Source organism: Paenibacillus puldeungensis (assembly GCF_042678945.1).
GTDB lineage: Bacteria > Bacillota > Bacilli > Paenibacillales > Paenibacillaceae > Fontibacillus > Fontibacillus puldeungensis.
This window is the reverse complement of record NZ_JBHTLM010000009.1, coordinates 1-57,671: the sequence shown is the minus strand read 5'-3', so window position 1 is coordinate 57,671 and position 57,671 is coordinate 1. Positions and strand designations below refer to the sequence as shown.

The window sequence follows — 57,671 nt, the reverse complement described above, 5'->3', positions numbered from 1 at the left end:
GTAGAACAGAAGCGGCCAGCGATCTTTCGCACCAACGGCAATCGGCGTCACCTTAGCGGCCTTAAGCTTTTCAACGGCGGCCATCAGCTCGCTCCATGTTGTTGGAACGGCAATGCCATTTTCTTCGAAAATTTTCTTGTTGTAATAGAACACTACGTTAGACGAGCCGGAAGCAATGCTGTATAGTTTTCCATCAATCTTGCCGGCATCGATGGCTCCTGCTGCAAAATTGGAGACAAAGGCTTGATCGTTCAAGATTTGATCCGAAATGTCGGCGATGACCCCGGCTTTCACCATGCTGTTGAATTGCTCGCCAGACCAGTAGTTAAAGATATCTGGCATTTCACCACCAGCCCCGGCGACCTTGATTTTAGTCTTAAGTGATTCGTCGTCCATGTATTCGACTTTGACCTTGATTTCACTTTGACTCTTGTGGAAAGCATCGACACTCGACTGCATCGCTTCCTTCAGCTTCGTTTCTGAGTCAGACAGCCATACTGTCACTTCCTTCGTTTTGGCGGCAGCTTCTCCGCCAGACGACTTGTCTGCTTCCTTCTGGCCTCCGCCTCCACAAGCGGATAGCACCAGTCCCAAGGACAACAGTAACGCTAACACTTTCTTCATCTCTATTTCCCCCTCAAAATGTTATCGCTTTCATGTCTTAATTATAGGTGCCTTCAAAAATCGCTGTAAGGCGCATCGATCAGGAAAAATACCAAAATGCTCACTTTCGATAGGACCAGAGCATAGTTTTCCACAATAGCATTAAAAAAACCGCCATCACTGGCGGTCATCCCGAAGGCTGCAACGGTACTCCTTCGGAGTAATACCTTCTAAATCATGAAACACCTTCGTAAAATACTTTGCTGTTTGGTATCCGACTTTCTCAGCAATTGCGTAAATTTTAAGATCCGTTTGTGCGAGCAGCCTCTTACCCTCAAGTATTCGGCGCTTGGCCAGAAAATCACTAAAGGTGAGCCCTGTCTCCTCCTTGAACAAGGAGCTGAAATAATTCGGGTTCAGGTGAACCGCCGAGGCAACGTCTTGTATTCCGATCGACTCCCCCAGATGCTTCTCAATGAACTCAATCGCATTTAAAATTGAAGCGTTACCTGTTCCACGATCCCATTTTTCCAGCCATTCTCCTTCGTTCTGTACAATCTTTCGGCCCAGCAGATCCTTCTGCTTCTCCATCTGACTAGCCAGACCTCGTTCAACCGCTTCGACAAGCTGCCCCGGGCTAATCGGCTTTAATACGTAATCTGCCGCCCCGTTTACAAGTGCGGACCGTACATAATCAAAATCAGAATGTCCGGACAGAACGATAGCCGCCACCTTGATACCCGAACGCTGAACTTCCTCCAGCAGCTCGATCCCGTTCATGACCGGCATGCGAATATCGGTGATAATCAATACGTACCCCCCCGACCGGAGAAAAGTTAAAGCCTCCTCTCCATTGGCGGCCGTCACGTACTCGTATTCATGGGGATTCCATTTTTGCAGCGTTCGCAATATCCCTTTGCTTGTGAGCGGCTCATCCTCAACGATTAAGACTTTGCGTATCATTCGGATACCTCCTTCTGGGAATAAGGTAGCGTTAGGGTAACTTGCGTGCCATGATGATTATCGCTTTCAACCGAAACTCCATACTCATTTCCATACATCAATTTAATGCGCTCATGAACGTTGGAGAGGCCCATTCCGATCCTTCCACCGGTTGTTGCTTCCAGCGCTGCCAAGTGCTTGTGAATTTCCTCCAATCGATCGGTAGGAATAGCTTGACCATTATTCCAAACGATGATTAGCAATGTATCTTCCGTAGACCGAACTGTGATGGAGAGCCGGCTTTCCTCGTTTTGCGTCTCCACCCCGTGATAAACTGCGTTTTCAACAATAGGCTGAAGAAGCAGTCGCGGCACCTGATATCCTCCGATACTCGCTTCCACATCAATCGAATACTTCAAGCGTTCCTGCAGCCTAAGCCCCATCAGTGTCAGGTAGCGCTCCACATGCTGAATTTCTTCCGTGAGAAATGCGATATCGCTCTTGGAGGAACGCCCTGACGTGTAGCGGAACAAGTCAGACAGAGAAACGATCAGATCGGCGGACTCATCGTCGTCCTTGTTACGCAAATACCAGTTTAGCGCCTCCAGCGTATTAAACAAAAAATGAGGGTTGATTTGCGCTTGCAGCGCCTTAATTTTCGATATGTTACTCAGGCGTTCTTTTTCATAAACCTCGTTAATCAAGAATTGAATACGATTGACCATCTTGTTGTAGGTGCGGTTCAGCTCATTGACCTCTCGGTTAAAATAAATGACCTCGTTGACTTGGAACTCGCCCATCTGTGAAAATTTCATCACTCTTCGCACATGATTTAGTGGCCGAGTAATAAGCAGAGAGAGAAGGACGGATAATATTAAGGCCGTGCCACCTCCGATTCCTGCAGAGATATAGAGCACGTTACGAAGCAGCTGTACCGGACGCTCAATCTTATCCGCGGGAACAAGGCTCACCATCGTCCACCCCGTCGCACCTGAAGTATGAACCATCGAATAGAAGCGTTTTCCCTGCCACTTCGTTACTTTTGCGTTCTCGAAATCATGCAACTCTGGCTTCACCGGATCGAAAGTGGTGTTTAATAATTTGCCGTTCTCATCGTAAACGAGGTATACAAAGTCATTCTGGTTTTGTGCAGCCGTTTGGTTCTGGAAAACGCTTTGCTTCACGTGAAAAAGTATATTTCCTCCGGCAGTCCAATCCTCAAGCCGCCGAACATGGCGTACCGCAATCAGTTCGCCGTCGTTTTCCTCCGACCGCATCCAGAGCGTCCGGTTCGGATTCGCAATCGCGCTCAGCACGTTTCCCTCTCCGATCATCTCGCCTAGCTTTTGGTTATACAGCGGATATAGTGCCTGCGCTCGCTCATCGTACAATTCAGCACTGTTCACATGCTCGGAAAAAATCAGCTGCCGATTCAGTACGTTCCGCATGGCCAAGCGTTCATCGATCGAAATGTAAACATTTTGCTTCGCCTTTGAGAGCAAACGCTGCACTTCATCGTCCAGGGTAATGCGTTGGAATGTCTCATCGATTTGAGCCAGCTCGGCATCCAAATTTTTAGATGCCAGCAGCGTGCTCTCTTGAACATAGGACTCTGCAGTTTCTTTAATATTTTGCAATAGAAGCGGATAGGCAATTGCGGCGGTGCTGAGCATAATCACAGCTACAACGCAAAGAAAGCTGATCATGAGCTGGCTGCGTGTGGATTGAAGTTTACCGACTATCGGGATCGAGGTGAAAATATGTCGTGCTGGCATTTGATCATCTCCCATATAAGCGTCTAATTAACAAGGTTGTTTGAGGCTAATGAAAATCTTGTTGAATAATTATACCTGATTAAGGACGAATTCCAATTAAAATTCTGAATGACCGACTTGCGGTTTACACATATTACACCTATGACCGATGTGTTCTTTTTCAAGGAGAGAATGGTAGTAAAAGATGTCGCAGTTAAAGAGAGGGTTCGTCATGTCCAATATACCTTCCATGAAGCGAGAAAAAATTTCAACCCTCCAGGCTACCCTGACGGTAGCCTCAGCCGTATACGCGGTAGGTATCGTTAGTTTACCGAGAATGATTGCGGCCGAAACCCACACCCCCGATGTTTGGCAAGGGCTTATGCTCGCCAGCCTAATCGGGCTGCTTGTCGTATATATCAATGTAAAGCTGTGCAGACGGTTCCCGGACAAAACTTTTTACGAAATCAATTCGATCCTTGCAGGTAAATTTATTGGCACCATCCTGAACATTATTTTTATCATCTACTGCATGCTGGTCAGCTCCCTAGTTGTCAGAATGATGGCGGAGTTCATAAAAACACTGGCGCTTGAAAGAACTCCGCTCAGCATGATTATTCTGCCGTTTCTGCTCTTAATTGGTTATTTGACCTCAGGCGGCCTCCATGCGATGGTCCGGTTAGTAGAGCTGTTTTTTCCGCTATCGATTATCGTATTTTTTCTGCTGATTATCCTGAACATCAATCATTTTGACCTTAATAACCTGCGTCCTGTCTTTCACGAAGGCTGGGGACCCATCGTAAAATCTCTTGCCGTCGTCCCTTTTTCCAATTTGGGATATGAATCAGTACTTCTGATTACGAACTTTATGGAGAATCCTAAAAAAGCGTGGAAGGCCGGTGGATTGGGGTATGCCTTTGCAATGGGGCTGTATCTCTTGATGGTAACGATGGTAGTGGCCTGTATGTCGGTAGAAGAGGTCTCCCGTTTGCTATGGCCGGTAGTCTCTTTCGCTCAGCAGATTGAGTTCCCCGGGGTATTTCTAGAAAGGTTTGAGATTTTGTTTATCATTTTGTGGACCATCAAAATTTACATGACCGCAGCCAGCTACCATTTCTATATTGTGACCGGAATTAGCCACTTGACGAAAAAGTGGAACAAGTATGTCGTCTACCTTCCACTAGCTGCTCTGTTCTTTTTAAGTATGTATCCAAAAAATTATGTAGAGCTTGGTACAATTGATAAAATCGGCGGGTTCGGCGGAATTTTTATTGGAGCGCTCGTACCACTGCTGTTGCTTTTAATTTCAATTATTTTTAGGCGAAAAGGGGCTTCTGACGTGCCACAATGATGATAAAAACGCGGTCATCCGAACTATTCGAAAAACCGCGTTTCATTTGTAACTAAACTACATTATGTACTATTCGGCGGATTCAGCGGTTGCGGCAGCCAGCATTACCGCATCACGGCCGTTTCGTTTTGCTTCGTACAGCGCAGCGTCCGCTACCCTCAGCAGCGATTCCAGCGTCCCGCTTCCCCCCGCATACTCAGCTACGCCGAAGCTGGCGGTTATTTGAAGAAGGTCGCTCTGCATTCGCAGCGGCTCACCGCTCAAAGCAAGCCTCAAGCGCTCAGCCACTTCTCCCGCCTCCTTCATCGACGCGCCCGGCAGCCCAATCACAAACTCCTCGCCACCATATCGGGCAAACACGGCTCTTGGCGGGAGGCTCCGCTTGCATACCTTTGCTACGTGTACAAGTGCCTGGTCCCCAACGTCATGCCCATATGTATCATTAATACGCTTGAAAAAGTCCAGATCGAATAACAGGAACGAGCAAAAAGACCTCGAAGCAGCTGCTTCCTTCAGCATAAGCTTGCCTAAATGGAAAAACTGCGCTCGATTGGCGATTCCGGTTAAAACGTCCGTATACGCAAGCTGTCTTAGCTGGTCTTGCAGCCTTCTCTGCTCGGTCACATCAATGAGCAGCAGCAGCGTACCCAGCGTTTCTCCGCCTTTGCCGAGCACCTGCGAGGTACGGATCAGGCTAGTGAGCTTACGGCCTCCAGTTGTCCACTCCAGCTCCTCCTCCAGGCCGTCGATGGTTTCACCGGCTGGAAAGGAAGTGCCCGTGAGCTTAAGCCAAGCCTCAGGCAGCTTCCGGCCCACCATCCAATTGCCAGCTTCCGGCATCAAAACGGCCAGCGCCGGATTATAGTCAACAATCCGGCGAGCAGAGTCCAAAACGATAACCCCCTCGCGCATGCTTTCGAAAATAATCTCCTTGGCAATCGGTACGATCGTCAGCATACGTGAAGAAGCAATCGCCCAGAAATACATACAGGAAGTAATGCTCAGCACGATGGGTACCGGATCGATCCCTTGAGGCGTTGCTCCCATCAAGTACAAAAATGAAGATACCATCGGAATAATCTGTGAAAATGTCAGCGTAACGTGTTGAGGGCGAAACGTCCCCCTGGATTGCGGCCACCGGCGTATTAGCATGACAGCACCGGCAAGCAGGCAGGCGAACGTGTAGGCGCCGTGAACGATATACCATTCCCCAATGGAAATATCAACTAGAGGAGAAGGAGAAGAAGTCCGCAAATAGATGGATTTATAAAATAAGTGATGAGCGTCATTCGTCGCAACCATAAGTAGTGTGATTACAGGAATAACGAACATCGCCGCAACAGCGAACCGTGGGACGCGTTTTCCTAAATAGTGAAAAATAAGCAAAAGCCCGAAAACCGCGGCAAAAGGCATTCCCATATACTCTACGACGATCCAGCGCTTTATCTCCGCCAAAGAGTCACTGGCCAGTTCGAAAGCAAATCCAAAAATGTATAAAGACAGCGCTATGATATATATCAGGAAGGTTCGCGCGTTCGGAATATCTTTGCGGTGAATAAAAGCATAAATACCCAAAAATAGGTTCAGTACACCAGACATTGCGACAAGTGTAATATACACGTCAACTTGTGATCCCATCTACTTTTCGTTCCCCATATCCTTAAAAATCAAAATATACTAACAGGTAAGATTCTACAGTAAATCGAATAAGATAGAAATCATTTTTAAGGAAAAACACGACAATTTAAGAAGAGGTGAGGCTAATGTTTTTGATTATTATGGGGGTACTCATCATCGCTCTGGGGATATTGTCCATAAAGAAGCCGACTTGGGGATGGCATATCAATGAAGGCTGGAAAGTAAAGGGTGAATCCGAACCAAGTGATGCTTACATTGACTCTATGAAATTTTCCGGTACGATCACCGTCTTCGTTGGCTCGTTCTTTATCATTGGCGGTATTCTAAGCCTGCTCTAGAGATTACGCTCACGGATGAAAGAACAACTTATGGGTCCATAAATTACCTCGCTGCCAAATGTTGAGGGTTGTCCCACTTTCTCTTCCAACATAAAATCTTGGAGGAGGAGGTGACCCGTTTTGAAGTTACTTCGGGGATTTCTAATTATCATGTTCTTGATTTTCAGTGTGGGTATAAACGTCGGAATCTCGCAAGCAGCAAGCAGCCTATCTTCGGGTAGCACTGGCGGTGATGTGTGGGATCTTCAATACAGATTGAAAGCCCTCGGTTTATATAAACAGCAATTAACCGGCTACTATGGGTCATATACGAGAAGCACGGTAAAGAGCTTTCAACAAAAATTCGGACTTCAAGCCGATGGCATGGTTGGCCAGAAAACATGGCAGGTCTTAAAAAGATACTCTCTGAACAAAAGCGAGATGGATATTTTGGCAAGACTCATCCATAGCGAGGCAAGAGGAGAACCCTACAAAGGCCAGGTCGCTGTCGGTGCAGTCGTCATGAATCGCATCCAGTCCTATATTTTCCCCAATAATATTCGTGATGTTGTTTTCCAGCCCGGCGCATTTACCGCTGTTGATGATGGCCAATTTTGGCTAAATCCCGATAGCACATCCTATTTAGCTGCACTGGATGCTGTGCGGGGCTGGGACCCAACGTATGGCTCGCTATATTACTTTAATCCGCAAACCGCTACAAGCAAGTGGATCTGGTCGCGTCCGCAAAAGGTAACGATCGGAAACCATATATTTACCGAATAATCTAAGCTCACATGCAAGACAGGATGCAGCAGAGCTCTGCTGCATCCTGTCTTTTCTCTAAGGTCGCGGTTACGGGTAAAAGTAATTGCCAATCTCGATCTCCTGAGCTTCCTGGGATTTAATCAATTCAGACACGGTTACTACCCGGTAACCTTTCTTCATCAGCTCAGGCAATATTTGACTTAACGCTTCCTTCGTTTGAGACTTCCCGCTCACCGAATCGTGCATCAAAATAATATCGCCGTTTCTTAAGTTTTTCATCACTTGTTTTTTTATGACATGCGCCCCAGGTTTTTTCCAATCGCGAGTGTCCTGATGCCATGACCACAGAATGATTTTCAAGCCAACTTGTTTTGCGGCATTGACGACTGAATCGCTATACACTCCGCCCGGCGGCCGAAAAAATTTGCTGCCCTTGCCGGAAACGCCTGTGATGACTCGTTCCGTTTTCATAAGTTCCTTGACAATGTCTTCTCCAGATTCTCCTTTAAAGTAAGCGTGATTGTACGTATGGTTCGCCAGCTCATGGCCCTCTTTGATGATGCGTGAGGCGATCTCTGGGTAAGTTTCTACTTTCTTTCCTAAAACAAAAAAAGTACATTTGGCGTTGTACTTCTTAAGCTCATTTAATATCTCAGTGGTTTCTATAGGGTCTGGGCCATCATCGAAAGTAATGGCAACCATCTTCTGATGCGTTTTAACTTCCCATACAATATCGCCTTTTTGCTCATAGAAAAAACGATCTTTCTTTAATGGTGAGCCATCCGCTATTAGGGCATGGGAATAGAAAAGCATCCCAATACTGATCAAAATCATAACACTCTTCTTCAAAATCGATCACCTTATTGTTTATTGTTTAGAATTCCCCTTTGCAAAGACTTAATATTCAATAAAAAAAACTGAATCATAAGAAAACGCGGCCCCGAGAACTCGGAAACCGCGCTGTATACCCCTTTACCCATCTCTCTTAATTCTGTAACGGATCACCCTTTTATGAAACCATCCGACAACAATGGCATTAATGATGCTGGCTCCGACGTGATGCAGGACACTATAATGGGGTTTTCCATGTTTTCTTTTATTATGCTTTACTGATACTTCAATAACTGAGAATCCATTTATTCTGGCAAGTATGGGTAAGAAACAATGCATTTCCTTAAAAAGATAGAAACTATCTGCTACCTTGCGTCTAAAAAGCTTCAAAGGACTACCTGTATCTTCAATCTTGTATCCCGTAATCCAACTCAAAAACGATTTTCCATACGCAAAATCCATTTCTTCGCCATGAAATCTTTCCAGTCTTCCCGCCTTCCATTTACAAAATCATTGTTTTGGATAAAGGACATCATCTTTAAAATGTCTCGCGGGTCAGACTGTAGATCCGCATCCATCAGAGCGATCAGCTCGCCACATGAATTTTTGATTCCAGCCCAAATCGCTGCAGTTTTCCCGTAGCTTTTATCAAAATGGATCACCTTTACAGTTTTATCGCTTTGAGCGAGCTCATTCAGCAACCGGGTACTCCCATCTCTGCTTCCGTCATTAACCAACACGATTTCGTAGCTTTCGATTTTGTCTTTTAATGCCTCTTTAATCCCTGAGTACAGGTCGTGTATATTTCTCTCGTCGTTGTAAACCGGTGATATCACTGAAAGAAGGGGCATTGGAATCACCTCTTAAAGCTTTATTAAGTTATTTCAATGGCTCGGTCGAGAAATGAACTTGTGTTTCCACCACTCTCGGATGTTTTTTCTCGGTCACCTTCATGACCTCCTCACCCTCCACATCCAGGTTTGGAAGCAGACGGTCAAGCCATTTTGGAAAATACCAAGCTGACTTTCCAAGGATAGTCATCACTCCGGGAACGATGAGCATCCGGACCACAAAGGCGTCAAAGAGTACACCGAAGGCGAGTGCCAATCCCATAACCTTGACCATAGGCTCCTCTCCCAGGATAAAGCCTACAAAGACGACGGTCATAATGAGTCCGGCTGCTGTTACCACGCCGCCACTGTGGCGGATACCGGACAGGACAGACTTCTTGGCATCTCCGCTCTTTTTGAACTCTTCACGCATTCGGCTAACCAGAAACACTTCATAGTCCATGGCCAATCCGAACAGGACGCCGACCAAAAGGATGGGCAGAAAGTTGAATACCGGGGCCTTCGCGTAGAAATGGAACAGATTTTGAAAGTGCCCGTCCTGAACGACATACGTGACAAACCCTAATGTCGCACCCAGGGAAAGGATAAATCCCAACACCGCCTTGATCGGAACCAGAAGCGAACGGAACACCACCATAAGCAGTACAAAGGCCAGTCCAACGATGATCAGGCAAAATTCAGGCAATGCCTGGTTTAATTTTTGGTTAATATCGATATTAACGGCCGTACTCCCTGTGACCATGAACTGAACGTGATCCTGCTGCTCGATTTGCGGCGCCTGCTTACGGATGAGCTTAACCAGGTCGACTGTTTCGGAATCACTTGGTCCTGTTTTCGGGATGATGGTGATTAAGGATATCTTTCCGGAAGGTCCGGGAACCGCCGGAGTTACCATACTAATGTTAGGATAAGTTTTGAGTTCATCTAGCGCTTTAGAGAGATTCGCTGCGGCATCTTTTCCGCCATCAGTTTTTGCCAGAATGACTAATGGACCGTGATATCCTTTCCCGTACGCCTCGGATAGCAGATCATAAGCGCGGCGTTCGGTTTTTTGCGTCGATTTTTCTCCATCTGTGCCAATTCCCGTCTCCATATGGAAGAACGGCAGGGACAAAGTTCCGAGAAGCGCTACGCCCAGCACAACCGCTACCAAAGGACGCCCGGTAATCATTCTTCCCCATAAATTGCCGCGGCTTTCCGACTCCCGATCGCGTTTTTTGCTCTTGGCGCTTTTGGTTGGCGCTTTGATCCGGTCTCCCAGCAAATCCAGTATGGCAGGAACCAGGAATATGGACGTTAATATGGCTATCAAAACGCTGACTGCTCCAGTCACACCCATCGCAGTAAGAAACGGAACACCGACGAATGAAAATCCCAGCAGAGCGATTATGACCGTAACCCCGGCAAACACAACAGCACTCCCGGCGGTTCCGTCCGCAATAGCGATAGCTTCTCTTCTTTCAAATCCCTTAGCAAGCTGTTGACGGTATCTGGAGATAATGAACAACGCGTAGTCAATTCCCACAGCCAGTCCTAACATGCCGGCCAACGACAGGGAAAAGGAAGGAATGTCAAAGATACTTGTACCGATCATAATCAGCATAACGCCAATGCCAACCCCTAAAGCGGCCGTTAGGATCGGCACCAGACCGGCAAAGACAGAGCCTAAAGCGACAATGAGAATAAGGAGAGCTATGATGACTCCAAGCCCTTCGGTCGGGCTGGAGGTCTCCATGGTTACATACCCCGATCCGGTAAGTTCGGCCTGCCAGCCGGCATCTCTCAAGGATTCCGCTGCCTCGATAACCCGGTCCTTGGATTTCTGAGTGACTTCATCGCCCGGTGCTTTATATGTAATCGTGGCATAGCCGATGGTGCCGTCAGCATTCAAGGAATGGTTTTCGTATGGACTTTGTACCCCGGACACATCAGGGTCCTTTTTCACTCTTAGCAACTGTTTTTCAATTAACTGCTGCGCCGTTTTCGAGGACAGCTTCTCGTTCGCAGGCGCTTTTACAACCAATTGGATTTTACCGCTGTCATCCTGCATGTTTGGAAATTCCTTGTTCATGATTTCCAGCGTTTTTTGCGACTCCAGCCCAGGGATGGAGGTTTGTTCCTCGAATTTCGTCCCCATCGACAGCGCCACAATTGCTGCCGCCAGCAAGATAGCTACCCCCATTACTATCACTTTGATCCGGTTCTTCGCCGACCAGAAACCCAGCCGGTATAGTAATTTTGCCATTACAGTATCGTCTCCTCTTTATGAATTGATCCTTTGCATGTTCTTATCTTATAGCTGAGGAAACCTTCCAACATCGTCCAAAGGGGCGACCCCTGCTTGCCCTTTTGGGCTGCCCTTTGGGCTTGTAACAAAAAAAGCATGCGAATGAAATATTCGCATGCTTAAAAACTGCCTATTTGGCTAAATATTGATAAGCCCTCGCTCGAGCGCAGTCGCCACAGCCTGGGATCTCGAATCGACACCTAGTTTGTTATAAATGCTCGTTAAATGCGCTTTGACCGTCCGTTCGGAGATTCCCATATCAAAGGCGATTTCTTTGCTCTTAAATCCTCGGGCAACACACTGGAGAATTAAAGCCTCTTTCTCCGATAATAGAGAAGAATCCTCACCTCTAGCAGGCCCTGGGTCATTCGGTCTCTCTTTAGCAGTGATCACCCTTTGCATGATATCCGCAGACAGCAAGGTTTCCCCTCTCACCGCCGACTCGATATTTCGAAATAAATTGTCCCGGTTGGTATCTTTCAATAAATAGCCTTTCGCCCCCAAAGCTAAGCCCTGAATCATTAATTCATCCTCGTTATAGGTCGTCAAAATGATGACCGGGATCGGGTTGTTCCTGTCCTTAAGCTGTTTCATCGCCTCAAGCCCGCTCATCACCGGCATATTCAAATCCATCAGAATGACATCCGGCTGCAATTCATCCGTTAGGCGCAGCGCCTCTTCTCCGTTGCCGGCTTCACCAAGCACCTGAAACTGTTCGCTCGTTTCCAGGATCAATTTGAGACCCTCACGAACTACAAAATGATCGTCCACGATTAAAATTTTATAGTTGCTCATGTAGCTTCTCCCTCTAGGATTGGAGCATCGATCGTTATCGTCGTTCCATTGGCATCGCTGGACACTTTCATTTCTCCAGCAATTAGTCTAGCCCGCTCCTGAATCCCTAGTAACCCGTAATGTCCGGCATCCCTACCGATTGCGTTCGTGTTGAACCCTACGCCGTTATCCTTTATCTCAATGAACAATCTTTCTTTTTCATCAGATACCGTTATCCAGACTTTATCAGCCTGAGCGTGTCGGGCTATATTGGTCAAGCTTTCTTTCACCATATGAAGGCTATGCTCCATCAGCAATCTGGATAAGCGCTTATGAACAATCACATCAGTCATGACGGATACCCCCGTCGCACCTTCAAAACGCTGTACCTCATCTTCAATCGCTTCTTTAAAATCGATTTCCGATGCCGATTTCGCCCGCAGATTATCTATCGCTCTTCGTGCTTCGGCCAATGTCCTGCGAGCCTGCTGCATAGACTGCTTGATGATGGTCTGAGCCCGCTCCGTTTTCCCCTGGACCATGTAGGCATCCGCAGCCTCGAGCCGCAAAATGATCCCAGCTACCCCTTGCGCCAGCGTATCATGCAAGTCTCGGGCCATACGCTGGCGTTCATTGGCCAGGGTTAACTCTTCCACCTTCTTGTGCGCTTCCTGGAGATCCTGCAAGAAGCTCTGAATCCGAACACGTTCCTGAACTTGCTCAAAAAACAAAATGCCATAAGACACAACAAGAATCAGCACCAAAACGAACAATGGGAGGAATAAAACAAGTTCCTCGGTATCCCCGACCGTCAGTGCAGAATCAAAAAAAATGACAATGCTGATTAACGCAATAAACACCGCTCGTTTGACTTTAAATGAATACCCGAAACTTTGGGCAATCAGCGTGGGCAGCAGACCGATTAAAACAACCTGATAGCCTCCCGGCATTACTATAGCGCACAAGTAAATTAAAATCCCTTGTATCGAGAAATAGAGCCAAAATTGTTTCTGGGTAACTCTATAAGAATTCCAGTGCAAAAGCACATGTATGGTAAAAAGCCCCGTAAATACGACACTCCGTAAAATCAGTACATCATGAAAAAACTGCAACACCACAGTCCCTGCATACACTAAGGACACCCAAATTAAAATTGGCAACCTCGAAGCGAATAGTTCATTAAGGTGCAGCCGTCCGTCCTTCTTCTCATTCAATAGGCCCATCCTCCTTGTATTCCAGTATAAATTCGCCGGAGGTAATCATGGCTTTATCTTTTCATATTATAGGCCGTCTGTCTATTTGACATCGTCCAAAGGGGCAACAGGATCTGCCCTTTTGGGCAACCAGGCTTGGTTACGCCACGGTGCTGGCCTACATCTACACTAAATGTAATTTGTGCAGCTATTTCTGGGTAAATTTCGGATTTTTGAATTTTAACTGCATTTCCTACATCTAAAATGGGTCAATTTGGCTTGGCAGAGTTGTTTTGCTCCATTTAGCTGCACATTCTGCATCTAAATGCCTAAGGCTCCAGGCATGACGATATTTAACTGTACAAAATACATCTAGTAAATTCTAGCATTTCAAAAAAACGCGGCTCCCGTTAATTTCGGAAGCCGCGCTTTTTTTGAATATGGTGCGATATGCTGCTTTTCGTCGTTACTTTTTCGCTTTAAACCCAAGCGCCTGCATCAGCTTGGAAAACACCCCGGTATTTTCGTAGATCCCTGTGAAAAGCTCGGAGTTTCTACCCATAGCCGTAATCGGAATATCCACTGCTGTATGGCCTGACGTTGTCCAGTCAATCATAAATTGATCTTTGGAGTTTGCGATGGCAAACGGACCGTCTTCTTTGGAAATGCCGTCGCCGGATTCGTCTTTATCGTCCACAGATTCGATGGAGAGGCCGCCAGTCTCATGATCGGCCAGCACAAGCACAAGCGTATCCGGATTTTTCTTGGCAAAATCCTTCGCAACTTTGACCGCTTTATCCAGTTGTTGTCCTGCCTTAATGGTCAACTTTGCATTGTTTTCGTGGGCCATTTCGTCTGTGCCTTCCTCTTCGACCATCAGGAAGAAACCTTTTTTATTCTTAGAAAGCGTATTGATCGCTTTTTGGGTCATGTCCGGCAGCGATACGACAGGGTTATAGATATCACCCTCGCCCTCTTGTTTTTGCTGGAACATTTCCTCATTCGCGAACAAGCCGAGAAGCTTGCTTCCCTTAGCTTTTTGCATATCGTCTTTGCTAGTTACATAGGTATAGCCAAGTTGTTTCGCCTTATCAACCAGATTCCCCTGTGTTCCTTTGCTTTTTTCCGAAGGGTCTTCAGCCGGCTCATCCTTGAATGCGCCTGGCGTTCCTGCAGGGAACCAGAAATCTTCTCCTCCGCCAAGAATGACATCCAGTTTACTCTTTGTTAAATACTGCAGTGCAATATCGCTTTGGGCGGAACGATTTTCAACATGGGAGCCAAAAGCCGCGCCGGTAGCATCCGTCACTTGGCTTGTGGTTACGACTCCAGTCGATTTCCCAGCATCTTTAGCATATTCCATAATCGTTTTTACCGATTTCTTATTGGCATCCATGCCGATCGCGCCATTATAAGTCTTCACTCCGCTGGCGTAAGCCGTAGCCGATGCTGCAGAGTCCGTGACTGGAGAAGTTGAGCTTGTATGAACTAATCCGGCATAAGGCATATCATCCATAGCCAGCTTGCCGGTTACTCCGACGGTGGACAGCCGAATGGCATCCCTTGCTGCGTTCCCCATACCGTCGCCGATAAACAGAATAACATTCTTGGTTTGAGGGGAAGCGGACGCTGCCTTTACATTATTCGACACTTGCGCGGATATGATACTGGTAACAGCAACGGCTGTTGCTGCAGTTATAACAAATGCGGATCTTAGACGTTTTTTTTGCTTTAGACTCATACTCCAACCTCCTAAGGTTTCTGAATTCATATTAATAATAGAAAGAATATGTTAAGTGAATATGTATAGGATGTTAAATGATCGACAAATTTACAGTCATTTAATAGTAATGATTTCGTTTAAGCCCTTGTTTTTGATATAATATTGTAAATGCCTAGCAGAAAGGTGATAGTCAATGACACGTAATGCCGCAGAAGAATGCGATACGAGCTGTTCGGGATCAAGCGTAGATTTAAATGCGATCAAAGCGGAGTTAATCGATGACCAGGCTGCGGTGCAGTTTGCCGACTGGTTTAAGGCTTTCAGCGATCCGACACGAGTCAAAATCATCGGCGCCCTGCTAAAAAGGGAACTGTGCGTGCATGACTTGACGGTGCTGCTCGAAATGGGTCAATCGGCCGTTTCCCACCAGCTGAGATATTTGCGCAACATGAGAATCGTGAAACGCCGCAAGGTTGGAAAAACGGTTTATTATTCGCTCGACGACGCACACATTGAGCAGATTTTTCTACAAACTCTCCAGCACACCAACCACGGATGATGTGAACTTCGTTGCAAACAAGCTGCTCTCAATGAATATTTTTAGTAAAAACAAGGACTGCCCTTCGTCATCTTCAATAATGACGGGACAGTCCTTGTTTTGCGAGACGGCATTTCCAAATCCCTTAAGCCAGATTCGGGTTGATCTTAAGTACGCGCATCGCGTTCAGAACGGCGAGCAGGGTTACGCCCACATCCGAGAATACCGCTTCCCACATCGTTGCAATCCCGAAGGCGCCGAGAAGCAGGAAGACCGCTTTGACGAGCAGGGCGAAAATAATGTTTTGCCATACGATCCGCCGTGTGCTTTTCGCAATATGAATTGCAGAGGACAGCTTGGAAGGCTCGTCGGTCATGATGACGATATCGGCAGCTTCAATGGCTGCGTCGGACCCGAGGCCACCCATCGCCACGCCGATATCGGCTCGGGCCAGAACCGGAGTATCGTTGATGCCGTCGCCGACAAATACGATTTTTTCCTTGCTCGATTTCTGGCGGTCGATCTTTTCGAGCTCTTCCACCTTATGCTGCGGCAGCAGCTCCGACCGAACCTCGTCGACGCCCAGCTTTTTGCCGATATCTTCCCCTACCGCCTTAATGTCGCCCGTAAGCATCACGATTTTCTTCACGCCAAGCTGCTTCAAGGAACGGATCGCCTTCGCCGCATCCTCCTTGACTTCATCGGCAATGACCAAATAGCCGGCATATTGTTTATCAACCGCGACATGCACGATGGTGCCCAACTCAGTTGGCTCGGTGAATGGAATATTCTCCTGCTTCATGAGCTTGGCATTGCCCGCCAGCACCTCTCTGCCCTCAAAAGCAACCTGGATCCCGTGTCCGGACATTTCGTTGTAATCTGAAATCAGTTCTTCATTTAGTTCTTGACCGTAAGCTTCCCTGATGGATTGAGCAATCGGGTGTGTGGAATGCATTTCTGCAAAAGCGGCTTGACGCAGCAGCTCTTGTTCGGTCCAGCCGTTTTGCGGATAAATGCCGTTTACTTTAAACGCCCCTTTAGTAAGGGTTCCCGTTTTGTCGAATACGACATATTTTACATCATTCAAGGCTTCCAGGTAATTGCTGCCTTTGATCAGCACGCCATTCTTGGAAGAAGCACCGATGCCGCCGAAGAAGCCGAGCGGGATCGAAACAACCAGAGCACAAGGACAGGAAATAACCAGAAAGACCAGCGCCCGATATACCCAATCCGAGAAGGTCGCGCCACTGATAAGCAGCGGAGGCAAAACGGCCAGCAGAGCAGCGACAATGACAACAAACGGCGTATAGTAACGGGCAAATTTCGTAATAAAGTTTTCCGTTGGTGCCTTTTTGCTGCTTGCGTTCTCCACCAAATCCAAAATCTTGGATACAGTCGATTCGCCAAACAGCTTCGTCACCTCGACTGTCAGAACCCCGTTCTTGTTAATAAATCCGCTAAGCACATCGTCGCCGGGAGCCACCTCGCGCGGTACGGATTCGCCCGTCAGCGCCGATGTATCCATGGCCGAGCTGCCTCCTGTGACTTTGCCGTCGAGAGGTACTCTTTCGCCCGGCCGAACGACGATCAGATCGCCGATTTGTACTTCCTCGGGACTGACGCGTCTGGTTTCGTCGCCCGATTTCAAATTGGCAAAGTCGGGTCTAATATCCATCAGCGCGCCGATTGATTTCCGCGACCGGTTGACGGCAATGCTCTGAAACAGCTCGCCAACCTGATAAAAGAGCATAACGGCAACGCCTTCGGGGTACTCCCCGATCACAAAGGCGCCGACGGTCGCAATCGACATAAGGAAGTATTCATCGAATACCTGGCCTCTAATGATATTTTTCAGAGCCTTATAAACGATATCTCCGCCCACAATAAGGTAGGAAGCAATATAGAGGACTAATTCAAGCTCTTTGCCCAGCGATAGGGTCAACGCCGCCGCTCCGATGACTAGCCCTGCAATCAGGCGGACAACCATGGTTCTTACGCCTCCCGCTCCGTGCTCATGAGAATGACCGTGTCCATCCTCATCCGCCTCGGCGCTGTGATCATGTGCATGGCTATGATCGTGGCTATGGTCGTGATGATCATGATCATGCTTGGCCGTCGCAGCTTTTGGATTTCCCGCAGCCGCGCTGGCCGCTCCATGTTCCATGGCCAGTACTTTTACGTCGGGTTCCAAGGTTCGAATCTTCTTTTTTGTCAGATGCAAAATTTCATCGCTACGTTCCGGCATCATTTCCATCGTTAACGTTTTGTTAACGAAATTCACCGAACAGGATGAAACCCCATCAATCTTCTTGACTCCGTCTTCAATTTTCATAGCGCAGTTCGCACAATCCAGACCTTCCAGTACAAACTTGCGTTTAACTGTTGCATTAGCCTCCATATTATGATCCCTTCCCTTCGAGAGAAAACACTATATATGAATGATTGATCATATATTAATTATAATCACTTATCTAAATCACTGTCAATCATCGAAATGCTGTGAAAAACCGTGTTGACTCAGCTATTTTAGTGGCATACAATATATCGCAACGATATATTTATAAATGAGGGATAATATGCTGAATTATATTATTTTAGGGATGCTCTATAATTGCAAGCTAACCGGCTACGATTTAAAAAAGCATATAGAAAATGGTGTGGGCGTTTTCTATAAAGCGAGCTATGGCAGTATTTATCCTGCATTGAAACGTCTATCTGAAAATGACCAAGTTGCCATTTTAGAGACACAGCAGGGAGCTAGGCAAAAAAAGCTATATGAAATTACACCTAAAGGACAGCAAGCATTTTTGAAATGGCTCGGCGAGCCGATCAATCTGGATGATGGTAATGGCAAGGGCAATCAAAATCATTTGGCTAGAGTATATTTTTTTGATGTTTTGCCTCCAGAAGTCGTAGAACAGCAGCTGTATGAATATGAGGTGAACAACACCAATTACCTTCGTCGGTTACTGGCATTGGAACAATTGTATGACTCATCCGAAAACCAGGAAAACCATTATTATAAGCTGTCAACTCTTTATTATGGCATAGCGATACTTCGAGAGACAATACGCTGGTGCCGTCATGTCCGCGAAAAACGTTCTTTCCATGAATTTATAAATGGAGGAGATATAAATGAACGGAGCAATTAATACGATCATTCCCATTGATCTTGGCGGAGTCAACAGTTACCTGATCACCGTAGAGAACGGATATGTATTGGTGGACACCGGTGGACATCTTATTATGGATAAAACATTTGATAACCGGCGAAAGAGGCTAGTGGAAGCGCTGGCCGCTACGGGTTGTGTAAAAGGCGATCTTCGGCTTATTCTACTGACGCATGGAGATAACGACCATGTCGCCAACGCTGCCTACATAAGGAATACTTTTGATGCTCCCATTGCCCTGCATCCCGGAGACCTTGCACTTGTAGAGAATCCAACGCTAGACGCACTGATGGCCAGCTTTCAATATCATTCCGTTTTGTTGAAGCTGGTGTTCCAATTAATGAAGAAAAAGATTGCGAGGATTACACAAAAGACTTTGGAGGATTTTGATACCTTTAAACCGGATCTTCTCCTCTCCGATGGTATGAATTTGAAAGACTATGGGTTGGAGGGTACTATTATACATTTGCCGGGACATACAGCAGGCTCAGTTGGACTTTTGCTTCCGAATGGCTCCTTGTTAGCTGGAGATACCTTTGTCAATAACACCAAACCTGCTTCCGCCCCTAATGCGCTGAATTTTAGCAGTTTGTATAGCAGCATTGATAGCCTGCGAAATAAGGCAGTTAAAACGATTTATCCTGGGCATGGTCATCCATTTGAGTTTAAAGATTTCGCATAGCACTCGACAGTACTCGGAACTAATAGAAAAATCGTCTGAGTGGTTCTCGCCTCTCTCACCATCCACTACTAAATGTATTTAGTACAGCTATTTCTGGAAAAAATGTGGTTTTTTAGATTTTAGCTGCAAAAGTACATCTAAATTGGACTAATTTGGATTGGCAGGGCTATTTCGGTCCTTTTAGTTGTACTTTTTACATTTAAATGCTCAATACTTCCAATAGGGTGTTGTTTAACTGTACTAAATACATTTAGTTAGTTTACGGAAACATAAAGATTCTAGTATATGAACAAATACGCGGCCTCCGAAAACCTCGGAAGCCGCGCTGTGCTATCAAATCGATTCCAACCCTTCCTCGGCAACCGTCCTATCGAAATCAGCCACAATCAGCATATCGACCCAGCGGGCGCGGCGAAGCATAAAATGAACAACCGTCTCCTTAACCAGCGAATACCATAGTGGCCTGCGGGATTGGCCAATGATCAGTTGGGTAGCATGCACGTCAATCATTTTTTGCAATAACACTTCGCCGATGTTCTCATGGCTTCCAAGCTCGGCCACTTCCATTATGCCTCCAAGCCGCTCACACAACTGACGCAGCGTTTCTAACCGCTTCCTATCGGTATCGGATATAGCCGCGCCGCTATGCACATAATGGACATGCCATTCCGCCTTGAGCCGATGGGCGATGCGGAAACCGCGGCGAATTAACCGCTCAGCTCGGGGACTTGTATCTACGCAGACGAAGATGACCTCTTTCCTGTGCCATGGGCCGCGAAGCGAGGTATTGCGATCCCACGCTTCTAAGCGTTCATCTACATCGTCGGCAATTTCGCGGAGCGCCAATTCGCGCAAAGCGATTAAATTCCCGATTTTAAAAAACGAACCCAGCGCCTGATCCACTTTTTCGAAAGCATAAATTTTACCGTCCCGCATACGCTGCTGCAGCATTTGCGGCGTCACATCAATCAGTTCAACCTCATCCGACAATTTCAAAATCGCATCCGGCACTGTCTCCCGTACACGGACACCGGTCAACTGCTCCACCGCATCATTCAGACTTTCCAGATGCTGTACATTGATCGTAGAAATTACGGAAATGCCGCTTTCCAGTAAGCGGATTACATCCTCGTATCTTTTCCTATTGCGGCTGCCCGGTACGTTCGTATGCGCAAGCTCATCGACAAGCACGACCTCGGGATGACGGGCGATAATGGCTTCCGTGTCCATCTCCTCCAGCTGCGCCGACTGGTAAACGATTTTCGCCCGTGGAATAAGCGGCAATTTGCCTACTTGCTCCGCCGTATCTTCTCTGCCATGCGTCTCCAATAAACCGATAACGACATCGATTCCTTTGCAAAGTAAGCTATTGCCCTCTTGCAGCATTTTATAGGTCTTCCCTACACCGGGAGCGGCTCCGATATATACTTTAAACGTGCCGCGGCGGATCGTTTCAATTTCCTTTTCTATCTCTTTGGGGCTAAGCCTCCGGAACGGCTCTGCCCCCCCGCTTGATTTCGGTTTGATCGGCAGTATCCTCTCGCCCTCATGCTCTGCGCGATCCGCCATCAGAAACACGTCTACATTTCGCATTTTTCTCAGCACCCTGCCCGCAATGGACCCTTGCAAGCGCTCCTGCCAGCGGCTTTTTTGAGAGTGCCCCATCACAATTCTTGTGACGTTATTTTGAATGGCATAATGTACGAGCATGGATGGAAGCATGCGCTGATGCGGCAGTGTAAGTTCTTCGAATCTAGCATCCACCTTCTCCACCAGCTTCCGGATTGAGCGCTTGAACATTTGCTGATCCTTCGACAATTTTTGCTTGGGCAGGACAAACGTAACAACAACCAAGTCGCCATTCAATCTTTTGGCAACTTGCTGCCCTCTGCGCACATAGAGCGATCCGTTCCAGTGATATTGCACGGAAACAAGGATCCGCTCCGCCGCGCCCGACGGACCGACCAGTCCGAGCTCCTCGCGATGTTTCTCTAGCGAATCATTAACCCCTTCCGCCATCAGCCGCAGCGAAATTTCCCGCAGCACGCCAAGATTGCCGCGGCGGGCCATTGCCGGGTGCGTTTGATCGCCAAGGATCCCTTCATCAATCCGCTTCAACATCGTCTCCGGCGAAACATCAATCAGCCGCACTTCGTCAGCCAGTTCCAGCGTATCGGAGGGCACCGTCTCTGCCGCCCGAATCCCCGTCCGCTTAAAGACGATCTCGTTCACCCCATCCAACTCATAAACGTTAATCGTCGTAATAATGCTGATACCGTGCTCCATCAAGTAACGAATGTCTTCCAGACGCGTCTTGAATTTCGCTTCCTTTTGATTGCGGTGAGCGAGGCCGTCAACCAGCAGCACCTCCGGATTACGGGCCAAAATCACGTCAAGCGGCAAATCTTTGTACTCCTTGCCTTCCTTCCACCAGTGGATGCTCGGCACACGCTCCAGTTCCATCGTCTGCTGCACCGTTTCAGACCGCTGCATGGTCGATATCGCGCAAATGACTACATCAATCCCCTGCTGCTTTAGAAAATTGCCTTCATTCAGCATATGATACGTTTTTCCTGAACCGCTAACCGGGCCAATAATGATTTTGAGCCTGCCTTTTCGCAGCTGTGAAATTGAACGTAAAATTTCTTCCGGCGTTTTTCTCCTAAACTCGGTCACCCCTCTGCCACCTCCTACACACGTCTATTCGGTAAAGGATTCACCCCTTTTACTATATAAGTTGAACTAATGATTGTACGAATAGGGGCAAACGGGTGAAATGTTCTTACGATCGCTGTTGTTCCCGGATTTCTATGATTAAACTAAATAACAGTAGAAATCCGGTCACAAAGGCGAACGCTTCGCTTCTTCAGAATCATTTCTCCCTCTTGCCTCTGTTCCGCTCTTTCTTTAGTTCAACTTATATAGAACCGTCGGATATACCCAAAAAATGCAATTACCCTGTCCCTCAGCAACTGAGCGGACAGGGTCTGCCATATCGTTATTTTCCCAGCTTCTCTTTCAAAGCCAAATTAAGCTTCAGCACGTTGACTCGTTTATCGCCGAATACTCCCAGGTCGCGATTCTCCGTATATTTGCCGACCAGTGACTTCAGCTCAGCCACGGAAACACCGGTCAGCTTGCTGATTCGCGGCACCTGCACCAGCGCCGATTGCGGCGTAATGTGCGGGTCAAGCCCCGAGCCCGAGTTGGTCACGAGTGCGATCGGTAATTGATTGATCGGTACATCCGGGTTATCCTTCTGCCACTGGGTGATTGACGCCTGCGTACGTGCAAGCATATCCGGATTGGACGGCGCATAGTTGTTGGAACCGGATGCCTCCGCCTTGTAATCGATGCTCGACACACGCCCTTGGAAATAGCTCGGGTCGGTGAACGACTGTCCGATCAATTCTGAGCCGACCACCTTGCCAGCCTTATCCTTTAATAAACTGCCGTTCGCCTGATGGGGAAACAGCAGTTGCGCGAGGCCGGTGCTAACGAGCGGATATACGATGCCGCATAGGATGATGAACAGCAAGCTGATGCGCAGGGCAATCCAGAAAACTGCTCCCCCCGAGCGCCCTTCCCGCCCCTCTTGCGTAATTGTACTCATAGCCGGTTCCTTCTTTCTACTTTAAGGTGTTGTTCAAAAAGTCGACTTTTTGAACACTTAGTTTGATTACGGTCAGATCCACAAATGAACGAGCAAATCAATCAGCTTGATGCCAATGAACGGGGCAATCACGCCGCCTAAGCCGTAGATAAGCAAGTTGCGGCTCAGCAGGCGCGAGGCACTCATCGGCCGGTAAGCGACGCCCTTCATCGCCAGCGGAATCAACAGCGGGATGATAATCGCGTTAAAAATCAACGCCGATAATACTGCCGAAAGCGGCGAGCCAAGCTTCATAACGTTCAAGACTTCCATTTCAGGAATGGCCAGCATAAACATCGCCGGAATGATTGCAAAATATTTGGCAATATCGTTGGCAATGCTGAACGTAGTTAAGGCGCCGCGCGTCATCAGCAACTGCTTACCGATCGCGACCACCTCAATAATCTTCGACGGGTCGGAATCGAGATCGACCATATTGGCCGCTTCCTTTGCGGCTGCCGTGCCGCTGTTCATCGCCAGCCCGACATCCGCTTGCGCCAATGCCGGCGCATCGTTCGTACCGTCGCCGGTCATCGCGACCAGCTTGCCTTCGGCTTGCTCCTTTCGGATCACGGCGATTTTATCCTCCGGCTTGCTCTCAGCGATAAAATCATCCACGCCAGCTTCCCTGGCGATTGTTGCAGCCGTCAGCGGATTGTCGCCGGTACACATAATCGTTTTGATGCCCATCGCGCGCAGTTGATCGAACCGTTCCCGCATGCCGGGCTTCACCGTATCCTTCAAATAAATGACGCCGTATATTTTTTTGTCGACCGCTACGGCGAGTGGAGTTCCTCCCTCTGTAGCGATGCGATGAGCCTGTCTGTCCAGATCCTCAGGAATCGTTCCGCCTTGCGCGGACACCCATTTGCGTATGGCGTCAACCGCCCCTTTACGTACCTTACGTCCGTCCTTCAGATCGATGCCGCTCATCCGCGTTTCCGCCTTAAATTCGACAAAGCTGCCGCCCTCGCCGAGCGCCGCGTCATAGGCCTTTCCGTTTTTCTTCATCCATTCCAGTACCGAGCGGCCTTCCGGGGTTTCATCCTGCATGGAAGAGATCGCTGCCCAAGCAGCCGTCTCATCCATGTCAATGCCTCCAACCGGTACAATTTCGCTAGCCATCCGGTTCCCGAAGGTGATCGTTCCGGTTTTGTCCAGGATCATCGTGTTGATATCGCCCGCAGCTTCGACCGCTTTACCGGACATCGCCAGCACATTGAACTGCGTCACCCGGTCCATGCCAGCGATGCCGATAGCCGACAGCAGGCCCCCGATCGTCGTTGGGATCAAACATACAAGCAGCGCGATAAGTACTGGAATTTCCAAGTTAATATCAACATAAGAAGCTATCGGTCCAAGCGTCACGACGACGATCAGAAAAATAAGCGTCAAACTGATCAACAGCGTGCTGAGGGCGATTTCGTTTGGCGTCTTCTGTCGTTTGGCGCCTTCGACAAGCGCAATCATCCGGTCGATGAATGTCTCACCGGGATCGCTGGTAATTCTCACCTTAATATGGTCACTAATAACCCTCGTTCCACCGGTGACGGAATTGAAATCGCCGCCCGCTTCCTTGATCACCGGCGCTGATTCGCCAGTGATCGCCGACTCGTCGACCGAGGCGAGCCCTTCGATCACTTCGCCATCGCCGGGAATCATTTCCCCTTGGGAGACGACGACGATATCTCCCTTGCGCAGCTCCGTCGAAGGAACAGTTTTAACGCCACCCCCAACTACTTTATTTGCGGTAATCTCTTTCTTCGTCCGCTTCAACGTATCGGCTTGAGCCTTGCCTCTGCCCTCCGCCAGCGCTTCGGCAAAATTGGCGAACAGCACTGTAACCAATAAGATCACGAACACGGTGAGATTAAAACCGATGCGATCCTTCGCATCGAAGTAACCGGGAAACACCGTCATCAGCAGCACGATGACCGTGCCAACCTCGACGACGAACATCACGGGATTTTTCATCATAACGGCCGGATTCAGCTTGATGACGCTCGCCTTCAAGGCTTGTGCGACAAGCGGACCGGAGAACATGCTTTTTTTACGTCTTTCGTTCATGGCAACTTCACCCCATTTCTTATTAGCGAATCGTCAGATGCTCAGCGACCGGCCCCAGGGCAATCACCGGCAGGAAGGTCAGCGCGCCGATCAAAATGACGGTGCCGATCAACAGGACCGTGAACAGCACGTTATCCGTGCGGAACGTGCCGATCGTCTCCGGCACCCATTGCTTGCGCGTCAGCGATCCGGCAACGGCGAGCATCGCGATCATCGATATATATCGCCCGAAAAACATCACAAGACCGGTCGTAATGTTCCAAAACGGCGTATTGTCCGCCAGCCCCTCGAAGCCGGAGCCGTTGTTTGCGGCCGACGATGTATATTCGTACAGCACCTGCGAGATGCCGTGGAAGCCGGGATTCGATATTGCCCCCTGGCCGAGATCGGTCAGGAAGGCGATTGCCGTCGGCGCCAGAATAATGAACGGATGCACCAGAATCGCAATCGCGATCAGCTTCATCTCACGCGGCTCAATCTTGCGGCCAAGGAACTCCGGCGTGCGGCCGACCATCAGTCCGCAGATGAATACGGCGAGTATGGCATACATCAGCATATTGACCAGTCCGACGCCTTTTCCGCCGAATACGACGTTCAGCATCATCTCCGCCAGCGGCACCAGACCGCCGAGCGGGGTCAGCGTATCGTGCATATTGTTGACCGTGCCGGTCGTCGCTGCCGTCGTCACGGTAGTGAACAGCGCAGATTGGGCAATGCCGAAGCGTACCTCTTTCCCCTCCATGCTGCCCTGTGAAGCATCGATACCAAACGCGTTCAGCGCCGGATTGCCGCTCTTCTCGGCTGTATAGACAACGGTAAGGAATACGAGGAACAAAACCATCATCGCCGAGAATATAACCCACCCCTGCTTGCGGCTCTTTGCGAATCTGCCGTACATAAAAGGCAGCGCCGCGGGCAACGACCACATCGACAGGATCTCGATCACATTGGTCAGCGGGCTCGGATTCTCAAACGGATGCGCCGAGTTGGCACCCATGAAGCCGCCGCCGTTGGTACCCAAATGCTTGATCGACTCCAGCGAGGCGATAGGCCCGATGGCGATATGCTGCGTCGTACCCTGCAGCGTCGTTACCGTCAGCGTAGGATCAAGCGTCTGCGGTACCTGCAGCGCGACCAGCACGAGCGTGACGATCACCGCCAGCGGAAAAAAAATCCGCGTATGCGCCTTGACGAAATCCTCAAAGAAGTTACCCAGCGTCTTGCCCTTGCTTGTAATGCCCCGGACAAACGCGACCGCTACCGAGAAGCCGGTAGCTGCTGACGTAAACATCATCATCATGATCACGGCCATTTGAGTGAAATAGGTCAGCCCTGTCTCGCCGCTGTAATGCTGCAGGTTTGTGTTCGTAATGAAGCTTATAACCGTGTTCAGCACCAGCGTTGGCTCCATATTGCCGGTATCGTTCGGATTAAGCGGCAAGCCGCTCTGCACCCGCAGCAGCAAGTAACTTACCGCGACGAGTACGAAGTTGGTTGCGATAAAGCTAACCGCGTACCGCTTCCAGCTCATGCCCGCGCGATTCTTCAACCCGATGATCGCATAGATAGGCTTCTCGGCCCACCCAAATATTTTATCCGTACGATTAGGTTCGTTAGAGAAGACGTGATACAAATAATTCCCGAGCGGTTTGGCAATCAGCATCAAGATGCCGATCACAATTACAATTTGAAATATATCCATGACCGTTCCTCCCACTAAAAAAACTCATTAAAACTTTTCCGGATGAAGCAAGGCATAGATCAGGTAGATCAGCAATGCAAGCGTGAAAATCAACACGATTGTCATTCGCGTTCGCCTCCCGCATCCTCTATCGTTCTTCCGCACCAAACGACAAACCCGATCACAAGCGCGAAGGCTGCGGTCAACGTTAGTATCATCCCAATATCCAGCATCACGACACTCCTCCAATAGTTAATCAGTCAGATCGCTGAGTAGAAACCCGACTTCCCCGTTTTTTGTGTATACCACATAGGAAGCACCGAGTTTTTTATAAATCGCCTCGGGATGCCACGTGGTCGTCACAACAGTTGTCGCTTTGCAGGAAAACCGGGCAACAAACTGCAAATACTGGCAGCTCAACGGTAGACTGGACTCAAAAATGAAAACTCGCCCGATCGGAAATACAGGCATCTCCCCTGCCTTATTACGGGTAGTACTTACACGCAAAATCTCATTTACTCCGATTTCCCTCAGCAGCTTTTCTTCCCTTTTGTTATTGGTTAAGGCTGCTACCGGAACGTTTTGATGCATAAGCAACCGAATGAAGTTTCTCCCCGCTTTATTTGAAGCGGCCACTAAAATACGGCTTTTCTCCATGCGCTCCTCCTCCTAATCAAGGAAAAAGGCAACAAAAAAGAAGCTTTGGAAAAGAGGAACCTTTTCCGCGGCTTCTTGATCATGACGCAGTCATCCTGATCGGCTCGCGACAAATGTTGCCTCTCCAATACGCTTACGAGGTTAGCTGACGGATTCGGGCGTGAGAGTCGCCCTACACCCTGCACCGAAAGTGCCTGGTGATTCACCCCATGAAGCCGATTGCGGCTTCCATTGGTTCCCCCGTTCCTTAACATCAAGGACTCAGCGTTTATAAATCATTATTTATAAAAATCAATTACAAGCGGTTGATTCATCCTCTCCCTCAAAAAAACATGCTTCGTTTCGCCTGCGGGTTAGCTGACGGCTTCGGGCGGTGAGAGACGCCCTATCTTCGGTTTAAATGATTCATGAGCGAAGAAATCCGTCCCAAACAGTTCTGATCAACTTGCTCTCACACACAAGCTTTCAGTCCGTTTACTCCCCCGTTTTTGATCGGCACCCCAATTCAGAATCGAATAGCAATTCAACTCATGGACCGTATCTTACTCTTCGGAATTTTTTTTGTAAAACGTCACAGTTCGAATATTCGTTGAAATATGGAATATTAAGATTAAGTTAGCGTTATCAAAACGGAGAATCTTCAATTTTCTCTCAAATACTCATGATTATAGGACTTTTCACGCATTTTTATGGAATTTTTACACCTATAACCGGTTTATTTTATTTCTTTTTTACATTACCCTAAACTTATAGTAGGAACGGATACATGACAGACAGGAAGGGGTAAAAATGCACAAAATGCACAAGCTGAAAACGATCTGGATGCCTTATGTAAGCATCACACTGCTCATCGCTTGCATGACCGTCGCAATGCATCCATTCGGTCTTGCTTTTGATTTAGTCAATGTAGCGCTTCTTTTTTTGCTACCTGTACTTCTAAGCGCCGCCTTTTGGGGACTACGTCCTGCTTTGTACGCAGCCGTTTTGGGGGTTCTGGCTTTCGATTTCTTCTTCGTTTCTCCCTTTCTGAGTTTCGGTATAACGGACTTGCGCTATTTAATTTCATTCGGCGTTTATTTGGCAGTCGCCACGTTAACGGCCAGCCTGGCGGTAAAGCTGAAACGGCAACTGCTCTACTCCAAGCAGAGGGAGGCGCACACAGCCGTACTTTATGAGCTCAGCCAGCAGATGAGCAATATTACAGACATTCACTCCTTGTTAGACAATGTCTCCCGGCAAGTTTCACAAACCATAGGTTCGGAGAACGCAATTTATTTGCCGGATGAACAGAACAATCTGGTGCTAACCCACCGTTCCGACGTTCATAGTGATTGGGGACAGGGTGAAACGGAAAAAGTGATTGCGAAGCTGGCGTTCGATCATGGCGAAGCAGTTGGATACGGAACCCATACCCTGAGAGACTCTTCGGGACACTACATGCCGCTGCGAACCGAAGACCATGTGCATGGGGTACTGGCGCTCAATTTGAAAGAGCGGAGAATCGGTTTCACAACCGAACAACAGCGTATGCTGCAAGCCCTTGGCGGTTTGACCGCCAGCGCTATAGCTCGCGTGAAACTGGCGGAGGAAGCCAAAATTGCGCATTTGACGGCTGAATCGGAACGGATTCGCACGGCCATTCTAGATTCGGTGTCTCATGAGCTGCGCACCCCGTTAGCAGCCATTATCGGTTCGGCAACCGGTCTGATCGAAGGCGACTCCCTTTTTTCTCCGGAAGATCGCATGGAGTTGCTCCTGAATATTCGGGACGGCGCCCTCCGTATGAATCGACTGGTGGTAAATCTGCTCAGCATGGTGCAATTGGAAAGCGGGATGCTTCGGCTTAGAACAAACTGGTGTGATGTAGAAGATTTGATCGGTGTCACATTGGCTCAGGTTAAGGATTTTCAACAGCATCGAAAATTGTCGGTAAACCTTCCTGAATCGGCCCCTATCGTATCGGGAGATGAAGTATTGCTCGAGCAAATGCTGGTCAATGTGGTCAGCAATGCGATTAAATATAGCCCGGATTACAGCGAAATCGGCATTGCTGTGTCGTCTGTAGAAGACAACCTTGTTATTTCCATCTCTGATCAAGGAATCGGACTCAAGAATGATGAATATACGAAGATATTTGAAAAATTTTATCGAGCAAACGCAAACAAGAAAATAACCGGTACAGGATTGGGACTCGCCATTTGTAAGGGAATCGTGGAGCTGCACAATGGAACTATTACAGCAAAGCCGAATGAACCGCAAGGGATCGTAATTACGATAACGCTGCCCTTAAGCAAGCAGTATGGAATATATTCTGAACCGCAAGGAAAAGGGGCGGAGAATGATGACCATAAATAATCATGGATCTCGTATATTAATTGTCGATGACGAACCTCAAATTCGTAAACTTCTGAAAGTGACCTTACAGGCGCATCAATATTCAATTCACGAAGCGTCTACAGGAGAGGAAGGTGTGCTGCAAGCCTCTTTGGCTCATCCGGATCTGATCGTGCTTGATCTCGGACTGCCGGACATGCCCGGTATGGAGGTGTTAGCCCGCATACGGGACTGGTCAAACGTGCCGATCATTGTACTGACGGCCAAAGACAGAGAGGAAGACAAGATCGTGGCATTGGACAACGGCGCCGACGATTATGTGACCAAGCCATTCAGCATGGGTGAACTGGTTGCCAGAATTCGTGTGGCCCTGCGTCATGCAGCTAAATCGGCAAACGAACCTATCCTTCAGCTTGGCGAACTAACCATCGATTTGGCGCAGCGAATTGTAGAATTGAATGGAGAACGCATTAAGCTGACTCCGACAGAATATGACCTTCTGAAGGTTCTAGCCTCCAACGCCGGAAAGATCGTAACGCAGCGGCAATTGCTTCAGCAGGTTTGGGGCAGCCATTATGATGAGTCCGAAAGCCACTACCTGAGGGTATACATCGGACACCTGCGTAAGAAACTGGAAAAGGACTCGACGCAGCCCAAATTAATCGTTACGGAGCCCGGAATCGGATATCGTCTTCTTCCTCAGGAATAGAGCTGAAATCTTAGCTATCGTGAGTAAGATGCACGAGAAATGTTCATAAATGTATTTTTTTCTCATTTCATTTGTACTGAAGCTTGAATTTCCTTTTTCTTTATCTTCAGGCATCTTTCGGCGCTTTTACAAAAGGATTTGAGAAGTAGTATGATTCGGTTTAAACGAACGCTGAATTCCCGTTATACGGGAAGCGGGGGAACCATCGGATCGCAAGGTACGGTCCATTTGGGGTGAATCCGAAAAGAGACGACTTTCCGTCTCATAAGGTAGGGCGACTCTCACCGCCCGAATCCGGCAGCTAACCTCGTAAGCGTAGCAGAGAGAACCTTTATTTTGCCATGCTTTTGCGCCAGGCTTTTTTGCCTGTCCTCGCAGACCGCAGCAGAGGTTTGTTCTCTGTCTGTGGTTTTTTTCTGTAATCATACGGCCAAAAGAACTTTATTACGTTCTAAGCCGACGGAGGACCAATAAACATGAGGGCTTATTATTTGGGGACACATCGGGATCTGCTGGACCCGGTTAGTTTGCGTTATCTGCGTTTCGGAGCGCTTTGGTATGAGGAACACGGCCAAAGATTGGTCGTCGGCTATGGTTTTGGTGAAAGCAAAATCGAGATCCTTCGCCAATTCGGTGCTCAGGCATCCTGCCAAGCATGCATGGATATGGAGATCGTGCATGAGATCTATCAAAAAATCAGAAAACAACAGCAGGAACAAGATTGGTCCGAACACCGACAGCTTCCGCTTCTATCCGCTTTTAAAAAACCATGGAGGAATATGTCTTCAGGCTGGTACGTCTTAAAATTTCAAAAATCATTTCCTGTTCATTTATCCATTGTTCACAAAACAAAATATACCGTATGGATTGAGCATTCTGCCGTTTGTGAAAACGAAGCGGAAATCCAATGTTGCATTGAAAAAGCTGCGGCAGCTCACCATATTGACCTTAAATGGGTGGAAGGTTGGGGAGGAAAGCGGAATGGTTAAAAATCAGCTCAATTCCGACTCGGCCTTTTTTCCGTCATGGTCGACCGTAATTTGCCGAATCCATCGTCTATCAATTAATCTTAAAGGAGACAATATAAGAATCGAGCTACAGGGGACGGAAAGAGGTCATAAAGATGAACACCAAATATTTGGCAAGCATCTCGCTATTCATTATGTTTTGCGGCTTTATAGGCACATTATTATTACCCCAATCTACTTTTATTCTATTGTTGAAGGGGAGCTTTGAGGCAGGTCTGGTAGGGGGCATGGCCGATTGGTTTGCGGTTACTGCATTATTTCGCCATCCACTAGGTATCCCTATCCCCCATACTTCGTTATTACTAAAAAATAAAAACAAAATTACACGTTCGTTGATTTCCGCCGTTGAGAATGAGCTTTTAAATAAGCAAAGCATTGAAGCCAAGCTTCGGTCCGTTCACGTTTTGGAAACGTCATTCTTCATGCTAGCCAAATTACTGAGCAGGAAGAAAACCAGATTGGGCATACTGAATTTCTGCGAAACGCTGCTGCGGCAGCTGCCGGCAGAGAAATGCGTTCCGTATCTACAAAACGGATTATCCGTCTGGCTTAGTAAAGTTGATATTAGCTCCGCAACGAAAAATGTCTATCTGCAAGCCGTACGTTCCGGATACGATTACAAGGTTATCGACCTCGCGGCCACGGGACTAATCAAGTGGCTGGAGCAGGAGAATACAGGGGCACTCCTCGGCAGCATGGCGTACCGGAAATTATCGGAAATGAAAAGCAAAGGAATCAAAGGATTTTTCCTTCAGGCTGTAACAGGCTTTTTGACTGAAGATAAACTAGGTGTAATTCTGCAGGATTTGTCTCTTTCGGCGGCAAAAGAACTTATGGACGAGGCTAATCCTCTGCGCGAAAAGCTCATTCAGGAGCTGCGCAGCACATTGCTTCGGCTCATTGAAGATGAAGATAAGCTGCAGACTATCCGGAATTGGACTATAAATCAAATACAAGAAGAGTATGGAACGAATTTTCTGGCTTCAAGCATTGAAAACTTACGGGCGGCGGCGCTTGAGAGACTGGAGGAAGAACGCATAGCCGGGGGGCGCAAAATCTTTACGCTATACGGTTCCTTAATCCGGTTCATCAAGAGTCGCAAGCCGGAGGTTCTCGCGTCCATGGAGGACCGTCTTACGCAGTATTTGATCAATCTGGCGGCTTCGAATCATCATCTTATAGGTCAATTGGTAAAGGATAACCTGGACCAAATGGACGATGAGTCTTTAGTGATAATGCTTGAGGAAAAGCTTGGAAAAGACTTGCAATGGATTCGCGTCAATGGAGCCCTTTGCGGTTTTATACTGGGTTTTATGCTCACTTTAGTTTCCCTTATGATTTCGAGATAGCGCCAAAGGGTAGAAAAATGGTAGAAGTTTTGCTTCGGCAGACAAAAAACGCGGCCCCCGAAAACCTCGAAGACCGCGTTCTGCTTAGATTGTTTAGGATGCTGGTGAAGGGATTCGAACCCCCGACCTACGCATTACGAATGCGTTGCTCTACCAGCTGAGCTACACCAGCGAAAAACTTTTTTAGCGTGAAACAAAGACTATTATACCGCTTCTGAAAAATAATGCAAGAACTAATTCCTGGAAGTCGGGTGTTTTCTCCCTACCTGCCCACAAGAACTATAATTTTTCGCGTACGGAACGCAGCTTCTGTTCGGATGAGCTTGCTTTATCCCGGCGGTCATCGATTTTAATCGACGTTGATACACGACCAGCCCCGGCTTGGAAAGGTGCTTCGTGAATCGCCCGAATAGCTGCAAATACATTGTCTAGGTTACCTTCAATAATTGTGCTCATCGAGGTCAGCGTATACGTGATCCCCTCCTGCTTACCCAGCACCCGCTGCAAATCGGCTACATAGGAACTCAGACTTGTACTCCCCGTACCGATCGGAATAATCGTCACTTCTGCAATAGCCATACCGTGGTCCCCCTTGTCCAAAGTTAATCACTCTCCATTTATTTTACCACTTTAGCAGGCGTATTTTACAAATCTGATGTATCACATCTTCTCTTATATTTGCAGTAACACCTATTCAGCTTACTTCAAACGAAATATTCCTTGACGGGAATATTCTCTAAAGTGTATATTTTAACCATCACAAAGTTAACAATAGGTTGAAAGGGGATGGCATTGTTCCTAAAGACCAACACTTAATGAGGTGAACAACAGCATGTCAGACAGTGTTCCGAGTATGGACACAGCAACGCTGAGCGCATTGGCTGAAACTAATCGTATGCATATCGTCGAACTCTTGCGCAGCGGCCCCTTAACCGTGGGAGAAATCGCCGATCGGGCAGGACTCCGCCAGCCCCAAGCCTCAAAGCATTTGAAGGTGCTTACCAACAACGGAATTTTGGAAATGAAGGCGGAAGCCAACCGCCGGATCTACATGCTCCGGCCAGAGCCCTTCCAAGCGCTGGATTCATGGGTGAAATCCTTCCGGGGCATAACGGAAGAGAGATTCGACAATCTGGACGCCTACTTGCGTGAGCTGCAAAACAAGGAGAAGACTTAAATCAATTAAATAGATGGAGGAATTATGATGTCAAACAACGCTATGGTTTCGAGGGTAGAGAACGATCGGGTACTGATGCTGGAACGCGTTTTCGATGCACCGCGTGACCTCGTGTTCAAAATGTTTAAAGAGCCTGAGCATCTCAAGCATTGGTGGGGACCGAAAGGCTGGGAGCTTCCGGTTTGCAGCGTCGATTTCCGGCCGGGCGGCGTTTGGCACTACTGTATGAAGTGCGTTGATCAGAACCAGGGTGATTTTTACGGCATGGAGTCTTGGGGCAAAAGTGTTTACAAGGAAATTGTTGAGCCGGAATTGATCAGCCAAATCGATTACTTTTCGGATGCCGAAGGCAACACGAACGAGTCTATGCCGTCGACCGAGATCACGATAGAATTCATCGATCTAGGTGGCAGGACAAAGTTGGTCAGCCGTGCTGAATATGTATCCGCAGAGGCGCTCAAGACCGTCATGGATATGGGCATGCTGCAGGGCATCACGGAAACTTGGAAACGTCTCGAAGAGCATCTGAACGAAGTCAAGTAAGAAAGTTTGATGACGGCCGTCAGGCTTTAGAGCCGGCGGCTGTTTATTTTGGCGTATGTAGACGATCTTATTTGACTGAAAAGACAGGGTTTTCTCTCCTAATGGTTCTGAGTATGCTTATTTATGCAAAACTATCCTCGTTACCGAAGCTAAACATCTGACGGCGTCCTTTGAGATGGCTTTGACTTCTACACTCATCTCCCATTTTACCGCACGCCCATAACCCCGCTCCGATTGTTGTATTTCATACAACAATTTAGACGCGAAACGGCTTGCGCACCGCAGATTGATGTATTTCGTGCAGCAATTTTGGGTTAATTGGGCCTACTGCTACAATATTGTTGTACTTTCTACAACAATCCGGCCTAAAAGCCTAGAATCCGATTAGATTGTTGTACAATCTACAACATTTGTCCCACCTCTTACGTTACCGTTGAGATTATCTATTTATTGAATGCTGCTCTATTTTTTTAAGACAGATGCCCAAAAAAAGTTCACAAATTCCTCCCTTTCCCCGCATGCCGCACCACCCTTGCGCTCGTCCGTTTCGGTCACCATTTCAAACCTTCATTCCGATAAATACCCCGTTTACAAACACAATATATTGAGTTAATCTTAGAACATCTTAACAAAATATAGTGTAAACGGGTGATCCGGCGGGAACTGCCGCCGGAGCTTAAAAGGGAAGTGCGGTGCAACTCCGCTGCGGTCCCGCCACTGTAATCGGAAGCGCTCAGGATTTCTAAATCCAGACGATTCGCTGACATGAAGCCACTGTATGTTGTGCCTAGACCTACGGGAAGGCGCCAGCGAAAATTCCGTAAGCCAGGAGACCTGCCCGTTTATAGACACCGGATAACCTTGCGAGGAAACAGGGATGGTGTCCGCTTGCTGCTTGTACCTATTCCGCGGTCTGTATGACCACGTGGAACCGTTATTTATTGAAGCGCATCCGGGCATTTTTAACCTTGCCTCATCGGGTTGGAAATGCTCTTTGTATGTCGTCGTATGTAGTCAAAGCTCAGTATGTTGAGAGGGGAACTTTGTTATGGCATTGCTTAATCAAACGTATACAGCTCGGGATCATATGCTGGATGAAGTTGTTCATTTGGGCGAAGAAATTATTGAAAGCCGCAATTTGGAGGTTTTGCGTGAGAACGCGAATCTGAACGGCGAAAGCTTCTCCGGAAAAATGAGCAAATTCGGCAGCGAATATGCCAAATGGTATGCCCATCATTTCATGATGCCACAGCACGTCGAGCAGGCGATCGAGGATAACATCGTGTATGTGCACGACCTTGACCATTATGCAATCGGGGCAACCAACTGTATATTTATCCCGTTCGAGAAGCTGCTTCGTCAAGGCTTCAACACCGGGAACGGCAGCGTGCGCCCACCATCCTCCATCATGACGGCAATGGCGCTCGTGGCGATTATTTTTCAATCCCAGCAAAATTCCCAATACGGCGGCGTTTCCGCAAATAAACTCGATTTCGACCTTGCTCCTTATGTAGCCAAATCGTTCAGCAAATATTTCCGTAAAGGTCTGGAATATTTCGATGAAGGCGATACGGAGGCTGATTACGGCGATATTACGATGAGCCGCACCGACCTACGGGACCGTTTCCCGAAAACTTTCAAATATGCGTATAAGGAAACTGAAAGCGAAACGCTGCAAGCGGCCGAAAGCCTTGTACATAATCTGAATACGATGTCGAGCCGGGCCGGCGGACAAATTCCGTTTACAAGCATCAACTACGGAACCTGTACGTCACCTGAAGGCCAAATGGTAATTAGCTCCCTGCTTACCGCGACGATGCGCGGGCTCGGTAGCGGAGAAACACCGATTTTCCCGATTCAGATTTTCAAGTGCAAACAAGGCATTAACCAAAACCCGGGTGAGCCCAATTACACTCTCTTTTTGAAAGCAGCCGAGTGCTCAGCCAAGCGCATGTACCCTAACTTCGCGAACCTGGATGCACCGCTAAACCTGGTGTACTACGACCCAACCAACCCGGATACCGAGTTTGCAACGATGGGTTGCCGGACTCGCGTATTGGCCGACCGCTTCGGGCGTAACCATTTGTCCGGTAAAGGCAATCTTTCATTTAATACATTAAACCTCGTCAAGCTAGGCTTGGAGCACGGCATTGCCCTTGGGCGGCGGAAAGAAGCGGACGAGCGCGGCTTCTACCGGGAGCTGACGCATTATATGGATATTGCGCTTGAGGGACTTCTGCATCGCTTTAAAATTCAAGCTTCCCAAAAAGCGAAGGCTTCGGACTTCATGATGCGTGAAGGTGTATGGGAAGGCGGCGAGCATTTGGCACCAGACGAGACTGTCGGCGATTTGCTCAAACACGGCAGCCTGTCCATTGGCTTCATCGGGCTGGCCGAGTGCATGAAGGCGATGTACGGCAAGCATCACGGTGAAGATGAGGCTGTATACGAAAAAGCTTACGAGCTTATCTCCTACATGCGCGATTACTGCGACCGCCAAAGCGACATCCATGATTTGAATATCACGCTGTTCGCTACGCCAGCGGAAGGCTTGTCCGGCAAGTTCACCAAACGTGACCGGGCAACTTACGGCCTTGTACCAGGTATTGTGGACCGCGAATATTATACAAACTCTTTCCACATTCCGGTGTATTACGATATCAGCGCTGCCCGTAAAATCGAGCTGGAGTCCAAATTTCACGGGCTCTGTAACGCAGGAGCGATTTCTTACATCGAGCTGAATGGCAACGCTCGGAGCAATCCGGCTGCGTTCCTGAAAATCGTACAATACGCCCTTCAGCAGAATGTGAGCTATTTCAGCATCAATCATCCGATCGATCGCTGCTCCGCCTGCGGCTTTGAAGGCATTATCGGGGCCACCTGCCCTTCCTGCGGAAAAAGCGAAAAGGATATATATATCCGCCGCCTGCGCCGCGTTACCGGCTATTTGACCGGTGATTACCAAACACGGTTTAACGCCGCGAAGCAGGCCGAAGTACGCGACCGGGTTAAGCACGGCGTATGAATATTTGCGGATATTACCCGGAATCCATCAATGAAGGCGAAGGCCTCAGGGCCGCCATTTTCATCAGCGGATGCCGCCATTACTGCAAAGGCTGTTTCAGTCCGGCCACATGGAACTTTGATTATGGGGAGCCGTTCACACTAGAGCAGGAACAGAAAATCATTCATGACATTAAAAACAATCCGCTGCTCAGCGGCATATCGATTCTCGGCGGAGACCCCTTTTTCTCCGCCGAGGAGGTCGCCGGGATGATCGACCGGATTGTCGCCGAGACGGGTCCGATCTCGATTTGGATTTACAGCGGCTATACTTACGAGGAATTGACCCAGAATCCGGAATCGACCGAATATGAGCTGCTGCGGCGCTGTGAGGTGCTGGTCGACGGCCGTTTCGTAGAGGATCTGCGCGACCCTTCCCTGCTCTACCGGGGCAGCAGCAATCAGCGGCTAATCGACATCCAGCGCAGTCTGGCAGGCGAAGAAATCGCCCTATGGCAGCCGCTCTACTCTTTCTAGGTTTTAGAGTTTCGAGTATAATAGATAATCTGTGATGTTTGTCACGGTCACTTGATTGCTCTTATGAGGCGCAGTGGTTTTGCGCTCTTTTTTTCACCGTATATCTGCAATTTGAGAATTAAAAGATTAATAGAAAAACTAAGGTTTTTCTTTATTTCTTACTTTATGTCGGGAAAGCGAGGATTCATTTTATGCCAACACTTGTGACGAAACCGAACAACCGCCAGCTTGCTTTTGATGCGGAGCGTTTAGGCGTATATGCCGATCGCATTTTGGAAGGATTACATACACTGGACAAGGAACGCCTGCTGCGCGGGGTTAACGCCAAGCTGCGCCGGGACGAGGTGACTGGCGAAGAAATCAGTAACGCATTTACAATGTCCGCTTTGGAGCTTGTAACCAAGGAGGAGCCGAACTGGAAGTTTGCTGCCGCCCGTTCCCTGCTGACCTCCCTGTACAAAAAAGCGGCGGTCAACCGCCGTTATAAAGCCTATCCTGAGCAGCCTTACGGTTCGTTTTACCACCTCGTAGCCGAGCTGTGCAAAATCGGTGTCTATCGCGAAGAACTGATGGAGGCCTACACGAAGGAACAAATCGAAGAGCTTGGGGAGACGATCGATCCTTCCAGCGATTTGCTGTTTGACTATATCGGTCTCCTGACCCTCGCGGAGCGTTATTTGGCTACCGACTTTGACGGTCGGACGATGGAGCTGCCGCAGGAGCGCTACATGATCATCGCGATGTACCTGATGCATAAGGAGCCGGCTGAAAAACGCCTGGAGCTGGTCAAAGAAGCCTATTGGGCGATGAGCAATCTGTACATGACCGCCGCAACGCCGACGATGTCCAACGCCGGTAAAAAGGTGGCCGGCCAGCTCTCCAGCTGCTTCATCGATACGGTGGACGACTCGCTCGAAGGCATCTTCGACTCGAACACCGACATCGCTCGGCTCAGCAAAATGGGTGGCGGCATCGGCGTGTACCTCGGCAAAGTCCGGGCTCGCGGCTCAGACATTCGCGGCCACAAAAACACCAGCTCCGGCGTCATCCCCTGGATTCGCCAGCTGAACAACACCGCCGTCAGTGTCGACCAGCTTGGCACGCGCAAAGGCGCGATTGCCGTGTACCTGGACGTTTTTCATAAAGATATTCTCGCCTTCCTCGACCTGAAGCTGAACAACGGCGACGAACGGATGCGTGCCCACGACGTGTTCCACGGCGTTAGTCTCCCCGACCTGTTCATGGAGGCCGTTGAGGCCCGCGGCGAATGGAACCTGTTCTGCCCGCACGAAGTGAAGAAAACGATGGGCTGGAAGGATGAGAACGGCCGGGCGCTGGGGCTGGAGGATTTTTACGATGAAGAGTTTGGCCGCGGGACCTTCCGCGAGAAATACATGGAGGCGGTCAACCACCCGACCTTGTCGCGCATTACGATGCCGGCGATCGACATCATGAAGCGGATTATGAAATCGCAGCTGGAAACCGGCACGCCTTACATGTTCTACCGGGACACCGTCAACCGTGCCAACCCGAACCGGGCGCACGGCATGGTGTACTCCTCCAACCTGTGCACGGAAATTATGCAAAACCAATCGCCAACGGTCATTGAACAAGAGGAACTGGTTACAAAAGATGGGCAAACCCGCATCGTCATTTCCAAAATTCCTGGCGATTTCGTCGTCTGCAACCTGAACTCGATCCATCTGGCCCGGGCCGTACCGGCCGGCGTGCTGGAGCGCCTCGTTCCGATTCAAACGCGGATGCTGGACAACGTCATCGACATTAACAATATCGAAGTGCTGCAGGCTCAATATACGAACAGCCAATACCGCGCGATCGGGCTCGGCACCTTCGGACTGCACCATCTTTTAGCTCTGGAAGGCATTCGCTGGGAATCCGACGCAGCGGTAGCCTATAACGACGCGCTCTATGAAAAAATCAACTACCTGCTGGTCAGATCGAGCATGGAGCTCGCCAAGGAAAAAGGGCGCTACCCGAAATTCGCTGGCTCCGATTGGGAAAGCGGCGAATACTTCACCTCACGCGGCTATACGGACGGCACGCGCGAAGGAAAATACGTGACGACCGAGCAGTGGCGTGAGCTGCAAGCTTTGGTTCGCGAGAACGGCGTCCGCAACGCCTGGATGTTCGCGATCGCGCCGAACGGATCGACCTCGATCATCGCCGGCTCCACCGCCAGCATCGATCCGCTGTACGAGTTGCTGTCGTACGAGGAAAAAACAACCTACAAGATCGCCAATCCGGCGCCAGACCTGTCGGAAAAGACGATCTGGTATTACAAGACGGCGTTCCTCATCGACCAGCACTGGTCGATCAAAGCGGCTGGCGCCCGCCAGCGCCACGTGGACCAGGCGCAAAGCTTCAACCTGTACGTGCGGCCGGATATCCGGGCGACGGAGTTTCTGGAGCTGCACCTGCACGCCTGGAAGGCTGGCCTCAAATCGACGTATTATGTGCGCAGCCGGGCGTTGACGATTGAGGAGTGCGAGTCGTGTGCATCGTAGGGGACTCAACCCTCCCCACCCCTCCCTTACCGTAAGGGAGGGCGCCCGAGGGCCCGCTGCCCTCTGGTCTCCCGCAAACTGGGGGAACGTGGGAGCGACAGAGGCGCTCCTGCCGCTGTCCCCTGCGGGGATGCGCTAGGCTTCGGCGCGTGGCACGCTTTTCCCCCTTCGGGTACGTCTTACTTTTAGAGCACCCGGGTGACCTGGAAACCGTGCTGCTCATGACTGAAACGTTAGGCGCACCCGGGCTGCTATGTGCTCAAGAGCCGCTTGTCGCCCTTCGGGCACGCTCTACATGTAGCGCTCCTGCGGGGGCGGTGACTGCTTCTGCGGCGAGGGTTACTGCTGCTGCCTGCGGGGCGGCGCTGTCCCCTGCGGGGATACGCTTACTGTCGTGCAGGGACGTTGACTGCCACTACGGCGGGGGTTACTGCTGCTGTGTGCGCAGTGGCGCTGTCCCCTGCGGGGATGCGCTCACGGTAGTGCGAACAGGTTGAACTACATAATGTGCGGAAAAGGCTAGAGGGAGAAATGGCTCTGGAGAAGCGGAGCGTTCGCCTTTGTTCGCGGATTTCTACTACTTCTGAATTTATACAATCAGAGAAATCCGGGAACAACAGCGATCGGAAGAACATTTCACCCGCCAGCCTCCACTCGCACTATCTACTAGAGTTCAACCTCAATTACCGCGACAAGCCGATTTTCACAAACTCAAGGAGATGAAATCCATGCAACTACAAACGATCTTCAACACCGAAGCGCCGAACAAATCGACGCGGATTATCGGCGGCGAATGCTCCGGGATATTGAACTGGAACGACATCCGCATGCCTCATATGTATAAACTATACAAGGTTCTGCTGCTGAATCACTGGATTGCGGACGAGATCCCGATGAGCAAAGACGCGCAGCAGTTTCAGCTACTTGATTCGGAAGAGCAGCGCACTTTCAAAATCAACATCTCGCTCCTGGCGGTGCTCGACTCCATGCAAACGATGTTCGTCGGGGACGTAAAGCGTTACTTCACTGATTCCTCGCTCGAGGCCATCTCGGCGATTATTGGACAGCAGGAAGTGGTGCACAACCAGTCGTACTCATACGTCCTCTCCTCCATCGTATCGGAACAGGAGCAGAAGGAGATTTTTGAATACTGGAAGCACGATCCGGTGCTGCTGGAACGCAACACATTCATTTCGGACATTTATCAGAACTTCCGCAACGAGGCGACGCCGCAATCGTTCTTTGAAGCGCTGGTGGCGGATCTGATTTTGGAAGGTGTTTTCTTCTACAGCACATTCGCCTTCTTCTATAACCTGGCGCGCGACCAGAAAATGATGGGCACGAGCCAAATGATTTCCTACATCCAAAGGGATGAAAATCAGCATTGCTACTTCTTTGCCGAGGTATATAAACAGCTGCTGATCGATTATCCGGAGCTGAACACGCCGGAAAATCTCGAATATACGTACCGGACGATCGACCGCGCCGTGGAGCTGGAAACGAACTGGGCACACTACACGCTGAAGGATGTACGGGGCATTGATTTAGACGAATTGTCCGACTACATCAAGTACATTGCCAACAAACGCCTCACGCTCATAGGACTCGACAAAGCTTACCAAGGTGTAGACATCAACTGCATGCCATGGATCAAGCCGTTTTCAGACGAAGCGCTTAATGCGACGAAAACGGACTTCTTCGAGGCCAAATCCCGCAATTACGGTAAGGTCGGCGACGACAACGGGTTCGACGATCTGTAAAAAAGCGTTGTAAGGACACAAGCGCACCGGAAAGGCTGCTTTCAAGGTCATCTTTGACCGGAAGCAGCCCTTTTTTTCCTAAACGTAACCTTTCCTTCCCTCCTGCCGTCTTAGAAAAAGGGAACTCGCCAACACTTTGAAAGGACGTGGTCTTTCATGCCACATTCAGGCATCAAAACGATGCTGACGCTTATGCTCGCAGGTCTGCTGATCGTATCTTCTTTAACGGGATGCACTAAAAAAGAGCAACCCCCCTCCACTTCTTCTCCGGGTCAAACTTCTTCCGGTCAGAACTCAACAAAACCGGAGACAAATGACGACAGCCAAGCCGCCCCGGAAAAGGACGCAAGTTCAAACGCACGTAACAAGGTTCTGCAGGAATTCGAAAGCCTACGCGCCAAAAAAGCGGAAACTCGCGAGTGGATCGCCTTTTTCGATCAGCACTTAACCAGCCTCCCGCAAGAGGATGCAGATCAACTCATGCAAAAGCTGCTGACCTTCTACGAAGAGGATTTGCCGAAGGTTCAGGAGCAGTTTGCGGAGGAGACGGTAGCCAAGGCGCTGTCTGCCCTGGAGTGGCCGATTACGGAGAAAGGCCTGGAGCAGATTCAGGATAACGCCGTCAAGACGAAGATCAAAGCTGTACTGGCTGGCGGCTATAAGCTGGAAACTGCCGAAGGGATGGTTTTCCCGGTCGTGGATTATGGAGCTCTGAAAAAGTACAATGCCTCGCTAAGCGAAAAAATGCAGCAATATATCGGTTTGCTAGCATTGGAGTCAGATAAGAAGATGGCCAGCGACGGCGGCCTCGTTATCAGCTGGGATGAGCTCGCCAAGCGAACGATTGCCTTTGAGAAGTTTTTCAAAGCGTATCCCGGTACGCCGGAAGCCAACCGTGCGAAAGAGCTTTATTATTCCAGCTACTTAAGTGCTTATCTCTACGGGCTGGACAATACTCCAATCTTTGATTTTGATACCTTCAAGCTGACCGATGAAGCCAAAGCTAGCTACGAAAAAACGGTCAAGGCCTATCCCGACACCACAACGGCCGAGGTCGTTCAGGGATTTCTTGACGTCCTGAAGAAAACAAAATGGCAGGTGTTTCGAAAAGCGGACGGACAGCAAACCGACATTCCTGAAGTCAAGGAATATCGGGATCGCGTGTTTGCCGGTCATAAGTAAACAACCATCCTGCCCAAGAGCTTACGAACGCTATTGTATATGGGGAGGATTTCAAAATGACGATAATTTCGTAATTCTAAAGCCTCCCATTCTTCATCAGAACCTGTTGCAAAAATGCGAAAAGCGCCACCGTCATAAATTATTCACATTCTTTTCCCCTCCTTTTTGTATGGCTCCAGGCTTAATATGACTTAAAAACACGGGGTTAGCGGCTAAAAGCAAATCACCACCGCTTGACCCCCTGCCAATGATAGCGTTTACTTAGAGTCTGGCTTATCAGTAAAGTGTTGCATTTTTGCGACTACTGTATTCCCCCTCCATCTTGGCGGCTTTGCCTCTCCTGAACATCCCTTTCAAACAACCTAAAAGACATTTCAAGGTCACTTCTGCCTATGCAATAAATGCCCAGTTTTTGATCGAGTCGCAATTTTACTACACAAATCGCGCTGAAAAACCGCCTGTTTTCGGGCAATTGACGGTCTTTTGCTGCTCGTAATACTATACAAGTGAAATTATTCACAACTAAGTGATGACTAACTAGTGAATAGTTTCACAAATAAACTTATGACTATTTTAACAAACATGATAAGGAGTGACCGCACATGTCAAAAGTAATTACGGCTGCACAGGCTGCGGAGCTGATTAAGGATGGAGACACAGTAGCAGCAAGCGGATTCGGGTTGTCCTGCTGGGCCGAGGAGATGGGGATTGCCATTGAGGAACGGTTCCTTCAAACCGGGCACCCTCAAAACCTCACAGTAATGCATGCCAGTGCAGTAGGCAACCGCCGCGATAAAGGGATGAGCCACTTGGGTCATGAAGGGCTAGTAAAGCGCTGGATCGGCGGCATCGCGATCGCTTCCCCTGGAATGGCTAAGTTAATCGAAGAGGATAAATGCGAAGCTTACAATTTGCCGCAGGGCGTCATTACTCAGCTGTTCCGTGAAATCGCAGCCAAGCGCCCTGGTGTTATAACAAAAGTCGGTATGGAAACATTCGTTGACCCTCGATTAGAGGGAGGCAAAATGTCCCCACGAACCAAGGAAGAACTCGTGAAAGTGATCGAGCTCGAAGGTGAGGAGTGGCTGTTTTATAAATCATTTCCGATCCAAGTCGCCCTGATTCGCGGAACTGTCGCAGACGAGAACGGCAACCTCACACTGGAAAAAGAAGGACTCCATATGGAGGTGCTTCCGATTGCACAAGCGGTGCGCAACTCCGGCGGCATCGTCATCGCCCAAGTGGAAACGATCGCTAAGAACGGTACACTGAACCCTAAAGATATCAAAGTTCCCGGAATCCTGATCGACCATCTGGTCGTATCCAAGCCGGAAAATCACTTCCAAACGGAAAATACGTATTACAACCCGGCCTTCTCCGGCCATGTCAAAGTACCGCTCGGCGCCATCGAATCGATTCCGCTGGACGAGCGCAAAATCATTTCCCGTCGTTCTGCAGCCGAGCTAGTGCCTAACACGATTTTGAACCTCGGCGTGGGAATTCCGGTCTGCGTAGGTACAATTGCTGCAGAAGAAGGCGTCAGTGATCAGCTGATCCTGACGACAGAAGCCGGTTCTATCGGCGGCGTACCAGCCGGGCTGAAAGACTTCGGCCATGCTTATAACTCGGAAGCTATCGTCGATCACGATGCGCAGTTCGATTTTTACGATGGTGGCGGCATTGATTTGTCCGTGCTGGGCCTTGCGCAAACCGACGAGTTCGGCAATGTCAATGTCAGCAAATTCGGAACCCGTGTAGCCGGCTGCGGCGGCTTCATCAACATTTCTCAAGCAGCCAAGAAGCTCGTGTTCGCAGGAACGTTTACGGCCGGCGGTCTGGAAATCAAGGTTGAGGACGGCAAGCTGCATATCGTTACCGAAGGGAAAGCTAAGAAGTTCATCAAGAAGGTCCAGCAGGTTACGTTTAGCGGCTCCTACGCCTCAAAAGTAAATCAACCGGTTATCTACGTCACTGAACGCGCGGTATTCGAGCTAATCGACGGCAAAATGACACTGACAGAAATCGCACCAGGCGTGGATCTGCAAACTCATATTTTGGATCAAATGGAGTTTGAGCCGGTGATCTCTCCAAACCTGAAGGAAATGGACTCTGCGATGTTCCAAGAAAACTGGGGCAAACTGAAATCTATCATCGCTCAGCACACAAAATAGCTCATATTCGACTTATTTATAACTAGGAGGAAACCTCAAATGAACTTGGATCAAAGCCGCTGGAGAATTTTAATCGCTTCTACCCTCATCAACATCTGTGTCGGCTCCATCTATGCGTTCAGTATTTTTGCACTTCCTTTAAGCAAATTGTTTAATGCTTCTATGCCGGAAATTATGATGGCCTTCACGATCAATGCAGCCATTTCCCCGATCCCGATGATTTTGGGCGGCAAGCTGGTCGATAAAGGCGGCGCGAAAATTGCCATCTTCCTCGGTGGTGCGATGTTCGGACTTGGGTTTATTTTATCCGGTCTCGCCACCGAACCTTGGATGCTTTATATCACTTACGGCGTCATTGCCGGGATCGGTCAAGGTATCGTGTACTCGTCGACGATTGGCAATACCGTGAAGCTCTTCCCGGATAAAAGAGGTCTTGCTGCAGGTATTGTAACTGCGGGATACGGCGGAGGCACAATCGTAATTGCTCCTCTCGCCAACGCCTTGATTACGAATTCCGGCGTTCAAACAGCCATGATGATGCTTGGTGCTGCTTTCTTAGTCATTATCCTGGGCGCTGGTACTTTGGTGAAGCCTTGCCCGGTTGGTTTTGCTCCGCAGGGCTGGACACCACCGGCCGCCGCGTCCAAGAAGGGCGGAGTCAATATCCCATGGCATCAAATGATCAAAAAACCTCTGTTCTATGTCATCGCCTGCTTGTTCCTGATCGGTGCGCTGTCGGGCATGATGGTTACTGCCAATGCCTCTGTTATCGGTCAGAAAATGTTCGGTCTTTCCGCGGCATCGGCTGCCTTGTTCGTTAGCTTGTACTCCTTGAGCAACTGCTTGGGTCGCGTGTTCTGGGGCGCTGTCTCCGACCGGATCGGACGTCTGAAATGTCTGATGATGATTTATATCGTCATTGCTGCCATGATGCTCACGATCGCTTTATCCACCTCGGTGGCCGGGTTTGCAGTAGCCATCGTAGGGATCGGCCTCTGCTTCGGCGGAACGATGGGCATTTTCCCTTCCATCGTCGGCGAGAAGTTCGGCATGAAATACTACGGCGTCAACTACGGCGTAACGTTTATCGGCTATTCGGGCGCCGCCTTCTTCGGACCGCGGATCGCCAACTCAGTGGCCGCTGCCAACAACGGGCAGTTTACGAACGCTTTTTATATTGCATTAGTGATCGCACTGGTCGGTTTCGCGCTTACTTTCCTGTTCAAAGCGATGGAAAAAGGACAGCAAACGGACGATACGCCTGTTAAACCGAAAGCTGCTTAATCTGCAATTTATCTAGTGAACTTTTAAGGTTATTAAAAAATTAGTAAATGGAGGACAACTATATGTCGATTACAAAACTACTGGGCATCAAATATCCGATTTTCCAAGGCGCCATGGCGCAAATCGCCCTTGATCCGCTCGTAAGCGCCGTTTCCAATGCAGGCGGCCTCGGCATTATCGGCTCCGGTGGGATGAGCGCGGACCGGCTTCGGGAAGAAATCCGGAAAGTGAGATCCAATACGGATAAGCCATTTGCCGTGAACCTGATGCTGATGATGCACAACATTCCGGAACTGGTTCAAGTGATTGTGGAAGAAGGCGTTAAAATCGTTACGACCGGTGCAGGAACGCCTGCCCCTTACATGCAAACTTTTAAGGAGAACGGAATCAAGGTCATTCCGGTGATCCCTTCCGTGAAGATTGCGAAGAAAATGGAAGCGCTCGGCGCCGATGCCGTCGTAGCGGAAGGTACAGAAGCCGGCGGTCACGTCGGCGAAACGACGACGATGGCTCTGCTGCCCCAAGTTGCCAGCGCCGTTTCCATTCCGGTGATTGGTGCAGGCGGTATCGCGGACGGACGCGGCATCGCAGCGGCGTTTGCCCTCGGCGCTCAAGGCGTACAGGTCGGAACTCGCTTCCTGGCTACCGTGGAGTGCCCGACTCACGAAAACTTCAAGCAGGCGGTCATTCAAGCCGATGACACCAGCACAACGGTGACCGGCCGCAGCATCGGTGGGCCTGTGAGAAGCATCAAGAACAGCATGATCGCCGAATATCTCAAGCTGGAGAACGAACACGCTTCCCGCGAGGAATTGGAGAAAATCAGCCTCGGGTCGCTGCGCAGAGCCGTTTTTGAAGGGGATACCGATCGCGGTTCTGTCATGGCCGGGCAAATCTGCGGCCTGTGCAACGAAATTACGACCGTAGAAGAAATGATTACCGGCATGTTTGCTGAGGCTCAAAAGGTCATGGAAAACCTGGGTAAATTGTCGATCGTCGAATAAGTATTTTAACCACAGCCAGGCATCTTCTCACCTAGAGAGTTGCTTGGCTTTCTCTTTACGCTTGCTCTCCGCTATAATACTAATAAATTGATGATCCTAACAAACAAAAGCGAGGTGACGAGTATGTCCAAAAGCTCCGGGAAAAAAGCCGCTAAGGCCCCAGCAGAGAAAATCAGCAGCGAATCGCCATCTACGTTATTTGTTACGGATGCCAAAGGAAACATTCTAATCTCCAACGAGTTTACCGCCCTGACAATCGGGGTGCCGCTGGAGGAGCTGCTTAAATATAATGTCCAGGACCTCGTCAAAGCCGGATATTACAGCCATTCCATCACGATGCAAGCCATCGAGTCCAAGCAAAAGGTATCTCATCCCGTCAAAACGATCCAGGGATTTACGGTATTTTCAACGGCAATTCCGATTTTGGACAAGAATGGAGAGGTGCAGCTCGTCGTCACCAGCTCTCATGAGTACAAAGGCGGGCCGTTCAACCTGCCGCCAGCAAGTGTGCCTCCCTCCTCCCCCGTTCCGCGCTCTAAAAAGCGGTCCGAGCCGAAGCCGCCGGGAAGAGAAACGGGCATTGTCGCCGAAAGTTTGGCGATGAAGCAAATTATTCAGGTATGCAATCAAATCGCTTCCTACGACAGCAAGGTGCTGATTCTCGGCGAATCCGGGACAGGTAAGGAAGTGATTGCCAAATATATTCATCAAAAGAGCAACAAGTGGAACGGACCGTTCATTTCGATCAACTGTGCCGCCATTCCCCCGGCCTTGTTCGAATACGAACTGTTTGGCTATGAGAAGGGCGCATTCTCCGGGGCCGCTGAAGAGAAGAAAGGCATGTTCGAAATCGCCAGTGGCGGCGTTCTTTTTCTGGATGAGATTGCCGAAATGCCGCTCGAAATGCAAGCAAAACTGCTGCGCGTCCTGGAGCACAACGAATTTCGCAGAGTCGGCGGTGTCAGCCAAATCCCGGTCAACTGCCGGATCATTTGCGCCACTAACCGTGATTTGTGGAACCTGGTGAAAAAAGGGCTGTTCCGCGAGGATCTATATTACCGGATCAACGTCATTCCGATTCATATCCCGCCACTGCGCAACCGTAAATCGGACCTGGTCGGTTTAATCTCCAGCTTCATTGCGCACTTCAACCAAATTTATCGCAAAAAATATACGCTGAACGCGGATGATTTTCAAAAGATGCTGGACCAGCCTTGGCACGGGAACGTGCGGGAGCTGAAAAACTACGTGGAGCGGCTCGTCATCACCGACTCATCCGCCCCCCCATCCCCGGCTCTGGAAGAAAGCGTGGCCGACTGGTTCTCCCTCGATCATTTTATCGAGAAAAACCAGGACAAGCTCAGTGATTTGAAGGACTTTACCGCACTTGTCGAAGGACGATATATTCAGCAGGTCTTAAAGTCCTGCGGGGGCAACGGCTCGGAAGCCGCCAAGCAGCTAGGCATCGACCGCTCGGCGATTTACCGGAAGCTAAAGCGGATGAAGGAAGCGCTGGGAGAGGACAAGGAGCCCTGACTAAGTGATGGACGGCCGTGCAGATAACAGCACCATTGGGTATCTATTCTTTAAGTTGCGTAAAAAAGGCTTATTATGGTGGTATCTAACCATAATAAGCCTTTTTTTAACAGAAAAACGATATTAGGTAGTAATACCTTCGACTACCCTATAAAAACGACTGCATCCTTACGTTGAAATGCTAATGGTAATTTGTCTTGAATCCCTTCTATCCTTTCAATTATTTTCTCTTTTTCTTCTCCAATTGAATTTTAGCCGCCAGTCGGAAAGAGATCTATCCACTGCAGCCCAAGTGACTCAATGCGCTAATTGACATAATTATTTACCTCCAGAGATTGCACTGAAACTATAGTCAGGGAATTCTACGAATGGATTTTTGTAAGGAAATCTTCGAGCATTTTCCTTACTGGTATGCTAGCGGTAGGCAATAAGTCATTTACACGTTGTAGAATCTGGGGGTTATCCAATATCATTTTTTTACTTTCTAGACTTGAATAACTTCTTAGTGTGTCAATGCATATCTCGAATAACTCCTCATCATTTGTATTGAGCAAAGAGATTAGAATGTTAAAATCATGTACACTACACTTATTATCCAAGCAATATGCTATTTTTCTTTGCCATTCTATTGGTTTATTAAGCACTTTATTAGATAATTCACCCCAATCACTCGGGCTAAACTCTGCAAGCATTTCGCTTGCTATGACACAGCCATCATCGTACCAAGAATCTATCGTTGTATCAGCGGATAAAAGGTGGTCTAGTTCTTTGTACATATTTGGTTCCCCCACATATATTTGTATTAAAATACTGATGGACGAGACGCGTTTACAAAAGTCCCAAATCAAGCAAAAAAGCTCACTTCAAGCTCGTTTAATACGAGCCCAAGCAAGCTTATTTCAACTAGTCCTCTTCCCTGGCAAGCAGCTCCTTCAGCATGCGCTCCCGGTTGTTCACGAACTCCTTCATGATAATGAAGTGATCCGTTTCTTCCAGCGAAACCTGCCGAATGCCTTCCGCCGTGAGCTGGTAGATCAGGCTGTCCGGATAGGCCATGAGAATCGGCGAATGGGTAGAAATAATAAACTGAGAGTGCTTCTCCACCAGATCGTGGATTCGTGACAGCATCGCCATTTGGCGATACGGGGACAACGCCGCCTCCGGCTCGTCCATAATGTATAACCCCCGCCCGCCGAACCGGTTCATGAAGGCGGCAAAAAACGATTCCCCATGCGACATCATATGCAGCGATCTTCCACCATACGATTCTATAATCGGAGGGCCGAAGCTCATTTCCCGATCAAGCGCATCAATTTCCGTCGCCAGGTTGTAATAGCTCTCCGCCCGAAAAAAGAACCCATCCCTCGGTCTGGTCACACCGCGAACCATCCGCAAATAATGGTACAGCTCGGAGTGGGTCTCTGCGGTAGAAAAAGTAAAGTTCAGCGTGCCCCCTTCCGCGTTAAAGCCTAGAGCGACCGCAACCGCTTCAAGCAGGGTGGACTTTCCCATCCCGTTTTCGCCCACGATATAGGTTACTTTCGGGTGAAATTTAAGCTGATCAAGCGAAGAGATGGCTGGCAGGTGAAAAGGATATTTTTTAAAGGAAGGCACCTCTTCACGCAATAGAGCAATACTGCGCAAATAAGCCGTCATTTCCATAGTAGACTACGTTCCTCCTCCATTAACCGGGTAAAAGCTTCTTTATATCAAGGGCAAGCTGCAAGGATGCTGACGCCTTATCCATACTTAACATCGACTCCGATCCATGAACGCAGCAATCGAGCACATGCTTGATGGACTCCTCGTAAGGATTAACGGAGGGCAGGTCAATCGTACTTTTTCCTCCCGGTGTATACTCGATAAGCTGTTGCTGGGTTCCTTCGTTAGAAGACTGCTCATAAAAGTGCAGTGCTCCATGCTCAAAAATAGCCTCATACCCCACCGTAAACGGATAAGACTTAGGCAACATCGAAGATCCCGCCAACTCCACCATTACCCCATCATATGTCAACAAGGCGCTGACACAGGCCTCCCTGTCATTGCTGGAGCTTCCTGCCGCAGCAACCTCACGAGGCATGCCCAAGATCCAAGTAATAAAGTCCAGTTCATGGATCATCAGGTTGGTTACAATCGTGTCGAACCCCAATTTGCCCCAGACAGCTGCCGTGTTTCTTTTTAGATGAATCGCCTTAAGCTCACCGTATAAATTTTGCTGTATGGCATCATAGATCAGCCGGTAAGCAGGATCAAATTTGATAAACAAATCAACAAATACCCGTTTACCAGATTCGAGCTCTGCTTTCCGAATCGCCGCTGCTTCATCCATAGTCTCGCACACTTTCGTTTCGCAAAAAACATGCTTTCCCTTGGCCAACGCTTTTTGAATATACTCACAGTGTAAGCGATTAGGTAAGCATACATCAACCAGTCCAATGTCCGGATCGTTCAAAATATCGTCGATCTCCGTGGTCGTGTTGACGCCCAGTTCACCCCTTAGGCCAAAGAGCTTTTGTTCATTTCTCCCGAAGATCGTTATTGACTCCACGGACGGCAATTTTTTGTATATACTCGCATGATATGCTCCAAACCCTGTTCCCAAAATACCCACTTTCATCTTTTCCCCTACCCCTTTCGATATCCTTGGAATACCCCTATCATACGAAAAAATTGTTGACAACTTATTGTCATAAATGTAGAATTCCGTTGAATAAACGACTCGAGCAGCGAGTTTGAACGGGGGAGAATAAGACATGCGATTGCACCGGCTAATTGCCATTTTGCTGCTCATTGAATCGAGAGGACAAGTGAAGGCCAAAGAGCTGGCGGAGGCATTGGAAACGTCGCCGCGGACGATATTTCGGGATATCGATACCCTGTGCGAAGCGGGCGTTCCGATCACGACGACAACCGGACCGAACGGCGGAATCCGCTTGATGGAGGGATATTCTGCGCATTTGTACAACCTTCAAAGCGAGGATGCCGTAAACCTGTACTTAAGCGGAATCGGGATGTACTCCGGCTCAGCCGATACGAGCCAGCAGCTAAAACAAACCTTGCTTAAGCTGGAAAATACGCTCCCTAAGGAATATCAGCATGATTTTAAGGTGGCACGGGAACGGTTCCTTTTCGATGAAACGCCGTGGTGGGGTGAACGACCGACTCCCAAATGCTTGGAGCAGCTCAGAAAATCGCTCTGGCAATTGCGGAGGATACAAATTTCGTATCGCAAGGTCAACAGCCATGAAGCTTCCTCCAAAGAAAACGTACTTCCCTACGGACTCGTACTGAAAGATATGCAGTGGTATCTAGTCGCTTGGAGTGAACAGAGTGAAAAATTAAAAACTTATAAATGCGAACGGATTGCAAGTGTGGAGTTATCGGACAAATCCTTCGCCATTCCCCCGGAATTTAACCTTGAGGAATACTGGATTCATAGTGTAGATCAGTTTATAAAGACAAAAAAAGAAACCGAGATGTACCCGGTTCTGATGAAAATTAGCAAAGGTAAAGAAGCTCTTTTAAAAAGGTTCGATGTTCTGGAGAAACTGGATCAAGGCGACGATATCAAAGTAAAGGTGAATATGCACGGTTTCGAATTAGCTTGCACTGAAGTCATGCACATCCTTTGGGACGCAGAGATTCTCGAACCCGGTGAGCTAAGAAATTTCATTAAAGACCGTTTTTTACGCTCCGTGGAGATATATTTTAATTAAAGTCACGGCATCTGTACAAATCATGCTTTTCTCGCCACGATCACCCCATCCCCAATTGGTAAAAGCGTACTCTCAAGTTCCGGGCAATGGATGACCTGTTGATTAAATTGCTCGATGGGTTCAATTAAATCGTGCCATTTGGCATCCAGTTCTAGTACGGGAAACAATGTATCCTCGGCAACCAGCAATCCGCCTGACTTTAGAATTCTTAAGCAATCATTGAACAAGACCGGATATAGTCTCTTGTCTACATCCAGAAAAATAAAATCGAACTCCTTATCGTTCAGCGAAGGTAAGATTTGCATGGCATCCCCTATTTTTAATTCGATAGCATCGGAAACTCCGGCATAATCAAAGTTCAATGCTGCCTGTTTTGCAATCTTGTCATCGTATTCAATTGTAGTGATTCTTCCGCCATATTCCTTAACCACCTGAGCCATAGATGTCGTAGAGTAACCTATACACGTACCGACCTCCAAAATTTTCCCAGGCCGGATCATACGGATAAGGAGTTTCAAATATCTTGCCACATCATCGTCAACGACTGGACTAAAATCCTCCAATTGGGTTGTATGAGTGAATTTCTCCTTGGTTAATCTCGTTTCTTGTTCATAAAGCTGATTAATGTATGTATTAATATCGCTTAAATCCGTCATACTTGTATCACTCCTCATTCATTAAAGCCATTTGTTTATGCAACTCTCCTAAACCATGAAATAATTGATCGACGTCCTCATCTTTCATTTTGGATAAAGAATGAAATAAAAATTTACTGCTAGCCTGCATATCAATCTGATTAATCAATAACCTTCCTTCATCGGTTAAAACAACTCTGCTGATTCTCCGGTCGCTACTGTCCTTGATTCTGCTGACAAGTCCTTTGTTCTCAAGTCTGGTTACTCTTTCAGAAACCGTGTTCTGTGAGTTATTAATATTTTTTGCGATTTGGCCAATCGTAGGTGCTTGAATTTCATCATTTACATCAAGCATCAGCTCGTCCAATTCAATTAACAGATGGTACTGTTCCAAACTGAGATCATACTTTTGAGCGAGCTCATGATACCTTGTGTGAATCAATTCGTCGATCCCATCCTTCAAATCAATGATCTTTTGTATTTTCTCTTCCTTTCTCATATTAACTCCTTCGCTATTTATATCGTTACACGATATAATCGTTATACGATATATATTACGCTCTTCGACCACATTGTCAAGAAAAAGCCCCAAAGGCTATGGTTTCTTGCACCATTTCCTTGGGGCTTGTGTTTGTTACTTGCTTTATGATCAGATCGATCTGGGGTCAGCCTTCCGCTCCCTGAACAAAGCGGTACACACTGTCAACCTTTTCTTCCGTCAAATCACCGCTATTGTCAAACACGAGAATCGACGAGGCCGGAATGTCCCAGTTAATCTCCGGGACGAATTGGACGCGGTGCTTGAAGTCGTCCCAGTGCTCCAGTTTCCATGTATCACGTTCTGTTTGTCGATCAATGATTCTTTCCTTCTGCGTATCCATGTCCTTTAAGGTGACAGCCACAACCTTGACATCCACTTCTTTTTTGGACAAATGAGCCGCCGCAAGAACCTCTTCGATCCAGGCTTTATTTTTCAGCTCCGCCGTAAAGGGAGAGATCATAAACACGTTTTGGCCTGCGGCAAGGTTTTCAATGCAAATGTCCTTCGTGGTGTCGTACTCCAGGTTGCGAAGGTGTTTTTTATAAAATTCGGAGTCGCGGTCGTTCACGTCGAGGCCGTTCATCTCCAGCATTTTTTCCACAAAGCGTCCACCCACCGTATCCCGGTCCAAAAAAGCCGCTTGCATGCGCTTTGCCAGTTCCCGGGCCACCGTCGTTTTGCCAGTCCCTGCTACCCCTACAAAAAAGACTAACTTTTGCATATGTATCCTCCTCGAAATCATCCTGTAGTAGTTTATCCTATTGTACTCTCCCGAAACCGCGATTCCAACCGGTTGTATGCTCAGAAGGCTACCGATAAACGTCGCGCCTACCGATGGCGCAGGTTCGTTTCTTGAATCAGCTCCTTCACGTTGTCCTTCAATCGAGCAACGAGCTCATCCGCAAGGTCGAAGCCGCCTTCCTCTTTTCGGGCGACCTGGGAATCGACCGTATACACGCCGCTCAAAATATAGCGTGCTCCCAAGGCCGACAGCACCGGCTTCAGCGCATAGTCCATCGACAGCAGGTGAGCGAGGCTTCCACCAATGAAGAGCGGTAATACCACTTTGCCGGCCAGCCCTTTTTGCGGGATCAGGTCAAGGAACGTCTTGAGTACCCCTGTATAGGAAGCCTGGTAGACAGGACTCGCTATGATCACGGCATCCGCTTCCGCCACTAGCGCATTAGCCTTGACGATCGCTTCGCTTTCGAATTTGGCGCGGATCAGATCCTCAGCCGGCAGGTCAGCCACATTCAATCGCCGCACTTCCATACCTTCCTGCACAAGCAATTCCTCCGTCAAAGAAATAACGCCCGCCAGCCGGGATCCCGGAGTCGGACTTCCATTAATAATAGCAACCTTTGCCATGATTATGACTCTCCTTCATCTATAATAAATTCCGATGATTTCACTAAACTTTCAAAAAAATGCTATCAACATTTTAAATAAAAGTCAATTCGCGGCTCGTTCGCATTTCATGCCAATGTAGCACATTCGGCCGGGGCCGATGTCGTTATCCCCTATTTGCGGGAAACTTCGGACGCCTTAGAAACGAGGCACGGGCAGTCGTTTCACTCACCCGCTCTTTGGCGATCTCGCTGATGGATCGGGGAATCCGAGTGAACGCCGTGGCTCCCGGCTCCGTTTGGACTCCTTTAATTCCAGCCAGCTTATCAGCTGAGCAGGTCACTACCTTTGGAACCGACGCTCCGATTGGACGTGCCGCACAGCCTTATGAACTGGCATCGGCTTACGTATACCTCGCGAGCAGCGATTCCTCCTTTACGACCGGCGAGACGGTTCATGTAAACGGTGGCGAGATGGTTACGGCTTAGCTGTGTGTGGATTTTTGGAGGCCTTGGTCGAACTGGGCAGACCCGGGCAGGCTGTGTCGGACGTACCTGGTGAAAAGTTGCCATGTGCTGAGTTGAGGTGGAATTGAGTTGGGGTGAGTAGAAGTGAGCTGACAAGAATCGGAATTGAGTTGGATTGGAGTGACATGGGACGGATTAAGACGCAATTGGGTCCGATTGGAGTTAGCATGAGCCGGATTGAGCCGTAATTGCCGGTTTGGAGGTAGCATGGCCCGGATTTGCCCCATGTTTACCCCGACTTTGGCCCTGATAAAGGAAGATTCGGGGATGGCAGGACAAATAGGGGAAAATTATGGCCCTATTTAAACAGATTTGCCTATTTCTCAAAAAATAAGGGCATTTTGTGTACTTATTCTCTGTTCTCTCCCTCAAAAATCGTCTTTTTACCCACATCCATCGGAATTAAGGCCATTAAAATCCCCTATTTTTATGAAATTCCCCTATTGAGCCGCATTAAGGCCCTTTTTTACCCTTATTTAGTTGGACTCGCTTGCGGGAATAGCAAAACGTTTCCCCCTCCAAGTTTCAAAGGCCCAAATACCAGTCCCATTACCAGTCACGGCCGGCAAAGGGCACTGAACAGTTGAAAAAAAAGCCGACACCCCTTAACAGGAGAATCGACTTTTTTACTTGGAGGTTAGTAGAACCAAAGCACCGTCGCTTGTCTCGCCTCACAGCGCCTCAATGATATCGCTTGCGAGCAAGGAGGCCGGGTTCCCACGCCGGGCGATGGCGTGCTCCCCAGCGGCGCCGTGGAGGTAGACGCCGAGCGCTGCCGCTTGCACGGCGTCCAAGCCCTGGGCGAGCAGCCCGGCGATGAGGCCCGTCAACACGTCGCCCGCTCCCCCGGTAGCCATGCCGGGGTGCCCGGTGACGTTGACGAACACGCGGCCGTCCGGGGCCGCCACTACGGTGCGCGCTCCCTTCAGCACGAGCGTTACGCCGTGCTGGGTTGCAAAGCGGCGCGCCAGGCCGATGCGGTCCCGTTGCACCTCGGCTGTGGACAGGCCGGCCAGCCGAGCCATTTCACCGGGATGCGGCGTCAAAATCGTCGGCGCATCCCGGTGAGACCACGCCGCGAGTCCATCATGCGCGGCGAGGATGTTTAGGGCGTCGGCATCCACGACCAGGGGATGCCGGGCGCCCTCCCACAAGGCGCGCATGAAGCCGGCCTCGCCCGGGAAGCGGCCCAGCCCCGGGCCGACGGCGAGCACGCCGCGCGCCGCCAGCAGCCGCAGCACTTCGTCCACTGCGGCTTCGCTCCAGGCGCCGGTCCCGCCGTCGGCG

General features: G+C 48.9%; 51 protein-coding genes, 1 tRNA gene, 1 pseudogene and 3 riboswitches (1 of these 56 running past the window's edge). Of the genes and pseudogenes, 25 read left to right on the top strand and 28 right to left on the bottom strand.

Annotated features, from left to right (window positions below; genetic code table 11):
- From ACFQ3W_RS13785 to ACFQ3W_RS13775, 3 genes are all read right to left on the bottom strand, one after another.
- A protein-coding gene (locus ACFQ3W_RS13785; RefSeq protein ID WP_379319813.1) for an ABC transporter substrate-binding protein crosses the window boundary here: on the bottom strand, window positions 1–624 show its 5' portion. Its footprint begins 645 nt before the window's first position; only the first 624 of its 1,269 coding nucleotides appear in the window; it begins with the start codon at window positions 622–624; its stop codon lies beyond the left edge, outside the window.
- Window positions 625–780: 156 nt separating this feature from the next.
- Entirely contained in the window at window positions 781–1,566 is a 786-nt protein-coding gene (locus ACFQ3W_RS13780; protein ID WP_379319812.1) for a response regulator transcription factor, read from the bottom strand.
- Entirely contained in the window at window positions 1,563–3,320 is a 1,758-nt protein-coding gene (locus ACFQ3W_RS13775) for a sensor histidine kinase (protein WP_379319811.1), read from the bottom strand. Before ACFQ3W_RS13775 ends, ACFQ3W_RS13780 begins: the two co-directional genes overlap by 4 nt.
- A 229-nt stretch (window positions 3,321–3,549) precedes the next feature.
- On the opposite strand from ACFQ3W_RS13775, the gene ACFQ3W_RS13770 reads away from it, so the two are divergent.
- Entirely contained in the window at window positions 3,550–4,650 is a 1,101-nt protein-coding gene (locus ACFQ3W_RS13770) for a GerAB/ArcD/ProY family transporter (protein ID WP_379319810.1), read from the top strand.
- Between the two features lie 69 nt (window positions 4,651–4,719).
- Here the strand turns inward: ACFQ3W_RS13770 and ACFQ3W_RS13765 are convergent, their stop codons facing one another.
- Window positions 4,720–6,288, bottom strand: coding sequence for a histidine kinase N-terminal 7TM domain-containing diguanylate cyclase (locus ACFQ3W_RS13765; protein WP_379319809.1), 1,569 nt, complete (start codon window positions 6,286–6,288; stop codon window positions 4,720–4,722).
- A 140-nt stretch (window positions 6,289–6,428) separates the two neighbouring features.
- Here ACFQ3W_RS13765 and ACFQ3W_RS13760 point away from each other — a divergent pair, with 140 nt between their 5' ends.
- Both ACFQ3W_RS13760 and sleB read left to right on the top strand, forming a co-directional pair.
- Window positions 6,429–6,626: a DUF6199 family natural product biosynthesis protein gene (locus ACFQ3W_RS13760; protein WP_379319808.1), complete on the top strand. Its 198-nt coding sequence runs from the start codon at window positions 6,429–6,431 to the stop codon at window positions 6,624–6,626.
- 150 nt (window positions 6,627–6,776) lie between these two features.
- Window positions 6,777–7,388: a spore cortex-lytic enzyme gene (gene sleB, locus ACFQ3W_RS13755; protein WP_379319940.1), complete on the top strand. Its 612-nt coding sequence runs from the start codon at window positions 6,777–6,779 to the stop codon at window positions 7,386–7,388.
- Window positions 7,389–7,457: 69 nt separating this feature from the next.
- Here sleB and ACFQ3W_RS13750 read toward each other — a convergent pair whose 3' ends face one another.
- The 7 genes from ACFQ3W_RS13750 to ACFQ3W_RS13720 all read right to left on the bottom strand — a co-directional run bounded on the left by ACFQ3W_RS13750 (window position 7,458) and on the right by ACFQ3W_RS13720 (window position 15,047).
- The gene (locus ACFQ3W_RS13750) at window positions 7,458–8,219 is read right to left on the bottom strand and encodes a polysaccharide deacetylase family protein (RefSeq protein ID WP_379319807.1); all 762 of its coding nucleotides are present in this window, start codon (window positions 8,217–8,219) and stop codon (window positions 7,458–7,460) included.
- A gap of 123 nt (window positions 8,220–8,342) precedes the next feature.
- The gene (locus tag ACFQ3W_RS13745; protein WP_379319806.1) at window positions 8,343–8,636 is read right to left on the bottom strand and encodes a hypothetical protein; all 294 of its coding nucleotides are present in this window, start codon (window positions 8,634–8,636) and stop codon (window positions 8,343–8,345) included.
- Window positions 8,633–9,037 carry a glycosyltransferase gene (locus ACFQ3W_RS13740; protein WP_379319805.1) on the bottom strand — a complete coding sequence of 135 codons (405 nt, stop codon included), beginning with the start codon at window positions 9,035–9,037 and terminating at the stop codon, window positions 8,633–8,635. The genes ACFQ3W_RS13745 and ACFQ3W_RS13740 overlap by 4 nt, the downstream gene beginning before the upstream one ends.
- A 43-nt stretch (window positions 9,038–9,080) precedes the next feature.
- Complete coding sequence (locus ACFQ3W_RS13735; protein WP_379319804.1) at window positions 9,081–11,297, bottom strand: MMPL family transporter; 2,217 nt, start codon at window positions 11,295–11,297, stop codon at window positions 9,081–9,083.
- A 180-nt stretch (window positions 11,298–11,477) separates the two neighbouring features.
- Window positions 11,478–12,134: a response regulator gene (locus tag ACFQ3W_RS13730; protein ID WP_379319803.1), complete on the bottom strand. Its 657-nt coding sequence runs from the start codon at window positions 12,132–12,134 to the stop codon at window positions 11,478–11,480.
- Window positions 12,131–13,327, bottom strand: coding sequence for a sensor histidine kinase (locus ACFQ3W_RS13725; protein ID WP_379319802.1), 1,197 nt, complete (start codon window positions 13,325–13,327; stop codon window positions 12,131–12,133). Before ACFQ3W_RS13725 ends, ACFQ3W_RS13730 begins: the two co-directional genes overlap by 4 nt.
- Window positions 13,328–13,772: 445 nt before the next feature.
- Complete coding sequence (locus ACFQ3W_RS13720; protein WP_379319801.1) at window positions 13,773–15,047, bottom strand: alkaline phosphatase; 1,275 nt, start codon at window positions 15,045–15,047, stop codon at window positions 13,773–13,775.
- Between the two features lie 175 nt (window positions 15,048–15,222).
- Here ACFQ3W_RS13720 and ACFQ3W_RS13715 point away from each other — a divergent pair, with 175 nt between their 5' ends.
- Window positions 15,223–15,588, top strand: coding sequence for an ArsR/SmtB family transcription factor (locus ACFQ3W_RS13715; RefSeq protein ID WP_379319800.1), 366 nt, complete (start codon window positions 15,223–15,225; stop codon window positions 15,586–15,588).
- Window positions 15,589–15,712: 124 nt separating this feature from the next.
- Here ACFQ3W_RS13715 and ACFQ3W_RS13710 read toward each other — a convergent pair whose 3' ends face one another.
- The gene (locus ACFQ3W_RS13710; RefSeq protein WP_379319799.1) at window positions 15,713–17,965 is read right to left on the bottom strand and encodes a heavy metal translocating P-type ATPase; all 2,253 of its coding nucleotides are present in this window, start codon (window positions 17,963–17,965) and stop codon (window positions 15,713–15,715) included.
- A 178-nt stretch (window positions 17,966–18,143) separates the two neighbouring features.
- Between ACFQ3W_RS13710 and ACFQ3W_RS13705 the strand changes: the two genes are divergently transcribed.
- Window positions 18,144–18,719, top strand: a complete 576-nt coding sequence (locus tag ACFQ3W_RS13705) for a PadR family transcriptional regulator (protein ID WP_379319798.1) — start codon at window positions 18,144–18,146, stop codon at window positions 18,717–18,719.
- Window positions 18,703–19,419, top strand: a complete 717-nt coding sequence (locus ACFQ3W_RS13700; protein ID WP_379319797.1) for an MBL fold metallo-hydrolase — start codon at window positions 18,703–18,705, stop codon at window positions 19,417–19,419. Before ACFQ3W_RS13705 ends, ACFQ3W_RS13700 begins: the two co-directional genes overlap by 17 nt.
- A 333-nt stretch (window positions 19,420–19,752) precedes the next feature.
- Here the strand turns inward: ACFQ3W_RS13700 and ACFQ3W_RS13695 are convergent, their stop codons facing one another.
- From ACFQ3W_RS13695 to ACFQ3W_RS13670, 6 genes are all read right to left on the bottom strand, one after another.
- Window positions 19,753–22,095, bottom strand: a complete 2,343-nt coding sequence (locus ACFQ3W_RS13695; RefSeq protein ID WP_379319796.1) for a histidine kinase — start codon at window positions 22,093–22,095, stop codon at window positions 19,753–19,755.
- A 322-nt stretch (window positions 22,096–22,417) separates the two neighbouring features.
- Complete coding sequence (kdpC, locus tag ACFQ3W_RS13690; protein ID WP_379319795.1) at window positions 22,418–23,032, bottom strand: potassium-transporting ATPase subunit KdpC; 615 nt, start codon at window positions 23,030–23,032, stop codon at window positions 22,418–22,420.
- A 72-nt stretch (window positions 23,033–23,104) separates the two neighbouring features.
- Complete coding sequence (gene kdpB, locus ACFQ3W_RS13685; protein ID WP_379319794.1) at window positions 23,105–25,138, bottom strand: potassium-transporting ATPase subunit KdpB; 2,034 nt, start codon at window positions 25,136–25,138, stop codon at window positions 23,105–23,107.
- Window positions 25,139–25,160: 22 nt separating this feature from the next.
- Window positions 25,161–26,840, bottom strand: a complete 1,680-nt coding sequence (kdpA, locus tag ACFQ3W_RS13680) for a potassium-transporting ATPase subunit KdpA (RefSeq protein WP_379319793.1) — start codon at window positions 26,838–26,840, stop codon at window positions 25,161–25,163.
- A 27-nt stretch (window positions 26,841–26,867) separates the two neighbouring features.
- Window positions 26,868–26,945, bottom strand: a complete 78-nt coding sequence (kdpF, locus tag ACFQ3W_RS13675) for a K(+)-transporting ATPase subunit F (protein ID WP_379319939.1) — start codon at window positions 26,943–26,945, stop codon at window positions 26,868–26,870.
- Window positions 26,946–27,071: 126 nt separating this feature from the next.
- Window positions 27,072–27,476, bottom strand: a complete 405-nt coding sequence (locus ACFQ3W_RS13670) for a hypothetical protein (RefSeq protein ID WP_379319792.1) — start codon at window positions 27,474–27,476, stop codon at window positions 27,072–27,074.
- 115 nt (window positions 27,477–27,591) lie between these two features.
- Window positions 27,592–27,753: riboswitch (cyclic di-AMP (ydaO/yuaA leader) on the bottom strand.
- 512 nt (window positions 27,754–28,265) lie between these two features.
- Here ACFQ3W_RS13670 and ACFQ3W_RS13665 point away from each other — a divergent pair.
- The 5 genes from ACFQ3W_RS13665 to ACFQ3W_RS13645 all read left to right on the top strand — a co-directional run bounded on the left by ACFQ3W_RS13665 (window position 28,266) and on the right by ACFQ3W_RS13645 (window position 32,896).
- Entirely contained in the window at window positions 28,266–29,831 is a 1,566-nt protein-coding gene (locus ACFQ3W_RS13665; protein WP_379319791.1) for an ATP-binding protein, read from the top strand.
- Entirely contained in the window at window positions 29,818–30,519 is a 702-nt protein-coding gene (locus ACFQ3W_RS13660; protein WP_379319938.1) for a response regulator, read from the top strand. Before ACFQ3W_RS13665 ends, ACFQ3W_RS13660 begins: the two co-directional genes overlap by 14 nt.
- Before the next feature lie 159 nt (window positions 30,520–30,678).
- A riboswitch (cyclic di-AMP (ydaO/yuaA leader) is annotated at window positions 30,679–30,850 on the top strand.
- Window positions 30,851–30,995: 145 nt separating this feature from the next.
- On the top strand, window positions 30,996–31,508 hold the full coding sequence (locus ACFQ3W_RS13655) for a hypothetical protein (protein ID WP_379319790.1): 513 nt from the start codon (window positions 30,996–30,998) through the stop codon (window positions 31,506–31,508).
- A complete protein-coding gene (locus tag ACFQ3W_RS13650; protein WP_379319949.1) occupies window positions 31,501–31,755 on the top strand; it encodes a hypothetical protein in 255 nt (84 codons plus the stop codon). Before ACFQ3W_RS13655 ends, ACFQ3W_RS13650 begins: the two co-directional genes overlap by 8 nt.
- The gene (locus tag ACFQ3W_RS13645; RefSeq protein WP_379319789.1) at window positions 31,643–32,896 is read left to right on the top strand and encodes a DUF445 domain-containing protein; all 1,254 of its coding nucleotides are present in this window, start codon (window positions 31,643–31,645) and stop codon (window positions 32,894–32,896) included. The genes ACFQ3W_RS13650 and ACFQ3W_RS13645 overlap by 113 nt, the downstream gene beginning before the upstream one ends.
- Window positions 32,897–32,995: 99 nt before the next feature.
- Here the strand turns inward: ACFQ3W_RS13645 and ACFQ3W_RS13640 are convergent.
- A tRNA-Thr gene (locus ACFQ3W_RS13640) sits at window positions 32,996–33,068 on the bottom strand.
- 107 nt (window positions 33,069–33,175) lie between these two features.
- Window positions 33,176–33,475 carry an MTH1187 family thiamine-binding protein gene (locus tag ACFQ3W_RS13635; RefSeq protein WP_379319788.1) on the bottom strand — a complete coding sequence of 100 codons (300 nt, stop codon included), beginning with the start codon at window positions 33,473–33,475 and terminating at the stop codon, window positions 33,176–33,178.
- Window positions 33,476–33,728: 253 nt separating this feature from the next.
- Between ACFQ3W_RS13635 and ACFQ3W_RS13630 the strand changes: the two genes are divergently transcribed.
- From ACFQ3W_RS13630 to ACFQ3W_RS13575, 12 genes are all read left to right on the top strand, one after another.
- A complete protein-coding gene (locus ACFQ3W_RS13630) occupies window positions 33,729–34,073 on the top strand; it encodes an ArsR/SmtB family transcription factor (protein WP_379319787.1) in 345 nt (114 codons plus the stop codon).
- Window positions 34,074–34,100: 27 nt separating this feature from the next.
- Entirely contained in the window at window positions 34,101–34,616 is a 516-nt protein-coding gene (locus tag ACFQ3W_RS13625) for an SRPBCC domain-containing protein (RefSeq protein WP_379319937.1), read from the top strand.
- A gap of 629 nt (window positions 34,617–35,245) precedes the next feature.
- Window positions 35,246–35,472: riboswitch (cobalamin riboswitch) on the top strand.
- Between the two features lie 192 nt (window positions 35,473–35,664).
- Entirely contained in the window at window positions 35,665–37,641 is a 1,977-nt protein-coding gene (locus ACFQ3W_RS13620; RefSeq protein WP_379319786.1) for an anaerobic ribonucleoside triphosphate reductase, read from the top strand.
- Window positions 37,638–38,156, top strand: a complete 519-nt coding sequence (nrdG, locus tag ACFQ3W_RS13615) for an anaerobic ribonucleoside-triphosphate reductase activating protein (protein WP_379319785.1) — start codon at window positions 37,638–37,640, stop codon at window positions 38,154–38,156. Before ACFQ3W_RS13620 ends, nrdG begins: the two co-directional genes overlap by 4 nt.
- Before the next feature lie 191 nt (window positions 38,157–38,347).
- Entirely contained in the window at window positions 38,348–40,681 is a 2,334-nt protein-coding gene (locus tag ACFQ3W_RS13610; protein WP_379319784.1) for a ribonucleoside-diphosphate reductase subunit alpha, read from the top strand.
- A gap of 221 nt (window positions 40,682–40,902) precedes the next feature.
- Window positions 40,903–41,178 carry a hypothetical protein gene (locus ACFQ3W_RS13605; RefSeq protein WP_379319783.1) on the top strand — a complete coding sequence of 92 codons (276 nt, stop codon included), beginning with the start codon at window positions 40,903–40,905 and terminating at the stop codon, window positions 41,176–41,178.
- A 231-nt stretch (window positions 41,179–41,409) separates the two neighbouring features.
- Window positions 41,410–42,441, top strand: coding sequence for a ribonucleotide-diphosphate reductase subunit beta (locus ACFQ3W_RS13600; RefSeq protein ID WP_379319782.1), 1,032 nt, complete (start codon window positions 41,410–41,412; stop codon window positions 42,439–42,441).
- 156 nt (window positions 42,442–42,597) lie between these two features.
- Window positions 42,598–43,623, top strand: coding sequence for a hypothetical protein (locus tag ACFQ3W_RS13595; protein ID WP_379319781.1), 1,026 nt, complete (start codon window positions 42,598–42,600; stop codon window positions 43,621–43,623).
- A gap of 602 nt (window positions 43,624–44,225) precedes the next feature.
- Window positions 44,226–45,794, top strand: a complete 1,569-nt coding sequence (locus tag ACFQ3W_RS13590) for an acyl CoA:acetate/3-ketoacid CoA transferase (RefSeq protein ID WP_379319780.1) — start codon at window positions 44,226–44,228, stop codon at window positions 45,792–45,794.
- Between the two features lie 39 nt (window positions 45,795–45,833).
- Complete coding sequence (locus ACFQ3W_RS13585) at window positions 45,834–47,078, top strand: L-lactate MFS transporter (protein ID WP_379319779.1); 1,245 nt, start codon at window positions 45,834–45,836, stop codon at window positions 47,076–47,078.
- A gap of 62 nt (window positions 47,079–47,140) precedes the next feature.
- Window positions 47,141–48,082, top strand: a complete 942-nt coding sequence (locus tag ACFQ3W_RS13580; protein WP_379319778.1) for a nitronate monooxygenase — start codon at window positions 47,141–47,143, stop codon at window positions 48,080–48,082.
- Between the two features lie 123 nt (window positions 48,083–48,205).
- Window positions 48,206–49,618, top strand: coding sequence for a sigma-54 interaction domain-containing protein (locus ACFQ3W_RS13575; protein ID WP_379319777.1), 1,413 nt, complete (start codon window positions 48,206–48,208; stop codon window positions 49,616–49,618).
- Between the two features lie 362 nt (window positions 49,619–49,980).
- On the opposite strand, the gene ACFQ3W_RS13570 is transcribed toward ACFQ3W_RS13575, so the two are convergent.
- The 3 genes from ACFQ3W_RS13570 to ACFQ3W_RS13560 all read right to left on the bottom strand — a co-directional run bounded on the left by ACFQ3W_RS13570 (window position 49,981) and on the right by ACFQ3W_RS13560 (window position 52,235).
- Complete coding sequence (locus tag ACFQ3W_RS13570; protein WP_379319776.1) at window positions 49,981–50,394, bottom strand: hypothetical protein; 414 nt, start codon at window positions 50,392–50,394, stop codon at window positions 49,981–49,983.
- Between the two features lie 127 nt (window positions 50,395–50,521).
- The gene (locus tag ACFQ3W_RS13565; RefSeq protein WP_379319775.1) at window positions 50,522–51,280 is read right to left on the bottom strand and encodes an AAA family ATPase; all 759 of its coding nucleotides are present in this window, start codon (window positions 51,278–51,280) and stop codon (window positions 50,522–50,524) included.
- Between the two features lie 22 nt (window positions 51,281–51,302).
- Complete coding sequence (locus ACFQ3W_RS13560) at window positions 51,303–52,235, bottom strand: Gfo/Idh/MocA family protein (protein ID WP_379319774.1); 933 nt, start codon at window positions 52,233–52,235, stop codon at window positions 51,303–51,305.
- 136 nt (window positions 52,236–52,371) lie between these two features.
- Between ACFQ3W_RS13560 and ACFQ3W_RS13555 the strand changes: the two genes are divergently transcribed.
- The gene (locus tag ACFQ3W_RS13555; protein ID WP_379319773.1) at window positions 52,372–53,334 is read left to right on the top strand and encodes a helix-turn-helix transcriptional regulator; all 963 of its coding nucleotides are present in this window, start codon (window positions 52,372–52,374) and stop codon (window positions 53,332–53,334) included.
- 20 nt (window positions 53,335–53,354) lie between these two features.
- Here the strand turns inward: ACFQ3W_RS13555 and ACFQ3W_RS13550 are convergent, their stop codons facing one another.
- The 4 genes from ACFQ3W_RS13550 to ssuE form a co-directional block, all read right to left on the bottom strand.
- Window positions 53,355–53,990 (bottom strand): O-methyltransferase, encoded by a 636-nt coding sequence (locus tag ACFQ3W_RS13550; RefSeq protein ID WP_379319772.1) that lies wholly within the window; start codon window positions 53,988–53,990, stop codon window positions 53,355–53,357.
- 7 nt (window positions 53,991–53,997) lie between these two features.
- On the bottom strand, window positions 53,998–54,468 hold the full coding sequence (locus ACFQ3W_RS13545; RefSeq protein WP_379319771.1) for a MarR family winged helix-turn-helix transcriptional regulator: 471 nt from the start codon (window positions 54,466–54,468) through the stop codon (window positions 53,998–54,000).
- Between the two features lie 166 nt (window positions 54,469–54,634).
- A complete protein-coding gene (locus ACFQ3W_RS13540) occupies window positions 54,635–55,231 on the bottom strand; it encodes an AAA family ATPase (RefSeq protein WP_379319770.1) in 597 nt (198 codons plus the stop codon).
- 107 nt (window positions 55,232–55,338) lie between these two features.
- Entirely contained in the window at window positions 55,339–55,878 is a 540-nt protein-coding gene (gene ssuE, locus ACFQ3W_RS13535; protein WP_379319769.1) for an NADPH-dependent FMN reductase, read from the bottom strand.
- A gap of 194 nt (window positions 55,879–56,072) precedes the next feature.
- Between ssuE and ACFQ3W_RS13530 the strand changes: the two are divergent.
- Window positions 56,073–56,345: pseudogene (locus ACFQ3W_RS13530) on the top strand (SDR family oxidoreductase); the annotation flags it as partial.
- Between the two features lie 710 nt (window positions 56,346–57,055).
- On the opposite strand, the gene ACFQ3W_RS13525 reads toward ACFQ3W_RS13530, so the two are convergent.
- The coding region (locus ACFQ3W_RS13525; protein WP_379319768.1) for an NAD(P)H-hydrate dehydratase at window positions 57,056–57,671 on the bottom strand (616 nt) is incomplete at its 5' end.

What these genes read in the sequence shown, in the direction of transcription:
- ACFQ3W_RS13620 (WP_379319786.1), top strand. Translation starts at nt 35,665, where the DNA reads ATGGCATTGCTTAATCAAACGTATACAGCTCGGGATCATATGCTGGAT.
- ACFQ3W_RS13610 (WP_379319784.1), top strand. Translation starts at nt 38,348, where the DNA reads ATGCCAACACTTGTGACGAAACCGAACAACCGCCAGCTTGCTTTTGAT.
- ACFQ3W_RS13585 (WP_379319779.1), top strand. Translation starts at nt 45,834, where the DNA reads ATGAACTTGGATCAAAGCCGCTGGAGAATTTTAATCGCTTCTACCCTC.
- ACFQ3W_RS13760 (WP_379319808.1), top strand. Translation starts at nt 6,429, where the DNA reads ATGGGGGTACTCATCATCGCTCTGGGGATATTGTCCATAAAGAAGCCG.
- ssuE (WP_379319769.1), bottom strand. Translation starts at nt 55,878, where the DNA reads ATGGCAAAGGTTGCTATTATTAATGGAAGTCCGACTCCGGGATCCCGG.
- ACFQ3W_RS13605 (WP_379319783.1), top strand. Translation starts at nt 40,903, where the DNA reads ATGACTGAAACGTTAGGCGCACCCGGGCTGCTATGTGCTCAAGAGCCG.
- ACFQ3W_RS13715 (WP_379319800.1), top strand. Translation starts at nt 15,223, where the DNA reads ATGACACGTAATGCCGCAGAAGAATGCGATACGAGCTGTTCGGGATCA.
- ACFQ3W_RS13730 (WP_379319803.1), bottom strand. Translation starts at nt 12,134, where the DNA reads ATGAGCAACTATAAAATTTTAATCGTGGACGATCATTTTGTAGTTCGT.
- kdpB (WP_379319794.1), bottom strand. Translation starts at nt 25,138, where the DNA reads ATGAACGAAAGACGTAAAAAAAGCATGTTCTCCGGTCCGCTTGTCGCA.
- ACFQ3W_RS13645 (WP_379319789.1), top strand. Translation starts at nt 31,643, where the DNA reads ATGAACACCAAATATTTGGCAAGCATCTCGCTATTCATTATGTTTTGC.
- ACFQ3W_RS13710 (WP_379319799.1), bottom strand. Translation starts at nt 17,965, where the DNA reads ATGGAGGCTAATGCAACAGTTAAACGCAAGTTTGTACTGGAAGGTCTG.
- ACFQ3W_RS13570 (WP_379319776.1), bottom strand. Translation starts at nt 50,394, where the DNA reads ATGTACAAAGAACTAGACCACCTTTTATCCGCTGATACAACGATAGAT.
- kdpF (WP_379319939.1), bottom strand. Translation starts at nt 26,945, where the DNA reads ATGACAATCGTGTTGATTTTCACGCTTGCATTGCTGATCTACCTGATC.
- ACFQ3W_RS13590 (WP_379319780.1), top strand. Translation starts at nt 44,226, where the DNA reads ATGTCAAAAGTAATTACGGCTGCACAGGCTGCGGAGCTGATTAAGGAT.
- ACFQ3W_RS13775 (WP_379319811.1), bottom strand. Translation starts at nt 3,320, where the DNA reads ATGCCAGCACGACATATTTTCACCTCGATCCCGATAGTCGGTAAACTT.
- ACFQ3W_RS13625 (WP_379319937.1), top strand. Translation starts at nt 34,101, where the DNA reads ATGTCAAACAACGCTATGGTTTCGAGGGTAGAGAACGATCGGGTACTG.
- ACFQ3W_RS13545 (WP_379319771.1), bottom strand. Translation starts at nt 54,468, where the DNA reads ATGAGAAAGGAAGAGAAAATACAAAAGATCATTGATTTGAAGGATGGG.
- ACFQ3W_RS13650 (WP_379319949.1), top strand. Translation starts at nt 31,501, where the DNA reads ATGGTTAAAAATCAGCTCAATTCCGACTCGGCCTTTTTTCCGTCATGG.
- ACFQ3W_RS13580 (WP_379319778.1), top strand. Translation starts at nt 47,141, where the DNA reads ATGTCGATTACAAAACTACTGGGCATCAAATATCCGATTTTCCAAGGC.
- ACFQ3W_RS13660 (WP_379319938.1), top strand. Translation starts at nt 29,818, where the DNA reads ATGACCATAAATAATCATGGATCTCGTATATTAATTGTCGATGACGAA.
- ACFQ3W_RS13560 (WP_379319774.1), bottom strand. Translation starts at nt 52,235, where the DNA reads ATGAAAGTGGGTATTTTGGGAACAGGGTTTGGAGCATATCATGCGAGT.
- kdpA (WP_379319793.1), bottom strand. Translation starts at nt 26,840, where the DNA reads ATGGATATATTTCAAATTGTAATTGTGATCGGCATCTTGATGCTGATT.
- ACFQ3W_RS13655 (WP_379319790.1), top strand. Translation starts at nt 30,996, where the DNA reads ATGAGGGCTTATTATTTGGGGACACATCGGGATCTGCTGGACCCGGTT.
- ACFQ3W_RS13540 (WP_379319770.1), bottom strand. Translation starts at nt 55,231, where the DNA reads ATGCAAAAGTTAGTCTTTTTTGTAGGGGTAGCAGGGACTGGCAAAACG.
- ACFQ3W_RS13565 (WP_379319775.1), bottom strand. Translation starts at nt 51,280, where the DNA reads ATGGAAATGACGGCTTATTTGCGCAGTATTGCTCTATTGCGTGAAGAG.
- ACFQ3W_RS13665 (WP_379319791.1), top strand. Translation starts at nt 28,266, where the DNA reads ATGCACAAAATGCACAAGCTGAAAACGATCTGGATGCCTTATGTAAGC.
- ACFQ3W_RS13765 (WP_379319809.1), bottom strand. Translation starts at nt 6,288, where the DNA reads ATGGGATCACAAGTTGACGTGTATATTACACTTGTCGCAATGTCTGGT.
- kdpC (WP_379319795.1), bottom strand. Translation starts at nt 23,032, where the DNA reads ATGAGTACAATTACGCAAGAGGGGCGGGAAGGGCGCTCGGGGGGAGCA.
- sleB (WP_379319940.1), top strand. Translation starts at nt 6,777, where the DNA reads ATGTTCTTGATTTTCAGTGTGGGTATAAACGTCGGAATCTCGCAAGCA.
- ACFQ3W_RS13575 (WP_379319777.1), top strand. Translation starts at nt 48,206, where the DNA reads ATGTCCAAAAGCTCCGGGAAAAAAGCCGCTAAGGCCCCAGCAGAGAAA.
- ACFQ3W_RS13595 (WP_379319781.1), top strand. Translation starts at nt 42,598, where the DNA reads ATGCCACATTCAGGCATCAAAACGATGCTGACGCTTATGCTCGCAGGT.
- ACFQ3W_RS13780 (WP_379319812.1), bottom strand. Translation starts at nt 1,566, where the DNA reads ATGATACGCAAAGTCTTAATCGTTGAGGATGAGCCGCTCACAAGCAAA.
- ACFQ3W_RS13670 (WP_379319792.1), bottom strand. Translation starts at nt 27,476, where the DNA reads ATGGAGAAAAGCCGTATTTTAGTGGCCGCTTCAAATAAAGCGGGGAGA.
- ACFQ3W_RS13770 (WP_379319810.1), top strand. Translation starts at nt 3,550, where the DNA reads ATGAAGCGAGAAAAAATTTCAACCCTCCAGGCTACCCTGACGGTAGCC.
- ACFQ3W_RS13735 (WP_379319804.1), bottom strand. Translation starts at nt 11,297, where the DNA reads ATGGCAAAATTACTATACCGGCTGGGTTTCTGGTCGGCGAAGAACCGG.
- ACFQ3W_RS13600 (WP_379319782.1), top strand. Translation starts at nt 41,410, where the DNA reads ATGCAACTACAAACGATCTTCAACACCGAAGCGCCGAACAAATCGACG.
- ACFQ3W_RS13705 (WP_379319798.1), top strand. Translation starts at nt 18,144, where the DNA reads ATGCTGAATTATATTATTTTAGGGATGCTCTATAATTGCAAGCTAACC.
- ACFQ3W_RS13720 (WP_379319801.1), bottom strand. Translation starts at nt 15,047, where the DNA reads ATGAGTCTAAAGCAAAAAAAACGTCTAAGATCCGCATTTGTTATAACT.
- ACFQ3W_RS13635 (WP_379319788.1), bottom strand. Translation starts at nt 33,475, where the DNA reads ATGGCTATTGCAGAAGTGACGATTATTCCGATCGGTACGGGGAGTACA.
- ACFQ3W_RS13630 (WP_379319787.1), top strand. Translation starts at nt 33,729, where the DNA reads ATGTCAGACAGTGTTCCGAGTATGGACACAGCAACGCTGAGCGCATTG.
- ACFQ3W_RS13700 (WP_379319797.1), top strand. Translation starts at nt 18,703, where the DNA reads ATGAACGGAGCAATTAATACGATCATTCCCATTGATCTTGGCGGAGTC.
- nrdG (WP_379319785.1), top strand. Translation starts at nt 37,638, where the DNA reads ATGAATATTTGCGGATATTACCCGGAATCCATCAATGAAGGCGAAGGC.
- ACFQ3W_RS13555 (WP_379319773.1), top strand. Translation starts at nt 52,372, where the DNA reads ATGCGATTGCACCGGCTAATTGCCATTTTGCTGCTCATTGAATCGAGA.
- ACFQ3W_RS13550 (WP_379319772.1), bottom strand. Translation starts at nt 53,990, where the DNA reads ATGACGGATTTAAGCGATATTAATACATACATTAATCAGCTTTATGAA.